Below are 55,892 nucleotides of genomic sequence, written 5' to 3' on the forward strand. Positions count from 1 at the left end.
CAACCGCCAGAACGAATGCGAATCAGTTTGTTCTTGTCTTGTTCTCAATCCTCGATTAGGTCTTATCCCCAAGAGAACGAATCGAGAATGCTGGGGGAAGACCCATGCAGGACGCCTTTGCCGCCGATCGCGCGGCCTTCGCCAGGGGACGCAAGGTCGGGATTCCGGAGGGCATCCCGGCCGGGACGCGCATCGCGCCGGAGCGCCGGCGCGGACGCGGCGCCGGGATCAATCCGACCGGCCGCTTCGAACCCTTCGCCCGCTCGCTGGAGGATGACGGCTGGGACGTCCTGGACGAGCTGCCGGCCTTCCGCACCGAAGTGCAGGTGGAGGCGCCGAAGACCATCATCACCCGCAATACGTCGCCCGACATCTCCTTCGACCGCTCGGTCAATCCCTATCGCGGCTGCGAGCATGGCTGCGTCTACTGCTTCGCGCGGCCGACCCATGCCTATATGGGCCTATCGGCCGGCCTCGATTTCGAGACCAAGCTCTTCGCCAAGCCCAATGCGGCGCAGTTGCTCGAGCGCGAGCTTTCCAAGTCCGGCTACGAGCCGCGCACCATCGCGATCGGCACCAATACCGATCCCTATCAGCCGATCGAGAAGGAGCGCGGCATCATGCGCCAGCTTCTCGAAGTGCTGGAAGCCGCGCAGCATCCGGTCGGCATCGTCACCAAGTCGGCGCTGGTGACGCGCGACATCGACATCCTGTCGCGCATGGCGGCCAAGGGCCTCGTCAAGGTCGCGATCTCGGTGACGACGCTCGACCGGCGCCTCGCCCGGGCGATGGAGCCGCGCGCCGCGACGCCGACGAAGCGCCTCGACGCGGTGAAGGCGCTGAACGCCGCCGGCATCCCGACCATGGTCATGACCGCGCCGATCATTCCGGGCCTGACCGACCACGAGATCGAGCGGCTGCTGGAAGCCGCCGCCGCCGCCGGGGCGCGCGAGGCCGGCTATGTGCTGCTCCGCCTGCCGCTGGAGGTCAGCCAGATCTTCAAGGACTGGCTGCTGCGCCACTATCCCGACCGCTACCGCCATGTGCTGACGCTGCTGCGCTCCATGCGCGAGGGCCGGGATTACGACGCCGAATGGGGCAAGCGCATGCGGGGCACCGGCCCCTATGCCTTCCAGATCAAGCGCCGCTTCGAGATCGCGGCGGGGCGGCTCGGCCTCAACGAGACGCGGCTGAAGCTGCGCACCGACCTCTTCCGGGCGCCGAAGCCCGAGGGCGGCGTGCAGCTCGCGCTGCTCTGACAGGTGGGGCGGACCTTCGGTAAGGGACCGATGACAAAGTCTCCTCGCATTTGAACCGCGACGCGCGGCCGATGCCATGGCATCGGAACGGTCCGAAGCATGGGACAGACGCGGGGGTTCGCCCCGTGACGACGAAGCGGCAGAGACCGTCGCCGCACCGTTCCGATCGGGCTCTCCGACCATCTCGGGTCGCACGCCGCGCTTTGGCTCGGCGCGGCGCGGTGCGGCCAGTGCTTGAGGAAGTGGTTCGGATGCGCCTATGTCGCGCATGGCTCGCCGACGCTCCGATTCCAACCCTTCGCTCTTCGATCCCGTCGCCGGCAAGCCGCGCGTCGCGCCTGACTTCGCCTTCGAGACGGAGCTTCGGGCACGCGGTGTGACGCTCGTCGCCGGGGTCGACGAGGCTGGACGCGGGCCCCTCGCTGGCCCTGTGGTCGCGGCGGCGGTGATTCTCGATCCGGCCTCGATGCCGGCCGGCCTGAACGATTCGAAGAAGCTGACGCAGCGCGCCCGAGAGCGTCTCTTCGCGGAGATCCTGGCGACGGCGACCGTCGGCGTCGCTTCGGCCGGGCCGGCCGAAATCGACCGGCTGAACATCCGCCGCGCCTCGCTCGCCGCGATGGTGCGGGCGGTCGAGGCGCTGGCCGCAGCGCCGGGACATTGCCTGATCGACGGCATCGACGTGCCGCCCGGCCTCCGCCTCCCGGCGACGCCGCTCGTCGCGGGCGACGCGCGCTCTCAGTCCATCGCCGCCGCCTCGATCGTCGCGAAGGTCTTGCGCGACCGGATGATGGTGCGGCTCGGCGCCCGCTTCCCCGCCTATGGTTTCGAGCGCCATATGGGCTACGGCACCAAGGCGCATCTCGATGCGATCCGGGCGCATGGCCCCTGCCCGCATCACCGCCGCTCCTTCGCGCCGATCAGAAACAGCGAAGCCGCCGGCTGACGCCGACGGCTCTTCATGCGTCGCGATGGATCGTCGGCGAACCGATCAGTGCAGCCGCTGCCGGATCTCGCCGAGCGACTGATCGACGAACCGGCCCGCCTCGCCCGAGGCTGCCTTTTCCGCCACGATCTTCGACGCGGCGGCGATCGCGAGATCGACGGCCGACGCCTTCACCTCGGCGATCGCCTCGGCCTCGGCCTGAGCGATCTTCGATTCCGCCATCTGCGTGCGGCGCGTCACATAGTCCTCGTTGCGCTGGCGGGCGTCTTCGAGAAGCGCCTGGGCCTCGCGCTGCGCCGCGGCGAGGATGTCCTTCGCCTCGCGCTCGGCTTCCTGGCTGCGGCGCTGATATTCGGCGAGCTGCTGCTTGGCCTCTTCCTTCAGCGCCCGGGCCTCGTCGAGCTCGCGGCGCACCCGCACCGCATGATCGTCGAGCGACTTGCCCATCTTCGGGAACGCCTTGGCGTACCAGATGAGGATGAAGAAGAGGACGAGGGCGATAAAGGCCCAGAATGTATTGTCCATGGAAGCCCTCCCTTAGCGGCGGACGCTGGCGACGGCGCCGGCCGCCTCTTCGCGGGACACGTCGAGCTTGGCGATGTCGGCGAGGATCGACTGCGTCACGTCCTCGGCGATCTGGCCGACCTCGGCGAGGGCGCGCGACTTGATATCGCCGATCCGGCTCTGCGCCGCCGCGAGCTTGGCGTCGAGATCGCCTTCGACCCGCTTGCGCTCCGCCTCGGCGCTGGCCTTGGCGCTGTCGCGCGCTTCGGCGGCGATGGCATGCGAGCGGCTGCGGGCCTCGGCCAGATTCTGCTCATAGGCGGCATGGGCCGCGTCGGCATCCGCCTTCATCTTGGCGGCGGCGTCGAGATCGGCGGTGACGCGATGGCGGCGGTCGCTGAGCGTGCCGCCGATCTGCGGCAGGATGCTCTTCTTCAGGACGAGGAAAAAGATGCCGAAGGTGATCGCCAGCCAGAGGATCTGCGACGGATAGAATTCGGAATTGAACGGGGGAAAGGCCCCCTCGTGCGGGACTTCGGTATGCGCGGCCCCTTCGCCATGCGCGACGGGCTCCGTTCCCGGAACGGCGTGCGGATCCGCGCTTTCAGTCTGCGCGAAGGCGGTGGAGACGAACATCAAAGACTCCCGGCTTAAAAAGGACCGGCGGACGTCGAGCGCCGCCGGTCACAGCATGGCATCGATCGCGGAACGATCAGACCGCGTAAAGCAGGAGCAGCGCGATCAGCAGCGAGAAGATGCCGAGCGCTTCCGTCACCGCGAAGCCGAAGATCAGGCGGCCGAACTGGCCGTCGGCGGCCGAGGGGTTGCGCAGCGCGCCAGCGAGATACTGGGCGAACATGTTGCCGAGGCCGAGGGCCGTGCCGGCCATGCCGAAGCAGGCGAGACCAGCGCCGATGTAGCGAGCAGCTTCCGCGTCCATGTGAACTCCTTCTTGGATCTGTGCGGTTGGTTTCCGCGCGGCCCGACAGAGCCGCGGAACGGTTTAGTGGTGAACGTGAACGGCGTCGTTCAGGTACATGCAGGTCAGGACGGCGAAGACATAGGCCTGCAGGAACGCCACCAGGAATTCCAGCGCCGTCAGGGCGACGGTCATCAGGAGGGGCAGCACCGAGCCGAAGACGCCGAGCGCGCCGAGGCTGGACAGCGACACCACGAAGCCGGCGAAGACCTTCAGCGTGATGTGGCCGGCCAGCATGTTGGCGAAGAGACGGACGGAGAGCGAAACCGGCCGGGACAGGAAGGACACGATCTCGATCACGACGACGAGCGGCAGCACGGCGGCCGGTACGCCCGAGGGCACGAAGAGCTTCAGCCAGCCGCGGCCGTGCTTCATGAAGCCGTAGACCACCACGGTGCCGATCACGAGCAGCGCCAGCATGAAGGTGACGATGAGATGGCTGGTGACGGTGAAGAAATACGGCACCATGCCGAAGAGGTTCGCGACCAGCACGAAGACGAAGAGGGCGAAGACGAAGGGGAAGAACTTCATGCCGGCGGCGCCGGCCGAATCGCGCAGCATGTTCGCCACGAATTCGTAGGAGATCTCGCTGACCGACTGCACGCGGGAGGGCACCAGCTCGCGGCCGCGCGTCGAGAAATACAGGAAGCCCAGCGCCACCGCCGCGGTGATCACCATGAACAGCGCGGAATTGGTGAAGGAGAAGTCAAGCCCGCCGATCTCGATCGGCACGATCCGCGAAAGCTGGAACTGATGGATCGGGTCGGTCGGATTCGCTGCCAAGTTCGAAGGGCCCTTCCCTGCCTCGTTTCGCCATAAATTCGGCGTCTTGCCCATAGCGTCACCGGCGGCGGCGCGCAACACCCGGCGGCCACTTTCCGCAGCCGATCAGCGGCTTTGGCCGTCCGGCGGCTCGGAGGACCTAGCGGTCCCGCGCACGACGTTGAGGACGCCGGCGGCGAAACCGATCAACAGAAAGACGATGAGGCCGAAGGGGCGGGTGCCGAACAGGCTGTCGATGCCGTAGCCGATGGCGGTGCCGACCAGCACGCCGGCGACGAATTCGCTGGCGATCTTGAAGCCTTCGGCGACGCCGCGCATGCCCTGCGTGCGGTTCGCCTCCGGCTGGTTGCCCGGCAGGCGCGCCCGGCTCTCGGCGATCCGCGCCGCCAGGGCGTCGCCGCGCCGTCGCAGATCCTCGTCGCCGTCCTCGCCCGCCATCGCCGTTCTCCCGCTTCCGGCCATGGCGATGGCCCTTTCGGGGCACGAAGGCAAGACGCGCCGCGCCGCCCTCCTCAGTTCCAGCCACCGCCATAGGTGCGATAGAAGATGTGGCGGCCGATCTTGTCGACCTCCTTCATGGCGCTCGCCCAGCGCGGCCGGACATAGGTCGCGTGGTAATGTGTCGCAGAACCGACGTCCGCCAGCCAGGTCTCGCCGCGCGTCACCTCGCCGGCGATGCGCAGCGCGGTGGAAAAGGCGCGCTTGTTGGTGACGCGCTTGCGGATGCCGTCGCAGGCGAAGGAGAACTGGCAGCGATTGCGCCAGTCCTGGTTCTGATAGACGACGCCGCAGATCGTCTTCGGATAGGTCGGGTTGCGCACCCGGTTGAGGATGACCTGGCCGACGGCCGCCTGGCCGGTTTCCGATTCGCCCCGCGCCTCGAAATAGATGCCGTTGGCGAGGCAGAGCTGCTCCTTCGCCGAGAAGACTTCGGGCGGCAGCGGCGCGGCCGCCCAGGCATGGTCGTCGCGTCCGATCGGCGGCACGAAGCCGGTGCCGGCGCCGCCGCGCAGGATGCGGCCGAAGACGGCGGCGACGCCGCTGCGGCCGGCCTCCGGCGCCGCATAGCCGAGCGCCGTCGTTTCCGGCACCGCCGGCGCGAGCTTCGGGCTGCGCGTCGTGAGCGAAGCCACCATCACGGCGGGCGCCGGTTCCGGCAGCGGCACGGCGGCGCGCGTCGGGGCGAAATTCATCGCGACGGCGAGTTCTCCCGTCGCATCCTCGGCCCCCTCGCGGCGCAGGAAGGCGGTCTCGATGGGCGCATCCCCGGCGGCCGGCGGGGCGAGAAGCGACTGGCGTTCGAGGATCGAGCCGGCGGAAAAGGCCTTCGGCGGCGCGAAGGGGGTGACGGCGAGCACGCGGCCGCGCTTCTCGCGGCGATTGACCCGCATCTCGTCCGGCGTGTCGAAATCCGGCGCCGCGGCCTGCGTGCGATAGCGGCTGCCCGCGCCATCGGCGATGCCGACGCCGGCCGGCAGGCGCGCCGCGCCGCCGCCCGCGAGACCAAGGCTCGCCGCCTCGATGGCGCCGGCGGGCGACGGCACGAAGAAGGCCTGCCAGCGGGCCTTCGCCCCCTGCCCTTCGAGAAGGCTGGTCATATCGCCATGGGCGAGCGGGATGGAGAGGAACGGCAGGGCCGCCAGGGCGGCAAGCGCGAGGCCGGCCGGGCGGCGCAGTCTCGCAGGGAGATGCACCCGTCCCGCCGCCCGTCGCGCCTTCGTCCTTGTCGTCATCGGGAAACCCGTCCTGCCAGCCTCGACAAGCCGACAGGATCGCCCGACAACCTTTTTTCTTGGTTAACGGAAGGTTGAATTTGTTAGTTAATCAGGGGTTTAGGCCGATGGCGGCTCACGGCTTCGGCTTGGCCCGCCCGGCGAAGGGATTGTGCGTCTTGCGGAAATTCAGGCGGATCGGCACGCCGGCAATGCCGAAGGTCTCGCGCAGCCCGTTCACCAGATAGCGCTGATAGGAGGCGCCGAGCGCCTCGGGCCGCGAGACGGAGAGGACGAAGGTCGGCGGCCGCGTCTTCACCTGCGTCATGTATTTGATGTTGACGCGCCGCCCCGCGACCGCCGGCGGCGGATGATGCGCCGTCACGCGGTCGAGCCATTGATTGAGCTTGGAGGTCGAGACGCGGCGGTTCCAGATCTCGTGGGTCGTCGCGATCGACTGCATCAGGCGGTCGAGCCCCTCGCCGGTCTCGCCGGAAACCGGCACGGCGCGGATGCCGCGCGCCTGCGGCAGAAGACGCTCCGTCATCTCGTGGAGCGAGGCGAGCAGCGCCTGGCGATCCTCGACGAGGTCCCACTTGTTGAAGGCGATCACCGGGGCGCGGCCCTCGCGCACCACGAGATCGGCGATCGACAGGTCCTGGCGCTCGAAGGGAATCGTGGCATCAAGGACGATCACCACGACCTCGGCGAACTTCACCGCCCGGAGCGCATCGGCGACGGAAAGCTTCTCCAGCTTCTCCTGCACCTTGGCCCGGCGGCGCAGGCCCGCCGTATCGAACATCTTGATGCGCCGGCCGCGCCATTCCCATTCCACCGAGATGGAATCGCGCGTGACGCCGGCCTCCGGCCCGGTCAGCAGCCGGTCCTCACCGAGAAAGCGGTTGACGAGCGTCGACTTGCCGGCATTCGGCCGGCCGACCACGGCGATGCGCAGAGGCTTCGTCGCGTCATAGGCCTCGATGATCTCCTCGCCGTTCTCGTCGAGGGCGGGCGCCGTCGGCACGGCCACTTCGGCTTCCTCGACCTCGTCCTGATCAAGGCCGAAGGCCGCTTCGCCGAGCGCCGAGACCAGCGCATCGCGCAGGTCCCCCATGCCCTCGCCATGTTCGGCCGAGATCGCCACCGGCTCGCCGAGGCCGAGCGCGAAGGCATCGTAGAAGCCGGCATCCGAGCCGCGCGCCTCCGCCTTGTTGGCGACGAGCACGACGCGGCCGCCCTTACGGCGCAGGAGATCGCCGAAGAAATCGTCCTCCGGCGTGACGCCGGCCTTCGCGTCGATCACGAAGAGCGAGAGATCCGCCTCCTCGACCGCGCGCTCGGTCTGCTGGCGCATGCGCGCCTCGAGGCTGTCATTCGCCGCGTTTTCGAGACCCGCCGTATCGATGACGGAGAATTCGAGATCGAGCAGCCGCGCCTCGCCCTGGCGCCGGTCGCGCGTGACGCCGGGCTGGTCGTCGACGAGCGCGAGGCGCTTGCCGACGAGGCGGTTGAAGAGCGTCGACTTGCCGACATTCGGCCGGCCGATGATGGCGATGGCGACCATGGCGGCGTCAGTTCGCTGGCGCCGCCGGCGCGGAAGCGGCCGGCGGTTGATCGTTGGCGGGCGCGTCACCGGCGGGCGTGGCCGGGGATGGCGCCGCAGCCTCCGGCTGGGCGGGCGCCGCCGGCTCGGGCGTAGTAGCGGCCGGCGCTTCGGCGGGGGCTGCCGCGGCGGGGACTTCGGCGGCGGGAGCCGCAGGGGTTTCCGTGGCGGGCGCCACCGGCGCGGCGGCGGACGGCTCCGCTGCCGGCGCCTCGCTCGTCGCGCCGGCCGGCGGTTCGAGCGGCAGCGCGTCTGCGCCCATCGGCGCCTCGGTCGCGGGCGCGGCCTCGTCCGGCGCGCCGAGATCGAGCGGCAGCGGCGTCGTGGCGAGATCCGGCAGAGCGGGCGCCGGCGGCGCGGCCGCAGCGGCGGCGGCCGCCGATTCCGGCGTCGTCCCGGCATCCACCAGTTCCATCAGGATGCGGGCGCGCAGCGCGATGCCGGACGGGGCCGAAGGTTCGTCGCGATTGGGGGTGAGGAAGCGGCGGGCCTCGTCGAGCTTGCCGGCCTTCCAGGCCGCGAGCCCCAACGCCTCGCGCGCGGCGAAGCGCAGCGGCTCGCCGTCGCCGGACAGGCGCTCGACATGGGCGCGCACGTCTTCGAGGCTGCCGGTATCGACCAGCACGTAGCCGGCGCGGATGGCGGCCATGTCGCGCAGCGGCTTGGGCGCCTCGGCATCCTTGGCGACGGCGTCGAACCCGTCCAGCGCCGCCTTGGCATCGCCCTGGCGCTGGTGGATCGCGGCGAGGCGAAGATCGGCGAGACCCGGATAGGCGCCGACGCCCTCGCCCGCGATGGCCTGCAATTGCTGCACCGCCTCGTCGAACTTGTCGGCATCGGCGAGATCGACGGCCGCGATGAAACGGTCGCCGGCGGCATTGGCGCGGCTCAGGCTGTATTCGCGATAGGCGACATAGCCGCCGGTCGCCACGACGGCCACCACGGCGCCCGCCAGCAGCCAGCGGCCGAAGCGGCGCCAGAGATCGTGGACGCGCTGCTGGCGGATCTCTTCGTTGACCTCGCGAAAGAATGTCTCGTCGCTCATCCACACTCGTCCGGCGGGGGCGGGGCTCGCGCAAGTCTCGCGCGGCCGCCCGGCTTTCGGCCGGTTCTACCGATTTTCGCCCGAAACGAAAGCGCCTTCGGCCGAAAGGCTTGGCGCAGCCCCGCGCTTTCGGCCAGAACGAGGCATCTTCTCCATCGAGGACCGCGTCATGAGTCTCGAATCCGTTCGCGCCTTTCTCGCCGCCAGGGCCCCGGACATCGCCATCATCGAGCTCGACAGTTCGACCGCGACGGTGGAGCTCGCGGCCAAGGGCCATGGCGTAGCGCCCGGCCAGATCGCCAAGACGCTGTCGCTGAAGGTCGGCGAACACTGTTTCGTGCTCGTGGCGCGCGGCGATACCCGGCTCGACAACGGCAAGGCGAAGCAGGTGTTCGGCGGCAAGGTCTCGATGCTCGGCGGCGCGGAGGTGGAGGCGATCACCGGCCATCCGGTCGGCGGCGTCTGTCCCTTCGGCCTCGCGACGCCGCTGAAGGTCTATTGCGACATCCGCCTGAAGGATTTCGCCGAGGTCGTGCCGGCGGCCGGCTCGACCCATAGCGCGCTGCGCATCGCCCCCGACCGGCTCGCCGCCCTGACCGGCGGCGAATGGGTGGACGTCTGCCGCGACCCCGGCTGAACTGTCGACGCCAATCCCGGCCGCTCGCGCCCGCGTTTACGGGCCGCTCCATTCCTCGAAGCGGCAGGAGGGCAGTCGTCGACGGGCGGTTCCTGCGGCACGCGTCGGCGATGTCGCGCCCTTCTGCAAGAAGCCTATGACTCTACAGGCGCCGCGCTCATGATCCCGACCGGGGAGCCGACCGACACGATGCCGGCGCGGTGAGCCCCGCCCGGCGCCTCCGTCTTATTCCCACTCGATCGTGCCGGGCGGCTTGGAGGTGACGTCGTAGACGACGCGGTTGATGCCCTTCACCTCGTTGATGATGCGCGTCGCCGCGTTGCCGAGGAACTCCATGTCGAAGGGATAGAAATCCGCCGTCATGCCGTCGACCGAGGTCACGGCGCGCAGGGCGCAGACGAATTCGTAGGTGCGCCCGTCCCCCATCACGCCGACCGTCTGCACGGGCAGAAGCACGGCGAAGGCCTGCCAGATCGTGTCGTAGAGGCCGGCCTTGCGGATCTCGTCGAGATAGATCGCGTCGGCCTGGCGCAGGATGTCGAGCTTCTCCCGCGTGATGCCGCCGGGGCAGCGGATGGCGAGGCCCGGCCCCGGGAAGGGATGGCGGCCGACGAAGCTCTCCGGCAGGCCGAGCTCGCGGCCGAGCGCCCGCACCTCGTCCTTGAAGAGCTCGCGCAGGGGCTCCACGAGCTTCATGTTCATGCGCTCGGGCAGGCCGCCGACATTGTGATGCGACTTGATGGTGACGGAGGGGCCGCCGGTGAAGGAGACGCTCTCGATGACGTCGGGATAGAGCGTGCCCTGTGCCAGGAACTCGGCGCCGCCGAGCTTCTTGGCCTCCGCCTCGAAGGTCTCGATGAACAGCCGGCCGATCGTCTTGCGCTTCTTCTCCGGGTCGCTCTCGCCTTCCAGCGCGCCGATGAAGAGATCGGCCGCCTCCACATGGACGAGCGGGATGTTGTAATGGCCGCGGAACAGGCCGACCACCTCCTCCGCCTCGCCGAGCCGCATCAGGCCGTGATCGACGAAGATGCAGGTGAGCTGGTCGCCGATCGCCTCGTGCAGCAGCACCGCCGCGACGGCCGAATCGACACCGCCCGACAGGCCGCAGATGACGCGGTTCCTGCCGACCTTCTGCCGGATCTCGGCGACGGCCTGATCGCGGAAGGCGGCCATGGTCCAGTCGCCGGGCAGGCCCGCGATGCGATGGACGAAATTAGAGATGAGCTTGGCGCCGTCCGGCGTGTGCACGACTTCCGGGTGGAACTGCACGCCGTAGAAGCGGCGCTGCTCGTCGGCGATGGCGGCGAAGGGCGCGCCGGGCGAGACGGCGATGATCTCGAAGCCCGGCGGCAGCGCCGTGACGCGGTCGCCATGGCTCATCCAGACCTGATGGCGCGTGCCCTCCGCCCAGACGCCGTCGAAAAGCGGCGAGGAATGCTTCACCTCCACGAAGGCGCGGCCGAATTCGCGGTGCAGCCCGCCCTCGATCCGCCCGCCGAGCTGGGCGCACATCGTCTGCTGGCCGTAGCAGATGCCGAGCACCGGCACATCCGCCTCGAAGATCGCCGCCGGCGCCCGGGGCGAGGCCTCTTCCGTGGTGGAGGCGGGCGAGCCGGACAGGATCACCGCCTTCGGCTTCAGGCGTCGAAAACCCTCTTCCGCCGACTGGAAGGGAACGATCTCGGAATAGACCCCCGCCTCGCGCACGCGCCGGGCGATGAGCTGCGTAACCTGGGAGCCGAAATCGACGATGAGGACGGTGTCTGGGTGCGCGGTCATTGCGGGGCTTTAAAGAAGGGGGCGGCGCTTCGCAAGAGCCGCGACTAGGCCTCTTCTATCTTAAATCAATCCCGCTTCCATCGCGATTTCGAGCCGGTCGAGCGCTTCGGCGAGGCGCGCGTCGAGATGGCCGAGCAGCGCCGTCCAGTCGTCATAGTGGTGGAGCTCGGCGGCCCCGTCCGAAATGCCGCGCAGGCCGACGAGCGGCAGGCCGAAACGCTGGCAGGCGCGCAGCACCGCGAAGGTCTCCATGTCGACCATCTCGGCGTCGATCGCACCGTAGCGCGCGCCCGACACGACGTCGCCGCCGGTGGACAGGCGCTTGGCCGGGATGCTCGGGATCGGTGTCGGCAGGGGCGTCTCGACCGGATGGTCGAGAAAGGGCGTGACGCCCTTCGGGAAGCCGAGGACGGAGGCGTCGATATCGCGCCAGGAGACGGAGGCGACCTGATAGACCGCGCCCTGTTCGAGAACGCGCGAGCCGGCCGAGCCGAGGGAGACGACGAGATCCGGCAATTCGCTCGCGCCGGCCAGCGCCTGGAGCGCGATGCCCGTGCCGAGCGCCGCCTCCACCGGGCCGACGCCGGTGAGAAGCGGGCGGATGCGGCGGCGCAGTTCCGGCCCGTATTCCGCGTCCGCCGCCATGACGAAGAGGACGGAGCGCCCCGCCAGCCGATCGGGCGCGAGATCGCGAGGTTCGGCGGCGCTCAGCTCGACACCAGCGAGCAGCGCCAGTGATCCTCGCCGCGCGTCGCGGAGGCGGCATTGCCGACGCGCCAGACATCCTGCCCGGCATCGAGGCAAAGCCCCCGCGCGGCCAGCACCGCCGCGAAGGCGTCGCTGCGGCCGCAGGCCATCCAGGTGTCCGGGCTCTTCTCGTCGCCGTCCTGGCAGACCGAGCGCTGCGACGCCCAGAGATCGATCAGGCGCTCGTCGTCGAAGCTCTCACCTCGCGACGGCAGAGCCGAGGCGGCGATCAAGGCCGCCGCAAGTCCGAATGCAGTCCGCATCGAGCGCCATCCCCTCAAATGTCGCGCGACCAAAGGTTAAGATTGAGTTCGAGGCCTTGTCAATCGGCGCCCGCCGCCCTAGCGGCCGCTCAGTTCAGCCGCCAGAGCGCGAAATTGAGCAGCGTCGCATAGGCGACCCAGGCGGCATAGGGCAGGAAGCACCAGGCCGCGACGCGGTTGCGCCGGATCGTGGCGAAAAGGAAGGCGAGGATCGCGCCGAGGAGCAGCGCGATGATCAAGAGCCCGGCGCCGATCCGATGGGCGCCGAAGAAGGTCGGCGACCAGGCGAAGTTGAGCGCCAGCTGCACGAGCCAGAGCGCCAGGGCCACGGCCGGCCCTTTGAGGAAGACGCGCCAGCCGGCGATCCCGATCAGGACATAGAGAATCGTCCAGGCAACGGGAAACAGCCAGTTCGGCGGCGTGAAGCCGGGCTTCGCCAAGGCCTCGTACCAGGCGCCCGGCGGGTTGGCGATGCCGATCGACAAGCCGCCGCCGAGCGTGACGACGAGAAAGCAGGCCAGCCAGAGAAGATGGCGGAGAGGCATGGTCACCGGCGCACCAACCGGGCGAAGAAGAAGCCGTCGGTGCCGGAGCGGCGCGGCGTCAGCAGCAGCGCCGTGCCGCCTTCCAACGGCCGGAGATGGACGTCTTCCGGCGCCTCCGGCAGGTGCTCCCGCCAGTTCGCGCCGCCGTCCTCCAGGGCGAAATCCGGATGGCGGCGAAGAAAGGCCTCGACGCGCGCCGTATTCTCGCGGGCGAGCACGGAACAGGTGATGAAGGCGAGGCGCCCGCCACCCGGCCGCACGAAGCGGCTCGCGGTGTCGAGAACGGCGTCCTGCTCGGCGATGCGCTTCTCGACGGCCTGGGAAGAGAGGCGCCATTTCGCGTCCGGCCGCCGCCGCCAGGTGCCGGCGCCGGTGCAGGGCGCGTCGACCACGACGCGATCGGCCTTCGCTTCGAGGGGGGCGAGATCCTCCATGCGGCCATGCACCGCGACATCGCGCGCCTCCGCCCGCCGCAGCCGGTCGTAGATCGGGGCCAGCCGCCGGCGATCGGCGTCGAAGGCATGGAGATGCCCCTCCCCGCCCGTCGCGGCAGCGAGCGCCAGCGTCTTGCCGCCGGCGCCGGCGCAGAGGTCGAGCAGCGTTTCGCCCGGACGCGCTCCGACAAGCAGCGCCGCGAGCTGCGAGCCCTCGTCCTGAACCTCGACGAGGCCGGTCTGGAAGGCGGCTTCCGCCTGGATATTCGGGTGGCGGCCCGCGCCCTCGATCGGCGGCAGGCGCAGGCCGAGCGGCGACAGGCGGGTCGGGGCCGGCGCGAATTCGGCTAGCGCCGCGCTCGCCTTGGCGCGGTCGGCGAGAAGCGTGTTGACGCGCAGATCGAGCGGCGGCCGGTCGCCGAGCGCGGCGGCTTCCGCGATCCAGTCCGCCCCGAGCGAGGCTTCGAGCTCGCCGACCAGCCAGTCCGGCACGTCGGCCTGGACGGCGGGCGGCGCCTTGCCGAGATCGGCCTGCGCGAAACGGGTCCATTCCGCCTCGCCCGGCAGCTTCGGCGCGAAGCGGTCGTCTTCCAGCGCGGCGGCGATGCCGTCCGGCGCGAGGCGCCAGGATTCGACCAGCGCCGCGAAGACGAGCGCGCGGTTCGAATCATTGCCCATCCGCCAGCCGAAGGAGCGCTTGCGGCGCAGGACATCATAGACGAGATTGCCGATGGCCGAGCGGTCGCCGGACCCGGCGAAGCGATGCGACAGGCCCCAGTCCTTCAAGGCGTCGGCGACCGGCCGATGCCGCTTCGCGATATCCTCCAGAACCTCGATCGCCGCGGCGAGCCGCCCTCCTAGACGCATGGGAGACCTCCTCGGCGGGCGTTGCGGCAGGGGATAAGCGAAGGTTCGGACAAGGATTTCAGGCTTCGTGGCAAGAAAAGGCTCCGCGCCGCACCGGCGGGAGAACGAGGGGCGCGGGACAGCGTCAGGCCGAGCCCGGCGCCGGAGCGGGCGGACATCGAAACGCCGGAGCTTCCGCCAGGCGCGCGCTCAGGCCTTCGGCATCCGGCAAGGTCCGGTCATCGGTCATCGCAACGTCCCGCATCCGCCGGGAAGCTAGGCGAGGCCGGCATTCGCCGCAAGGCTCGGCCTCCCGAGCCCCGACGACAGGCGGAGTCTCAGGAAGGCGGCAGGATCGCCGGCGGCGATGCGACCGCTTTCGGTATCCCGGAGACGCGAAAGGGCCGGGATCGCTCCCGGCCCTGTCTCGTCGTCGACGGTGCGGCAGGCCTATTCGGCCGCCGCCGCGTGGCTGGTGGTCAGACTCGCCTGCGCGTCGTCGCGACCCTGCGCTTCCAGGGCCCGGCGCACGCCCGCGCCATAGGCCGGATCGACCTTGTCGAAATGCGCCAGCTGCCGGTCCACGATGAATTGCGGCACGCCCTGCATCGCGCCCGCCAGCGTCTTGAACAGGCGCTCCTTATGCGCGTCGTCGAAGAGGTTGAAGAGCGCGCGCGGCTGCGAGTAGTGGTCCGCCTCGGCCCGGAACTCGTAGCGTCCGACCTCGCCGGAATAGCGGTGCGGCGGCTCCTCGACGCTCGGGTCCTCCACCGGCCCGCCGAAGGAGTTCGGCTCGTAATAGGCGTCCGGGTTGGTGCGAAGGCCGAAGGGCATCGAGCCGTCGCGGTTGTAGTGGTTCACCGGCGAGCGCGGCTTGTTGACCGGCAGCGACTCGTAATGGACGCCGATCCGGTAGCGATGCGCGTCCGGATAGGAGAAGAGCCGGCCCTGGAGCATCTTGTCCGGCGAGAAGCCGATGCCCGGCACCACGTTGGACGGGTTGAAGGCCGACTGCTCGATCTCGGTGAAATAGTTGTCCGGGTTGCGGTTCAGCTCGAACTCGCCGACCTTGATCAGCGGATACAGGCCATGCGGCCAGACCTTGGTGAGGTCGAAGGCGCTCCAGCCGGTCTTCTTCTCGAACTCCTCGGCTTCCAGCTCCGGCATGATCTGGACGAAGAAATCCCATTTCGGGAAGTTGCCCGCCTCGATCATGCCGTAGAGCGCTTCCTGATAGCTCTCGCGCGACTTGGCGATGACCTTTTCGGCCTCCTCGTTGGTGAAGGTCTTGTGGCCCTGCTTCGTCTTGAAGTGGAACTTCACCCAGAAGCGCTCGCCCTGGTCGTTCCAGAAGGAGAAGGTGTGCGAGCCGTAGCCGTTCATGCGGCTGGGGTCGACCGGGATGCCGCGATCCGACATCAGGATCGTCACCTGATGCAGCGATTCCGGGCAGAGCGACCAGAAGTCCCACATGGCGGTCGCCGAGCGCAGGTTGGTGCGCGGATGGCGCTTCTGCGTGTGGATGAAGTCCGGGAACTTGTAGGGATCGGCGACGAAGAAGACCGGCGTGTTGTTGCCGACGACGTCCCAGTTGCCTTCCTCGGTATAGAACTTCAGCGAGAAGCCGCGCACGTCGCGCTCGGCATCCGCCGCGCCCTGCTCGCCGGCGACGGTGGAGAAGCGGGCGAGCATCTCGGTCTTCTTGCCGACCTGCGAGAACACCTTGGCGCGGGAATAGCGCGTGATGTCCTCGGTGACGGTCAGCGTGCCAAAGGCGCCCCAGCCCTTGGCATGGACGACGCGCTCGGGCACGCGCTCGCGGTTCTGGTGGGCCAGCTTCTCGATGAGCTGATAGTCCTCGAGCAGCACCGGCCCGCGCGGGCCGACGGTCTTGGCATTCTGGTTGCTGGAGAGCGGCGCGCCGGCCGTCGTCGTCAGCCTCGGTCTGTCGGTCATGGAGGTCTCTCCCTTCCTGAACTCTTGCATCCGGTTCGCCAGATTTAGAGCGTTTCCAACAGATTCGACCGATAAGCTCCAATCGTATTTTCAAACCGTCGCGATCGGATTATCCAATCGCGATGATCACTGTCCGCCAACTCCGGTATTTTCAAGCACTTGCCGAGGTCCTGCATTTCGGCAAGGCGGCGCGGCTCCTGAATGTGAGCCAGCCGGCGCTTTCGGCGCAGATCGCCGCCTTCGAGGAGGCGGTCGGCGCGAAGCTCTTCGAGCGCCGCCCGACGGGCGTGGCGCCGACGCCGGAGGCCGGCGCGATCCTGGAGAAGGTGAACGGCATCCTCGCCGAGATCCGCGACCTGGAGGCGCTCGGGGCCAAGCCGGACGAGGCGTTGGGCGGGCGGCTGCGGCTCGGGCTCATCGCCACGGTCGCGCCCTATCTCCTGCCCGCGCTTCTGTCGCGCGTCGCGCTCGATCATCCGAGGCTGGATCTCGCGCTGCGCGAAAGCCTCACGGACGCTCTTCTCGCCGATGTCGTCGCCGGCGAGCTCGACTGCGCCGTCGTCGCCCTGCCCGTCGCCGAGCCCAGCCTGGAGACGATCGGGCTTGGCGAGGATGCCTTCTGGCTGGCGGTTCCGGCGCGGGAGGCGCCGCGCTTCCGGGGTTCGGTGGAGGTCGGCGATCTCGGCGCCGAGCGGCTGATCCTTCTGGAGGAAGGCCATTGCCTGCGCGAACAGGCGTTGAAGGTCTGTCAGCTCGTGCCGACGAGCCGCTTCGCCGATCTCAGCGCCACGAGCCTCGCCACCATCCTGCGCATGGTCGCCGGCGGGCTCGGCGCGACGCTGGTGCCGGAAATCGCCGTCGAGACGGAACGCCAGGGCGGCGGCATCGAGATCCTGCCGTTCCGGGCGCCCGCGCCGAGCCGGACGCTCGCCCTCGCCTTCCGTCGCTCCACGCCCCGGCGCCGCGGCTTCGAGGCGCTGGCCGAGATCATCCTCGCCTGTCTCGGCCGGCCGCGCCCCTATTGAGGCGCGCCGCCGGCCGGCACCGGATCAGATGCCGACGCCCGGATAGTTCGGGCTTTCGCGCGTGATCGTCACGTCATGGGCATGGCTCTCGCGCAGGCCCGCATTGGAGATCCGCACGAAGGTCGCCTTGTCGCGGAAGGACTGGAGATCGGCCGCGCCGACATAGCCCATGGCCGCCCGCAAGCCGCCGGCCAGCTGGTGGAGCACGGCCGCCACCTGGCCCTTGTAGGGCACCTGGCCCTCGATGCCTTCCGGCACGAGCTTCAGCGTGTCGCGCACCTCGGCCTGGAAATAGCGGTCGGCCGAGCCGCGCGCCATCGCGCCGACCGAGCCCATGCCGCGATAGGATTTGAAGGAGCGGCCCTGGTGCAGATAGACCTCGCCCGGGCTTTCCTCCGTGCCGGCGAGCAGCGAGCCGACCATGGCGGCGGAGGCGCCGGCCGCGAGCGCCTTGGCGAGATCGCCCGAATATTTGATGCCGCCATCGGCGATGATCGGCACGTCCTGCGCCGCCGCCGCCTCGCAGGCGCCCATGATGGCGGAGAGCTGCGGCACGCCGACGCCCGCGACGATGCGCGTCGTGCAGATCGAGCCCGGCCCGATGCCGACCTTGATGCCGTCGGCGCCGGCATCGATCAGCGCCCTCGTTCCGTCCGGCGTCGCGACATTGCCGGCGATCACCTGGACATGGTTCGACAGGCGCTTGACGCGCGTCACGGCGTCGAGCACGCGCTGCGAATGGCCATGGGCGGTGTCGACGACGATGAGGTCGACGCCGGCATCGATCAGCCGCTCGGCCCGCTCGAAGCCGTCCTCGCCGACGCTGGTCGCCGCCGCCGCGAGAAGCCGGCCCTGCGCGTCCTTCGCGGCATTGGGGTTCAGCTGCGACTTCTCGATGTCCTTCACGGTGATGAGGCCGATGCAGCGGTCCTCCGCGTCGACCACCAGCAGCTTCTCGATCCGGTGCTGGTGGAGAAGGCGCTTGGCCTCGTCCTGGCCGACCGTCTCGCGCACGGTGACGAGATTGTCCCTCGTCATCAGCTCGTGGATCGGCTGGCGGTCGTCCGTCGCGAAGCGCACGTCGCGATTGGTGAGGATGCCGAGAAGACGGCCCGGCCCGGCGCCGTTCGGAGCGACGACCGGAATGCCGGAAATGCGGTGGCGGTCCATCAGGTGGCGCGCGTCGCCGAGCGTCGCGTCCGGGCCGATGGTGACGGGATTGACCACCATGCCGGATTCGAACTTCTTCACCTGCCGCACTTCCTCGGCCTGTTCGACCGGCGAGAGATTGCGGTGGATGACGCCGATGCCGCCGGCCTGGGCCATGGCGATGGCGAGGCGGGCTTCCGTCACCGTGTCCATCGCGGCGGAAAGGATCGGCAGGTTGAGATGCAGCGTGCGGCTGATGCGGGTGCGCACATCCACCTGCCCCGGCATCACTTCGGAATGGCCTGGCTGGAGCAGCACGTCGTCGAAGGTCAGCGCGGTCGCGCCGGTCGCGGTCTCGATGATGCGGGCCATTGCCATTCCCCTAAAGAGAAACCGCCGGCCTGTTGGGAGAACGGCCGGCGGCGAAGAATTGGCACCGGCAGCTAGCATGCCGGACGGGACTTGAAAAGGCGCCGCGCTCAGCCCGCGACGTCGAGCTGATAGGTCAGCGGCACGAAGCGATAGCCCTCGCCCGCCTTTTCGACGAAGCCGATGCCCGGAAAGGGCATGTGATAGCCGATGAAGGGCCGGCGCGAGGCGGCGAGCCCGTCGAAGACCCGGCGGCGCGTCGCCGTCGCCCGCTCCGGGTCCTGGTCGAAGCGCACCCGCCAGTCCGGCCGCTGCAACGAGGCGACATAGTGATTCGCCGTGTCGGCGGTGAGCCAGAGCGCGTCGTCGCCGGACCCGATCTCGAAGACGAGATGGCCGGGCGAATGGCCGAAGGCCTCGTGCGCCACGATGCCGGGCACGACCTCGGTTCCTTCCGCGAGGATCAGGGCGTCGGCGGCCAGCGGCGCGACGTTCTTCGCGACGAGCGCGGCATTGTCGCGGCGCTCGCCGTTCTTCGCCTCTTCCGAGGTCCAGAAATCGTATTCGACCCGCCCCATGGCGAGGCGCGCCTTCGAAAAGGCCGGGCCGCCTTCCTCCATCAGGCCGCCGATATGGTCGCCATGCATATGGGTCAGCACCACGAGATCGATGTCGTCCGGCCGGTGGCCGGCCTCCTCCAGGCGCTGGCGCAGGAGACCCATGCCATTCGCCCGCCCCATCGGCCCCATGCCGGTGTCGAACAGGACGCGGCGGCCGCCGGTCTCGACGAGGACGGGCAGGAAGCCGTTGGCGAAGCGCTTTTCCGGCAGGAAATTCTCGCGCAGCAAGGCGGCGACCGTCGCCTCCTCCTGGTCGGCGCCGAAGGTCGGATAGGGTCCGTCGGCGATGCGCTGGCCGTCCTCGACGACCGTGATCGTCGCGTCGCCGATCCTGTAGCGCCGCCAGCGCGGCTCCGCCCGCTCGTCCTGCATGCCCGTCTCCGTTCCATTCGTCTGGGCGCCGGCGGCAAGGGCCGGGCCGGCCAGGGGCGCAAGCGCCAGCCCTCCCGCCAGTTGCAGCGCCCGGCGGCGATCGATGCCGCCCGCCGTCTCGCCCTTGCCGTGCCGCATGGTTCCGCCCCCGTCGCCTTCGTCCGGCGCGCAACTGGGCTCGAAGCCACGACCGGCAAGGCGAACACGGCGAGTTGAGCGGGCGGCGGGCGCGGCGGCGAAAATCATCGTTGCGCCGCGATCGGGGAGGAGTAGTTACGGCCTCGTCCCGTCCCAACGCCCTGTCCGTTCCCTCCCGAGCGCTCACGACGTCGATCTTCAGCGTGAGGACCTCTTTTGAAACGCATCGTTCCGATCGTGCTCGCTGTCGCCCTGTTCATGGAGAACATGGATTCCACGGTGATCGCGACCTCGCTTGCCACCATCGCCCGCGACATCGGCACCAGCCCGATCGCGCTGAAACTGGCGCTGACGAGCTATTTCGTGGCGCTCGCCATCTTCATCCCGATCTCGGGCCGCATGGCCGACCGCTTCGGCGCCAAGGAGGTGTTCCGCCTCGCCATCGCCGTGTTCATGGTCGGCTCGCTCGCCTGCGCCTTCGCCGATTCGCTGGAAGGCTTCGTCTTCGCGCGCTTCCTGCAAGGCATGGGCGGGGCGATGATGACGCCGGTCGGGCGCCTGCTCCTGGTGCGCGCCGTGCCGAAGGGCGATCTCGTCTCGGCCATGGCCTGGTTCACCATTCCCGCGCTGATCGGGCCGCTCGTCGGGCCGCCGATCGGCGGAGCCATCGCCACCTATGCCGACTGGCGCTGGATCTTCCTAATCAACCTGCCGATCGGGGTCGCCGGCATCCTGCTCGCCACGCGCTTCCTGCCGAAGGTCGAGAAGGTGCCGGCCATCACCTTCGACTGGCCGGGCTTCGTCCTGTCGGGCCTCGCCTGCGCCGGCATGGTCTTCGGCTTCTCCGTCGTCTCGCTGCCGGCGCTGCCGCCGGTCTTCGGCCTCGCCATGGTGCTGACCGGCGCCGGCTTCGCCCTCCTCTACATCCGCCATGCTCGGCGCGCCGAGCGCCCGGTGCTGGAGCTGCGCCTGTTCGAGATCGCGACCCTGCGGGCGGCGGTGATCGGCGGCGCCATCTTCCGCATCGGCGCGGGCGCCGTGCCCTTCCTGTTTCCGCTGATGCTGCAGCTCGGCTACCATTTCTCGCCGCTGCAATCGGGCCTCGTCAGCGCCGCCTCGATCGGCGGCGCGATGATGATGAAGTTCCTGGCCCGGCCGATCCTGAAGGCCTTCGGCTTCCGCACGACGCTGCTCGGCACCGGCGTGATCGGCGGCGTCTTCGTCGCGATGATCGGCTTCTACAGCGACGCCGTGCCGCTGCCGCTCCTCGTCGCGCTGCTGCTCGTCGGCGGCTTCTTCCGCTCGCTCTTCTTCACCTCGATCAACACCCTGGCCTTCGCCGACGTGCCGAAGCGGGACGCCGGCGACGCCACCGCCATGCTCGCCGCCTTCCAGCAGGTGGCGATCGCGACGGGCGTCGCGACGGCCGGCGGCATTCTGGAAGCCGGCGTGGTGCTGCAAGGCGTGGCGCTGCCGACGATCGAGATCTTCTCCGTCGCCTTCTTCATCGTCGGGGCGATCTCCGCCCTCGCCTCGCTGCCCTTCCTCGCGCTGTCGCAGGAGGCGGGAGCCGAGGTCGCCGGCCGCCGCGTCCCGGCAGAGTGAGACCTCAGCCCTCGTCCGCCTCGCCGTCCTCCGGCGCGCCCTCCGCCGGTCCTTCGGGCCGGGCGCGCCGGCCCTTGAAGTTCTTGGCGAGGAGATAGAGCTCGACCGAATCCTCGCGGCTCGCCGGCGGCTTCACATGGTGGACGGTCGCGAAATGCCGCTTCAGATGGGCGAGAAGCTCGTTCTCCGTGCCGCCCTGGAAGGTCTTCGCCAGGAAATGGCCGCCGGGCCGGAGGACGTTCACGGCGAAATCGGCCGCGACCTCGCAGAGATGCATGGTGCGCAGGTGATCGGTGCGGCGGTGGCCGGTGGTGGGCGCGGCCATGTCCGAGAGCACGAGATCGGGATCGGCGCCCAGCGAGGCGATCAGCCGGTCCGGCGCCGATTCGTCGAGAAAGTCGAGCTGGAGGATCTCGGCACCCGGTATCGGGTCCATCTCCAGATAGTCGATGCCGACCACATGGACGCCGCCCTCCGGCAGCGCGCCGCCGCAGCGCTCCACCGCGACCTGCGTCCAGCCGCCCGGCGCCGCGCCGAGATCGACGACGCGCAGGCCGCGCTTCAGGAGCTTGTAGCGCTCGTCGATCTCCAGGAGCTTGTAGGCCGCGCGCGAACGATAGCCGTCGGCCTTCGACCGGCGCACGTAGGGATCGTTGAGCTGGCGTTCGAGCCAGGCCCGCGACGAGGCCTTGAGCTTGCCCTTCTTCTTGACGCGGACGGTGAGCCCGCGATCGTCGCCCCGGCCGCCGCTCATGCGTAGACCGCCTGGGCCGGCCGGGCGGGCCCGCGCCGCCAGACGCCGTCCGCCGCCATCATTTCCGTCAACAGTCCCTCGCGCAATCCGCGATCGGCGACGCGCAGGGCCGAGGCCGGCCAGACGCGGCGGATCGCTTCCAGAATGGCGCAGCCGGCGATCACCAGATCGGCGCGGTCGCTGCCGATGCAGGGATTGGCCACCCGCTCCTCGAAGCTCCAGCCGGCGATGCGCCCGATCAGTTGCTCCACATCCGCATCCTTCAGCCACAATCCGTCGACCTGCCGGCGGTCGTAGCGCTGCAGGTCGAGATGGACGCCGGCCAGCGTCGTCACCGTGCCGGAGGTGCCGAGGAGATGGAAGGCCGGCGTGCCGGTGAGCCGGTCCAGCCGGTCGCGCCCGCCGAAGGTGCCGATCCGGTAGAGCACGTCCTCCACCATCGCCTCGAACTGCTCCGGCGGCACGTTGCGCCCGCCATAGCGCTCCGCGAGCGACACGACGCCGACCGGCAGCGAGGTCCAGGCGACGATGGCGTTCGACAGGCGGCGCGGGTTGGTGTGCCGGAGATCGAGCAGCGCGATCTCGGTCGAGCCGCCGCCGATATCGAAGAGGACGACGCCCTTCGCGCCGCGATCGACCAGCGAGCCGCAGCCCGACACCGCGAGCCGCGCTTCCGTCTCGCGGCTGACGATCTCCAGGCGCAGGCCCGTTTCCCGCTCGACGCGCTCGATGAACTCCTCGCCATTGGCCGCCGCGCGGCAGGCCTCCGTCGCGATGAGGCGCGCCCCGACGACCTCGCGGGCGGCGAGCTTCTGGGCGCAGATGGCGAGCGCCGCGACGGCGCGGTCCATCGCGCCGGTGGCGAGCCGGCCGGTGCGGCCGAGCCCCTCGCCGAGCCGCACGATGCGCGAGAAGGCGTCGACCACCCGGAACTGGCCGGGCCGCGTCGGCGTCGCGACGAGGAGGCGGCAATTGTTGGTGCCTAGATCGAGCGCCGCATAGACGGGCGGCGCGCGCGGCCGCTCGTCCTCGCGGACGAGGCGCGCCTCGCCGGCATGGGCGGGGCGCGCCGCCGCGGCCCCGCGCGCGTTCGCCGCCGGGCCATGCGATGCCGGCCCGCCCGCGCCCTTCGACGCGGCGGCATATTTCGGCGCATGGCGCTTGCGATGCCCGTGCTTGCGCCGTCCGGCCTCGCCCGTCCGCCCGGCCGGAGCGGGCGCGGGCGCCGGCGGGATCGCGGGAGCGGAGGCGGCACCGGACGAGCGGCGACGCCGCCGCTGACGCTTCGTCATCGCCGTCCCGGCCTCGGGCGCGGGAGCGGCGGACCTGGCGTTCGGACGTGTCTCGCCGGGCGCCGGGCGCCCGGCCTCGTCCATCCGATTCTCGGCGGGGCCTTGCCTTTCGCGGGTTACGTCCGGAGCGGAGCGGCGTCTCGGATCTTCGTCATCGATGCTCAATTGACCTCTTCCGCTGCCGTTCGCGACAAGGCGACGGCGGCGCGTTCACGGATTTTGATTTGCCGCGAGCTTACCAAGACGCGAGGCGAGCACAAGGGGACGGGCGCCCCGCCCCGCGCCGCGAGGCCGGAGCGAAGCCCTGCGCGGGTGCGCCGACGCCCGTTTCACATTTCGATCATGAAGGGGGTTTTCATCCGGAAACAAGGCGGCTATATGAGCCCGCACCGGACGGCTCCAGCCGCTCCGCCCCTGCTGGGGGATAGTTTAAGGGTAGAACAGCGGACTCTGACTCCGTTAGTCTTGGTTCGAATCCAGGTCCCCCAGCCATCTGATTTCTCGAAACACCCTCCGCTGTACCTCCGCTTCGATTCGTTCGACTGGAGGCAGGGCTGCTTCTTACCGTTTCGGTTTCGGGTCTTGCGTCGGCCGCGCCGGTGTCGGTCCGCTTCGGCAGGCTTCGCAAGCCGGTGGCGGGCGCCCTCCTCTTCGATGCGGGGATGGTGGAACGGCCCGATCGGCTCGCCGCTCGATCTGCGGCGGCTTCAGATCGCCATCGGCGCTTGGCGCGAGAATCGGATCGGATCGGATCAGATCGGAATGCACGCTCGCGTCTCCTGCCGATCATGCGCCCCGGGCCCGTTCATCCATGCGAAGCCGCGAATTCTCGATCGTTTGTTCAGCGGGCGTCAAGCATGTCGAAGGGCGTCGTATGGGATTCGGGCGCGCTCTACCTTAGGATGCTTTCTGGCTAACATTTTCATGGGATCGGCACGACCCCTGAAGCGGCGGGGACGGCGCCGTGGGAGAAATGGGCTATGGGAACGAATGCCGGACGCGAAATCCTCGCCTTGAAACTTTGCCACGCGGTTCAGGCCGATGATTTCAGCCTGAGCTATCAACCGGTGATCGATGCGCGCGATCATAATCTCGTCGGTTTCGAGGCGCTGGCGCGATCAAACCGGAAGATCGGTTTCGCCGGAGATCTTCATTCCGATCGCCGAGCGGACGGGGCTCATGGCGGAACTCGGGCGCCGCATCCTGTTTCGCGCCTGTCTGGAGATGGCACGCTGGCCGGGCGATCCGATCGTCGCCGTCAATGTCTCGGCGGTCCAGCTGCGAAATGCGCGGCTCGTCGAGGAGGTGAAGGACGCCCTCCGCATCTCAGGCCTCACGGCCACGCGCCTGGAGATCGAGCTGACCGAAACTGCGGACCTCGCCAGCGAGGATCATGCGCCGGCGATCGTCGAGGCGATCCGGGCCCTCGGCGTCGGCGTCGCGCTGGACGATTTCGGCACGCGCTACTCTTCGCTGTCGCTGGTCCAGCGGCTGGCCTTGACGCGGCTCAAGATCGACAAGAGCTTCGTCCGCACCATCAACAGCACGCGGCGCTCGCTGGGAATCGCGCAGGCCGTAATGAATCTGGCTTCGACCTACGACCTCGCCGTCACCGCGGAGGGCGTCGAGACGCGGGAGCAGATGCGGGCCCTTGCCGGGATCGGCTGCCGGCACATGCAAGGCTATCTCTTCGGCCGGCCCTATCCCATCGAGGTCTGGTGGGAGAAGATGGCGCGGACGCAGCTGCCGCGAGGCCGGAATCTGGCATCGGGCGCGGTCACGCCGCTCATCCACGTCTCCTGACGGGGCGGCTCGAATGCGTGCCCCGACGGCCCTGCGGCGGCGCTCCGCCGGCAGCCTGCCGGGCGCCCTCAGCCGTCCCGCGATGTGACGTAGGGCAGGAAGCCGACGAAGCCGGTGATCTTCCAGCCCTCCATGCCCTTCTCGCAGAAGAAGACGGACTGCCAGTTGAGGACCTGCCGCCCGCCATCGGCAAGCGCGATCGTGTCGTCGAAGGTCTTGCGGGCGGTCGCGGCCGCGCCGGCGAGGCGGATGTCCCGCATGTTGGTCGCGCGGAAGAGCGCCTCGCGCAAGGGCTCGGCATAGCGCGTCGCGGCGGCGCGCCCGGCATCCGCCAGCCAGGCGTCGCGATAGGCCGCGACCGTCGGAAAGCGCGGCGTCCAGTCCTGCGGATCGAGCGAGCCGGCGGCGTCGAGGCCGAGAAAGCCGTCGGCGCGGAAGCAGCTGGCGAAGATCGACCAGTCGCGCGCGACGAAGCCGTCGATATCCTGGCGGACCAGCATCTCCCAGATCGCGTGCCGGTCGGCATCCTCGAGGGGAAAGGGATTGGCGTCGAAGGGCATGGCGGACATCCGGAATGGTCGGGCCGGCATCAGTCGCGGATGGCGAGGCCGCTCGCCGGATCGAACCAATGGAGCCTCGCGAGATCGATGCGCAGCGGCAGGCGTTCGTTCGCGCGCGGTGTCCGGGCCGGCGGAATGCGGGCGACGAGGCGGCTGCGCCCCTTGGCGGTGAGATTCGCCTCCTCGCCGATATCGGCGATGCCGACCGGCGGGCTGTCGATGTCGAAGAAGACGAAGGTATCGGCGCCGAGCGCCTCGGCGACCGGGATCGGCTCGTGGAACACCGCCTCTTCCGGCGCCGTCACCTCGAAGGCTTCCGGCCGGATGCCGACGACGACCGCGCGGCCGGCATAGGCGGCGAGCGCCGGTGTGGCGGGAACGCGGAAGCGCTGGCCGGTGCCGGCGACCGAGGCTTCCAGCGCCTCGCCGTCGCGCCGGAGCTCGGCGCGCAGGAAGTTCATCGCCGGCGAGCCGATGAAGCCCGCGACGAACATGGTCGCCGGCCGGTCGTAGAGCACCTGCGGCGTGTCGATCTGCTGGAGATTGCTCTCGCCGGCATGGCCGATCGGCTGGAGCACGGCGACGCGGTCGCCCATGGTCATCGCCTCCACCTGGTCATGGGTGACGTAGAGCGTCGTCACGCCGAGCCGCTGGTTGAGGAGCTTCAATTCGCTGCGCATCTGGACGCGCAGCTTGGCGTCGAGATTGGACAGGGGCTCGTCCATCAGGAAGCAGGCCGGATGGCGCACGATGGCCCGGCCCATCGCGACGCGCTGGCGCTGGCCGCCGGACAGGGCGCCGGGCTTGCGGTCGAGATAGCGGGAAAGATCCAGCATCTCGGCCGCCTCGCGCACCAGGCGGTCGATCTCGGCCTTCGGCATCTTCCGCTGGCGCAGGCCGAAGGCCATGTTCTCGTAGACGCTCATATGCGGATAGAGCGCGTAGTTCTGGAACACCATGGCGATGTCCCGGTCCTCCGGACCGCGCGCCGTGACATCCGCCTCGTCCATCAGGAGGCGGCCGCCGCTCAGTTCCTCCAGCCCCGCCGCGATGCGCAGCAGCGTGGACTTGCCGCAGCCCGACGGGCCGACGAGCACGACGAACTCGCCGTCATCGATCTTGAAGCTGACATTGGCGATGGCGACGACGTTCTCGCCAAAGGTCTTGCCGACGCCGTCGAAGGTCAGGGATGCCATGGAAGGGTCTCGATCCGAAAAAGGCGGGCCGCCGCCGGGCCGCGGCCCGCTGCGAAGGGTCAGGAAAGATCGACGGCGCGACCGGAGGCGGCCGAGGTCTCGATCGCGGCGAGGATGCGGGTGTTCGCCAGCCCGTCCTCGGCATCGGCGAGCAGCGGATCGCCGCGCACCACCGAATCGACGAAGCGCGCGATGGATTCGAAGACGAAGCCGCCGATGCGCGTCGAGCCGGTCGGCACCACGCCGATATAGTCGGCATAGCGCAGCCCCCCCTCCCCGACGCGGCGCAGGCCGCCATTGTGGGTCGGGTCGGCCTGGACCTGGCCCTTGTCGCCGACGAGCTCCAGCTTGAAGTCGACCAGCGAGGGATTGTCGCGCGAGAGGATCCAGGAATTCTCCATGGTGACGATCGTGCCCTTGGAGAATTCGAGGATCGACTGATGGACGTCGGCGGTGTCGACGCCGCCGGCGGCGAGCAGCCCCTTTCGCGTCACGGCATAGACGCGCACCACCTCGTCGGCGAGGACGAAGCGCAGGATGTCCACGAGATGGCTGCCGAGGAACCAGAGGGCGGAGGATTTCGCCGCCCAGCTCAGCATGTCGAAGGGCACGAACTGCGTGTTGGACAGGCGCGCCATGCCGTGGCGCGGCAGGCCGATCTGGCCCTCCTCGACCATGGCCTTCAGGCCGGCCATCACCGGGTTCACGCGGTTGTGGAAGTCGACCATCAGCTTGCCCTTGGAGGCGCGGGCGGCGGCGGCGATCTCCTCGGCCTCGGCCACCGTCGTGGCGAGCGGCTTCTCGCTGAGGACGTGCTTGTCCGCCTTCAGCGCCGCCAGGATGATCGGCGAATGGGTGAAGTCGGGCGTCGCGACGGAGATCGCGTCGATGTCGTCGCGAGCGATCAGCGCCCGGTAATCCGTCAGCGCCACGGCGGCGCCGGTCGCCTCGCGCATCTTCGCGGCGCGGGTCTCGTCGACGTCGCAGACGGCGACGAGCTCGGTCTCGGGCAGCGTGTTGAACGCATGGGCGTGATTGGCGCCCCACAGGCCGGCGCCGACGACGCCCATCCTCAGCTTGCTCATGTCAGGTCTCACTCCAGTCAGAAGTCTTGCGCGGGGCCGGCCGCCGGTCGAAGGGCCGCCCGCCCGCGCGGGATCAGCCCTTCACCGAGCCGAAGGTCAGGCCGCGCACCACGTAGCGGTCGAAGACGAGGAAGATGATCATCGGCGGGATCATCGCGATCACGGCGGCGGCCGCGATATAGTTCCAGGTGACGCCGCTCGTCGCGAAATAGCCGAGCGTGCCGATCGGCAGCGTCGCGGTGGAGCGCGACGAGAGCACCAGCGGAAAGGCGGCGTTGTTCCAGGCGAAGACGAAGGCGAACATCGAGGTGACGATGAGGCCGGGCCGCACGATCGGCAGGGTGATCTTCCACATCACCGTGTACCAGCGCGCCCCGTCGACGCGGGCCGCCTCCTCCAGCTCCGCCGGCACCTCGTCGATGAAGCTCTTCATCAGCCAGACCGAGAAGGGAATGGTCAGCGTCTGGAGGACGAGGATCATCGAGAGATAGGAGCCGGCGAGGCCGATCCGCGTCATCAGGATGAAATAGGGGATGAGGAAGGCGATCGGCGGCGCCATCAGGAGCCCCAGATACCAGAGCATGATGTTCTTCTTGCCGCGCAGGCGGAAGCGCGACAGCGCATAGGCGGCCGGCACCGAGAAGGGCAGGTTGAGGAGCACCGCGCCGATCGCGACGACGAGGCTGTTGACGAGCTGCGGCGCGTTGGTGCCCGGATCGACCAGGATGTGCCGGAAGGCGTCGAGCGTCGGCTGGAAGGTGAATTGCGGCGGCACCGCGAAGGCGGTCTCCGGCGGCCGGATCGCCAGCGCCACGAACCAGAGGATCGGCCCGACGAAGATCGCGAGGAAGAGAAGGCCCGCCAGATAGACGAGGAGCGTCGAAAGGGTGGACGGCCGCCGGCCCATCACCATTCCTCCTTGCGAAAGGCGAAGAAGACGTAGAGGGCGACGATCGCGTTGACGATCAGCACCACGATCCAGGTCATCGCGCTGACGAGGCCGATATTGAAGTTCACGAGGCCCTGTTCGTAGAGCGAGTAGCCGAGCGTGCGGGACGAGGTGCCCGGCCCGCCGCGCGTCAGCACCAGCACCGTGTCGAAGGTGTTGAAGAGCTGCATGAAGCGCAGCATGACGATGATGACCGCCGTGCGCCGGATCAGCGGCAGCTTGATGCGCGTGAGGATCGTCCAGGCCGAGGCGCGGTCGAGCCGGGCGGCCTCCACGATCTCGTCCGGCACGGCGAGGAGGCTCGCATAGAGGACGATGGCGAAGAAGGGCGTCCATTGCCAGACATCGGCGAAGAGCACGGCGCCGAGCGCGGTGACGGGCGAGCCGAGCAGCCCTTCCGCCGGCACCGGCAGGGCGAGCGAGCGCAGGATGTAGGTCAGAAGGCCGGCGCTCGGGTCGTAGAGATAGCGGAACAGGAAGCCCACCACGATCGGCGCGATGGTCGTCGGCAGGATCAGGAGGGCCCGCACGACATTCATGCCGGGCAGCGCCCGCAGAAGCACGAGCGCGATGCCGAGGCCCGCCGCGAATTCGATCGCCGTGCCGAGAAAGGACAGCACCAGCGTGTTGAGGAGCGCGGCGCGGAAGTCGAAGGCGGTGAGCGCCTGACGGTAATTGTCGATCCCGACGAAGGCGAGCGGCTCGGCGCCGATCTGCAGGTTCCAGAAATAGAAGCTGGAGCGCAGCGCGAAGAGCAGCGGATAGGCGATCAGCCCGAGAAGCATGATCACCGAGGGCGCGATGAGGAGATAGGGCAGGATCTGCCTGAAGCGGCTCCTGCGGCGCGCCCGCGCCGGCGCGAAGCCCGTCTCAGCGATAGTCGTGGTCATGAACGGCCTTTCGGCGGGATCGGCGGTCGGGCATCCGGCGCCGCGCGGTCGCGGCGCCGGGACGCGGCAAGGGTCAGCCGCCGAGCTTGGCGACGAGGGCCTTCGTCGCCTCCGGCGTGTCGTCGAAGCTCTCCTTCTGGTAGGGGATCATCAGATTCCCCTTCAGGATGCTGGCGAAGAGCGCGTTGGTGCGCTCCAGCGCCGGCGCCGCCGGCTCGGCGCCGGTGAGAAGCTGGTTCAGCGTCAGGCCGAGCACGCTTTCGAGCGCCGTATAGCCCGGCACCGGCGGGCGCGTGACCTTGCCGTTGCCCTGCTTCATCATGTTCAGCTGGACGTCGAGATAGGGATAGAGCTTCTTCAGGTCCGCGTCCTGATAGAGCGAGGCGCGGGCGAAGTCCGAGAACTGGTAGTTGAGGTCCGGCCATTCGGCCATCTTCTTCTGGGTCGCCTTGGAGGTGGCCCATTTGATGAAGGCGTAGCCCGCCTCCTGCTTGGACGAACTCGACGGCACGCCGAGGCTCCAGCCGCCGAGGCTGACCGTCTGCGGCACGCCTTCCGCCTTCGGGAGCGCGGCGGTGGCGTATTTCTCCATGACGTCGGACTTCTTGCCCGTCATGTAGCCGGAATTCTTCACGAGGTAGAAATAGGGCGTCCACCAGTAGAACATGCCGATATCGCCCTTGGCGAAGCGCGTGCCGGCGTCGAACCAGACATAGTTGATCGATTCGGGCGGCGAGAGCTTGTAGAGCTGGCGATAAAGCTCGATCGACTGTTCCCAGGCCGGACCGGAGAGCACCGGCTCGAAGTCCCAGGGCGATTTCGGGAAGGACTTGAACCAGGAGGCGCCGTGGCTCGACGAGAGCTGCGTGAACATGTGGACGATCGGCGAGGGCTGCGAGCCGCAGACGACGGTCGGGAAGACCGGGGCGCCGCCGAAGCTCTTGCCCTCCAGCTTCTTCAGCGTCTCGACATAGGTCTTCCAGGTCCAGGCCTCGGAGGTCTCGCTCGGCGGGGCGGCGATGCCGAACTCCTCGAACATGTCCTTGCGGTACATCACGCCCTGGGCATAGGCCGCGACGGGCAGCGTGCCGAGCTGGCCGCGCCAGATGTTGGAGGAATAGAGCACTTCCGGAATGAAGTCGGCGAGATCGATGTCCTTGTCCTTGGCGACGAAGTCGTTGAGGGGGACGATCCAGCCATTGTCGAGATATTGGCCGAGCCACATCTGGTCGACGGCGATGACGTCGGCATCGGAGGTCTTGGCGACGAAGGCGGAGACGAGACGGGCCTGAAGCGCGTCGTAGGACAGGCTTTCGAGTTCGACCTTGATGCCGGTCTCCTTCTCGAAATCGGGCAGAAGCGCCTTCATCGAGAAGAAGAACGGGTCCTCGACGGACAGGACGCGCACCGACTTGGCGTCGCTCGACTGGGCGCGGGCGGCGCCCGACAGAAGACCGAGGCTGCCCGGCAGGAGGGCGGCGGCCGAGACGCCTTTCAGAAGGGCGCGGCGTGACATCGACATCGAATGGGCGGTCATCTCGCTCTCCATGGACTGCGCTGCCGGGGCGGCAGCTCGCTCCGCGAGCCGGTCGGGCGGCGCTTGAAATCGGGTTGTTCCCACGCTGGCGCTCCCATCGCCGCCGTGGTATGTTCGAGGCTCGCACGAACATTGATCGTCGTCAACCGAGCCGTGATCGCAAAAGCCGCATTTCTTCCCGCCTGCCCTTCCGTCCGTGAAGCGTCGCAACCCGTGCCTGTGATAGGCCATCCTTCGGCGTCCAAACCGGGGACCGCGCCTTCGCGCCATCGGTCTGGCGCCCCGCTCCGCATGGCCTCGCCGGCAAAGAGAGACCCGTGATCCAGCGCCCCGCCCCGCTCGCCGAAGCCGACGACGCCGTGAACTTCCGCCTCGCCGCGCCGGAGGAGACTGGAACCGGCGGCGTCGTGCTCGTCTCGCCCTCGGTGATCGGGTCGATCAATCGCGGCCGCGTCCTCCAGGCGCTCTACGACAACGGACCGACGAGCCGCGCCGATCTCGCGCGTCTCGCCGGCGTCAACCGCACGACGGTGACGGGTATCGTGCAGCCGATGATCGAGGAAGGGCTGCTGATCGAGGGCGAGGCTCCGCGCTCGACGGGACTCGGCGGCAAGCCGGCGCGCCCGCTCGTCTTCAACCCGGACGCGCCGATGCTCGGCGCGATCCTGCTGCTGCCGGGCCGGATCCAGACCGCCCTCGTCTCACTGACCGGCGAGGTGACGGCGCAGGCGCATGGCCGCTTCGATCCGCATGGCGATCTCGACGCCTTCCGCGCCGTGCTCTTCGACACGATGGCCGAAACGCTCGGCGGCGCGGCGCGGACGCCCTTCGGCATCGGCGTCGCGGCCGGCGGCATGATCGACAGCGACAAGGGGCTGATCGTCACCGTGGCGCTGGCGCCGATCCTCGACGGCCTGCCGCTGGCCGCGATCCTGAAGGAGCGCTTCGGCCTGCCGGTGGTGATCGACCACCATCCCCGCGCGCTGCTCGTCGGCGACCGCTGGTTCGGGCCGGGCCGGGGCCAGCAGAATTTCGCCGCGATCTATACCGGCGAGGTGCTGGGCGGCGCCTTCTACATGGACGGCAAGGTCTATCGCGGCCTCGCGGGCTCCGGCGGCGAGCTCGGCCATACGATCGTCCAGTTCGGCGGCGCGGCCTGCAATTGCGGCAAGCACGGCTGCTGGGAGACGGTCGCGACCCTGTCCTGGCTGCGGCGCGAGGCGGCGGCGCGCGGCCTGTCCGATCCCGACACCGTCCACGCCGCCCGGCTCGTGGCCGAGGCCGAAGGCGGCTCGGCGACGGCGGCCGGGCTTCTCGACCTCTATGCCCGCAACATCGCGATCGGCATCGCCAATCTCCAGCAGACGCTGTCGCTGAACTACTACATCCTCCATGGCGACGCGGCGATGGGCGGGCCGCCGCTCGCCCGGCGGATCGGCGAGCATGTCGAGCGCTTCGTCCTGATGCGCCCGAACCAGGAGATCGTCATCGCCGTCAGCGGCAATGGCGAGGGCCGCACGGCGCTGCGCGGCGCCGCCGGCCTCGTCGTCTCCGACCGGCTGAAGCTGGTGATCTGATCCTTCCCGGACGACCTTCGTCATCGCCGGGCCCGCAGACGACGACAGGCGGATTGGCGCGATCCGTCATCGCCCTGGCGTCTTCGGCGAATGCCATGGCGCCCCGTGCCGTCTAGGTTCTGCCTCAACAGCCGAACGGAACGGATCACGATGACGAAGAACAAGACGAAGACGGCCCTGGTGACGGGCGCCTCCTCCGGCATGGGCAAGGCGATCGCCAAGCGGCTTCTCGACGCCGGGTTCCGCGTCTATGTCGCGGCGCGCCAGACCGAGAAGATGGCGGATCTCGCGCGGCTCGGCGCGGTGCCCCTGCGCATGGACATCTCCCGCGAGGAGGATATCGTCGCGGCCGCCGGCCAGATCCTGGCGGAGACGGGCGGCGTCGACGTCCTCGTCAACAATGCCGGCTTCGGCCTCTACGGGCCGGTCGAGGAGATCGGGATGGACGAGGCGCGCTACCAGTTCGAGGTCAATCTCTTCGGCCCGGCCCGGCTGACGCAGCTTCTTCTGCCGGCAATGCGCGAGCGGCGCGGCGGCACCATCGTCAACATCACCTCGATGGGCGGCAAGATCTACACGCTGCTCGGCGCCTGGTATCATGCGAGCAAGCACGCGCTGGAGGGCTGGTCGGACAGCCTGCGCCTCGAACTCGCCCCCTTCGGCATCCGCGTCGTGGTGGTCGAGCCGGGCCTGATCGAGACGGATTTCGGCGACGTCCTCGCCGCCAACCTCCTGAAGCGCCAGGGCGGCACCGCCTATGCGAAGATGCGCCAGGGCGTCGCGACCTCGACCCGGCAGGCCTATGGCCAGGGCCGGGGCAGCGATCCGACCTTGATCGCCGATGTCGTGGCGCGGGCCGTCGCGGCCCGGCGGCCGCGGACGCGCTACGTCGCCGGCAAATATGCCAAGCCGATGATCGCGATGCGCGCCTGGCTCGGCGACCGGATGTTCGATCGCATCATTATGAGCCAGATGCGCTAGGGACGGCTCCCGCCGATCCGCCTTCTTCCCTTCGACGGAGCGAGACGATGAGCGCCCTTCCCGCCGACCGCTGCCGGATCCCGCAGGCCTTCTGGGCGGCGGTCGCCCGGCTCGACCTGCCGCCCGCCGCCCTCCTGCGCCAGGCGCGCCTGCCGGGCACGCTGCATCTCGGCGGGCCGGCCTTCGTCACCACGGCGCAGTTCTTCGCCCTGTGGAAGGCGCTGGAGGCGCTGCGGCCCGAACCCGGCCTCGGTCTGCGCCTCGTCGTCGAGGCGGAGACGGCGGGCCACCCGCCCTCGAGCCTCGCCGCCTTCCATGCCCGCGACTATCGCGACGGCCTCGCCCGGATGGCGCGCTTCAAGCGGCTCTGCACGCCGGAAGAGCTGCATGTCGCCGAGGCGGGCGGCGAATGCGTGGTCACGTCGCAATGGCTCCATGCCGCCGAGCCGGAGCCGGACGTCGTGACCGATGTCACCTTCGCGACGCTGGTCGAACTCGGCCGCCGGGGCACCGGCCAGCCGCTCGTCCCCAAGCGGGTGGAACTCCGGCGGCCGAAGCCCGGCCATGACGGCGCCGAGGCCTATTTCGGCGGCCCGATCCGCTACAGGGCGGCGCGCAACGCCCTCGTCCTCGCCTCCGCCGATCTCGACCGCCCCTTTCCGGGCCACAATCCCGATCTCCTGGAAATGCTGACCCCGGCGCTCGCCGCCGCGCTCGGCGAACTCAAGGCGCAGAGCTCGGTGGCCGAGAAGGTGAAGATCGTGCTGAAGCGCCGGCTGGCGAGCGGCCGGCCGGATCTCACCGAGGTGGCGAGCGAGCTCGGCATGAGCGAGCGCACGCTGCAACGGCGCATCACCGAGGAAGGCGGCAGCTTCCGCGAATTGCTCGCCGCCGCGCGCCGGGAACTCGGCCGTCAGCTTCTCGCCGATCCGGCGGCCGAGATCGACGAGGTGGCCTGCCTCCTCGGCTACCAGGATACCAGTTCCTTCTATCGCGCCTTTCGCGACTGGGAGGGGCTGACCCCCAACCGCTGGCGCGAGCTTCATCTCGCCGCCCCCGCGCCGCGCGCCGGCGCGGAAGGCCTGATGCACTGAGGCCGGGCGCCCGTCAGGCCGCGTCGCCGGCCGGCGCCTCGCCGCTTCCCGCCCGCGCCGCCTGTGGACGGTGGCGCGGCAGGAGGATCGCGAAGCGCGTGCCCCGGCCGAGCGCGCTCTCGACGTCGATCGTGCCGCCGAGCGTCGCCGTCACGAGGCTGAAGACGATATGGAGGCCGAGGCCGGTCGAGCCCTGCGCCCGCCCCGTCGTGAAGAAGGGATCGAAGATCCGCGCCCGATGCTGCGGATCGATGCCGCGCCCGTCGTCCTCGAAGGTGATCGCTACGCGGTCGCCGTCGCGGCGCGCCACGTCGATGCGGATCGTGCCGCCCTCGGTCGAGGCGAAGGCATGGACATAGGCATTGGTGACGAGATTGGTGAGGACCTGCGCGAGGGCGCCGGGATAGGAATCCATCATCAGCCCCGCCTCGCACTCGACGAGGATGCGGTGGCCGTAGCGCTTGCCGAGCGGGCGCAGGCTGATGAAGAGATCGTCGAGAAAGCCCTTCAGGTCGAAGCTGCGCCGCTCGCCGCTCGCCCGGTCGGCCGCCACCTGCTTGAAGCTGACGACGAGCTGCGCCGAGCGCTCCAGATTCGAGGTCGTCAGCCGGATGCCGTCCTGAAGCCGTTCGAGAAAGCGGTCGAAGGCGGCGCGGCTGACCCGCCCGCCGCCGATATCGGCGCCGAAGCCGCGCAGCTCGTCGCGCATCACGGTGGCGGTGGTGAGCGCGATACCGAGCGGCGTGTTGATCTCGTGCGCGACGCCGGCGACGAGCTGGCCCAGCGAGGCGAGCTTCTCGCTCTGGATCAGCTCGCGCTGCGTGCGCTTCAGTTCGCGCAGCGCCTCCTCCGTCCGTTCCTTCTCGGTCCGCAGCGCGCTCTCGCGCTTGTTGAGCTCGAAGAGGAAGCGGTTCGTCGCCTCGGCCATATGGCCGATCTCGTCCGACCGGGCCGAGCCGACGACCGGCCCCGCCTCGGGATTGAAGGCGCGGTCGAGCATGTCGCGTTCGAGATGCTTCAGCGGCGTGGTGATCGAGCGGGCGACGAGAAAGGCGAAGACCGTGCCGGCGATGAGCCCGAGAAGCGCGCCGAAGCCGAGCATCCGCCGGGCCGTCGCGCCGATCTGATCGGCGTTGCGGGCGAGCTCGCCGTTGAGATAGGCGATCTCGAAGACCAGCGCATTGGCCGTGTCCGTCATGCGGGCGAGGATGTCGTTCTGCTGGCCGAGGCCCTTGCTCGTCTCGCCGAGACTGTCGCGCCAGACGTCGAGCGCGTCGAGCATGTCGGTCTGGATCAGCGGCGAGATCGGCAGGGTGGCGATCCGGTCGCTGAGGGTGCCGCTGTCGGCGGTCGCGGCGCCGATGCCGGGAATGTCGCGGGCGGCGATCGCCTCCTCCGTCCACGCCGTCAGCCGCATGGTCTCGACCGCGATGTTCTGGGTCGCCTGTTCCGTCTCATGCGCCTCGACCGTATAGGCGAGGAGTTCGGCGACCTTTTCCTGGAGCGCCCTCGCGGCGGTGCCGTCGATCTTGATCCGCTGGTCGAGCCAGGCGAGCGGCGCGCCCGCGTCGCGGCTCGCCTCGTAGGTGCTGAGGGCCGCCGCGAATTCGCCCGCCAGGGCCGGCGTCTCGCCCTTGCCGAGCGCATCGCGAAGATCAGCGACGGCATTGGCCATCCGCACGGCGGCCATCTCGTCCTGGGTTCTGTCCGGCGTCTGCAACAGGCCGAGCTGGCGGTCGGAGATCGCGGCGCGCGCCAGTTCCGCGCGCCGGACGAGGTCCTGCACGCCGCGCAGCGCATCGTCGTTGCGCCGCAGGGTCGCGACGATATTGGCATTGGACTCGTGCTGGCGCTTGCGCGCCTCGTCCGTCAGCACCAGGAGGCCGCCCAGATGCTCGCGCATCGTCGCGACCAGCTTGTCGTTGCGCTCGATGGTGATCTCCAGCTCGCCCATCGCGGCGCGGAAGCGCTGCAGGAGGGCCTCGCTCTCCAGGATGGCGTCGATATGTTCCGGCACGTCGGTGAGGTCGAGCAGCTCCCGCGAATTGGCGAGGGCGACGTCGAGCGCGGCGACGAACTGGCTGCGATGCCGGTGCCGCTCCGCCGCCGGCGCGTGGACGAAGGCGTCGCGCTCGTTGATGGCGGTGACGATCTGGCGGAACTCCGTCGCGACCGTCAGCGCGCCGCGCCGGGCGTCGTCGGCGCGATTGAGAAGGAACAGCGAGGCGAGGCCGATGAGCACGGCCGCGAGGATCGGGATCGCCCCGACGAGAAAGACGCGCTGCGTGATGGAGGGCAGGAGGCGCCGCCCGAAGAGGCCCCGCCCCCCGGCCCGTTCGCCCGCCGGCCCCGCCTTCGCGAGCGCGGGTGGCGCCACGCCGCTCATGACGCCGCCGGCCGGGCGCCGACGGGAATGGACAGGACGAAGGCCGCGCCGCCGAGGGGTCCGCGCGGCTCGACCTCGATCCGCCCGCCATGGAGATCGGCGATGCGCCGGACGATCGACAGGCCGAGCCCGGTGGAGGATTCGCCGCCGGTCGGCTGCGCCGACAGGCGTTGGAAGCGGCCGAAGAGCCGCGCCACGTCCTCCTCCGCCAGCCCCGGCCCGCTATCGGCGACGGTGATGCGCACGGCATGGCCGGCAAGGCTCGCGCCCACCGCGATGCGCCCGCCGAGCGGCGCGTATTTCACCGCGTTGGAGACGAGATTGTCGACGGCCTCGGCGATCCGCTCCGGGTCGCAATAGGCGGCGAGCGGCGCTTCGATCGCCGTCTCGATCGTCTGCGACTTGGCGCGGGCGGCGCCTGCATTCGCCGCCGCCTCCGCCGCGACGATCTCGCCGAGATCGACGCGGCGGCAATGGATGCCGATCTCCAGCGAATCGGCGAGGGCATCGGCGAGAAGGCCGTCGACGATGCCGAGCATGCGCTGGGCGGTGGCGCGCGCCTGGCCCGCCTGCCGGGCGATCTCGGGCACCGCCGCGCCGGCCGCCGCCAGTTCCTCCAGCCGCTCGGCGCGGCCGGCGATCACCGTCAGCGGGTTCTTCAGGTCGTGCGCGACCATGCCCATCATCTCGTTCTTGAAGGCATTGGCCCGCCGCAGGAGGCCGCTCTGCGCTTCCAGCCGCTCGTTCGCCTCGGCGAGCGCCGCCGTCCGCCGGCGGACACGCTCCTCCAGGAGGACATTGGCCGCCTGCAGGTCCTCGTGCAGCCGCGCATTGTCGAAGGCGATGGCGAGCTTGGCCGAGAAGACCGCGACCAGCGAGGCCTGCGCCTCGGTGAGGTCGGCGGCGGCATCGAGCACGACGAGGATCTGCGCCCCTTCCGGCGTGCGCACATAGAGATGGGTCAGGCCGCCCTCGCGCCGGATCACCGTGTCGCCTCGCGGAAAGGCGGCGAAGAGCCGCTCAAAATCGAGCTTGGCGCCGGGCGCGGCGGTGAAGCTGCCGCTGGAGGCAAGCACCGCGTGGCGGACGTCGCTCGCCCCGCGCAGCACCAGCATGCCGGCGCAGTCGATGGCGAGGAGCGCGTTCAGCTGCACCAGGACGCCCTCCGCCAGCCGCGTCAGCGAGCGCCCGTCGAAAAGGGCGGAGGAGGCCGCGACGATCAGCTCCAGCCCGCGCCGCGTGTCGTCGAGGCGCTTCAGCTGCTCGTAGCTGCGCAGCGAGGAGGTGAGCGTCGTGAAAAGCCGTTCGGCCGTCAGCTCGGTCTTCGCCTTGTAGTCGTTGATGTCGTAATCGACGACGACCTGGTGCTCCGGTGCCTGGCCGGGCTGGCCGGTGCGCAGGATGATGCGCACCAGCGCGTTGCCGAGCTCGTGGCGGATCCGGCGCGCGAGCTTCAGCCCGGCATCGTCGCTCTCCATCACGACATCGAGAAGCACGATCGCCGTGTCCGGCCGATCGCGCAACAGCGCCAGGCCCTCGGTCCCCGAGAAGGCTCCGGCGAGTTCGATGCGGCGACCGTTCAGGGCGAAGTTCTTGAGGGCGAAGGCCGTGCTCTCATGCACCGCCGCGTCGTCGTCGACCACGGCGACCTTCCAGGGCGGCAGCCCGCTCGCGGCCGAGGCCTCCGGCTCGTCGCGATCGGCAAAGACCAGAAAGTCGCTCGACATGGCGAAGCCTCTCCCTCCCCTTCGGGCTCCTTCAGCCTTGCCGCCTGCGACCCCGCCCGGTTTATGCCACGCCCCTTCCGGCCGATCCAGAATTTTGGCGGCCAACCATAGGAATTCATTCGACTTAACGTCGCACAACCTCTGTCGTGGGCGGACGATCCCGCGCCCGATGCTTGGCACGAGCCGCGAATACCCGTGCCTCGCCGCAGCGGCAGGGCGCCGAGCGCTGCGTCAGGTGCCGTTCCGGGCGAGGATGCGGCGCGATTCTCCTTCCGCTGGAGGCGAGTTGATCGAGCCGGCCGATCCGAGGCAGAATGACGTCGGGACGGAGGGGCGACAATGATCCGGCATGACGGGGCGGGACGAGCCGAAACCTGCAGAAGGGGAAGGATGGCGCGCGTCCTCCTCGCGGCCCTTCTCTGCGGCGCCCTCGCCGCCCCGGCGGCGGCGAAGACGCTCGTCTTCTGTTCCGAGGGCAATCCCGAGACGCTGAACCCGCAGCTCGCCGTGACCGGCACCGCGATGGACGCGGCCCATCCGATCTTCAACAATCTCGTGGAATACGAGATCGGCACGACGAATATCCGCCCCTCGCTCGCCGAATCCTGGACGATCTCGCCGGATGGCCGCGACTATGTCTTCAAGCTGCGCCAGGGCGTCCACTTCCATTCCAACGCCGTCTTCACGCCGTCGCGGACCTTCAACGCCGACGACGTGATCTTTTCGCTGATGCGGCAATGGAAGGCGGACCACCCCTTCCACGCGACCGCCGGCGGCGGCTTCGACTATTTCCAGGACATGGGCATGGCCGATCTCCTGGAATCGATCGAAGCCCTGGACGAGCACACCGTGCATATCCGGCTGACGCGGGCCGAGGCGCCCTTCCTCGCCGATCTCGCCATGCCCTTCAACGCGATCCTTTCGGCCGAATATGCCGACACGCTGCTGAAGGCCGGCAAGAAGGACCTTCTCGACACGCTGCCGATCGGCACCGGCCCCTTCACCCTCGCGAGCTTCCGCAAGGACGTGGCGCTGCGCTACCGCGCCTTTCCCGACTATTGGCGGGGACGCCAGTCGGTGGACACGCTGGTCTTCTCGATCACGCCGCCGCCGGCCGCCCGTCTCGCCAAGCTGAAGGCGGGCGAGTGCCATATCTCGGCCTTTCCGACGCCGGAAAATGCCGAGGAGGTGCGCGCCGATCCCGAACTGAAGCTCTATTCCGCCGAGGGGCTGAACATCGGCTATCTGGCGATGAACACCGCGCGCGCGCCCTTCGACGACGTGCGGGTGCGCCGCGCCATCAATCTGGCGATCGACAAGGCCTCGATCATCGCCGGCGTCTACGGCTCGACCGGTGTCGCGGCGACCAATCCGGTGCCGCCGACGCTCTGGGCCTACAATCCCGACGTGCCGCCCTTCCCCTATGATCCGGCCGAGGCGCGGCGCCTTCTGGAAGAGGCGGGACTGACCGGGGGCCTTGCCGTCGATCTCTGGTATCCGCCGGTCAACCGGCCCTACAATCCGAACGGCCGGCGCGTCGCCGAGATGATCCAGGCGGATCTGGCGAAGTTCGGCATCCGCCTGGAGCTGAAGACGGCCGAATGGAACGCCTATCGCGCCATCATGCAGAACGGCGAGTTCAACATGGCGCTCTATGGCTGGACGGCCGATATCGGCGATCCCGACAACTTCCTCCACACGCTGCTCGGCTGCCAGGCGGCGCGGATCGGCGGCAACAACATCGCCCGCTGGTGCGATAAGGCCTATAACGACCTCGTCACCGAGGCGAAGGTGACCTCCGACATAGCGCGCCGCAAGGAACTCTACGGCAAGGCGCAGGAGATCTTCCACGACGCGGTGCCCTGGGCGCCGATCGCCCATGCCAATTTCATGGTCGCGACCCGCGCCGAGGTGCGCGGCTTCAAGATCGACCCGCTCGGCTACCACATCGTCGAGAATGTCGACATCGCCGACCCGGCGCCGGGGCGGTAGATGCCGCCCCGGGGTCGTTTACAATGAAGCCTGAGGCACCGGCGCCCGACAATCGCTTGGCCGGTTTAGAGATCTCGGCTACGAAGCGGCGCTGCTGGCATATAACATCTCTCCCATTCACTTTGGGGCGCAGCTAGCATAACGGCCATTATGGAACGACACTATTTCAAGCCGTACTTTCCAAATTCCGAAATAAACAGGTTATAAGCTTGCGTTCCCTTGAATGAGGCAAGCTTGGTATCGAGGTCAGAATTCTCCTTATTGATGCGATCGACGGCGGCCGATTTTTCATCAATAGTGAGGTTCGTTGCTTCCTGAAAAGCTCTCAAACGCTCCTCGCCTCGCACACGCTGCATAGCAATCGGCTCAATCGTTGTTCCTGCAACCGCTCGATCGACAGCGGCGAGCACTTCGTTTGTCAGCTTTGAAAGGGTGGAGCTAACAGCAACTGCCTTGACCTGCTTCGTCGCATCGACAGGAATTCGCAAGCCCTTTTCTGGTAGAACACCAGCTATCCTTGATCGTGGGGTGAAACCCGGCGGAATTGCCGGCGTCTTTGATCCAATTCCGCCTGTTGATCCCGACATTGCCAACCTCTCACCTTTGTCCGATCATCCTCGCTCATAAAGCTTGCTTCGAGCGTTCGCCTTATAGTGGTGCATAAATCAGGAATTTTGCACAGGCTGCAAATGGCAATCCCGCCAACAGCTTATGCTGTGCGAAAATCCCGTACGGAACGATCGGCGCGCATAGGCCGCGCTGGAGCCAGCCGAAGCTGCATAGCCATTCGGAGCCGCCATGATCGGATGATCAGTTCGGCTTCGCTTACATCGAGCCTTGTCCCCTCCTCGCTGTTTCCCTCAGGCCCTCGCGGCCCGCACGCCCTCGACACGATCGTCGATCAGTCCCGCCGCCACGAGGCCGTCGACATAGCGGGCGAGGAGGGCGGGGTTCATGAAGGACATGGCGTCGCGGGCGAAATTCGCGGTCATTTCCGGGCGGCCGACGAGGAAGCGGTTCAGCGCGTCGCGCGCGGTCTCCATCTCGCCGGCGGCGGCGGCGAAGGTGGCGACGTCGCGATAGGGCCAGCTCATGCCCGGCTTCTCGGCCAGCGCCCGGCGCGTCCAGACCAGCGCCTCGCGCGGGCGGCCGGAGGCGAAATGGGCAAGGCCCATGCCGATGAAGGAGTTGAAGCTGAAGGGATCGCGCGGCGACAGCCGGTTCGCCCGCTCGAAACAGGCGAAGGCCTCTTCCGGCCGGCCGCGATAGACCCGCGAGAAGCCGCGCCGCGTCCAGGCCCAGGCGTGATTGACGTCGATGGCGACGGCGCGGTCGATCAGGGCATCGGCCCGGTCGATCTGGCCGTCGATCAGCATGATGGCGGTCGCCAGCGCCGTCAGCGCCAGGGGATCGTCGTCCACCGCGCCGCTCGCCCGCTCGATCAGGATGCGGCCGGCGGCCCGCTCGGCGGCGAGGTCCGGCGACCAGTTATAGGCGATCTGCTGGGCGCGCGCCCAGGAGCCGACCGCCGCCGCCCGGCCGTTGCTGGGCTCCAGCGCCAGCGCCTCGTCGAGGAGCGCGATCGCCTGCGGATTGTCCTCGCGCCGATGCGCCCAGAGATGCGGCAGCGCTCGCATCACCAGATCGTAGGCGGCGAGATTTTGCGGCGCCTTGCGGCGCGAGCGCTCGATCTCCGCCTGCCGGATGGTCGGGTGCAGCGCGCCGGACACCATCTCGGCGATCCGGTCCTGCGCCTCGAACATGTCGTCGGTCTGGGCGTCGAGCCGGTCGCTCCAGATCTGCGCGCCCGAGCCGCCGTCGACGAGGCGCAGCGACACGCGCATCCGCTCGCCGGAAAAGCGCAGGCTGCCTTCGAGAAGATAGCGCACGCCGAGTTCGGCGGCGATGGTGCGCACATCCACCGAACGGCCCTTGTAGGCATAGGCCGAATGGCGGGCGATCACCAGGAACTCGCGCACCTGCGACAGGCTGGCGGTGATTTCCTCCACCATGCCATCGACGAAGCCGTCGCGCCCCTCCCCGCCGCCGAGATTGTCGAAGGGCAGAACGACGATCGAGGGCTGCGTGGCGGGATCGGGCACCGCGACGCGGCGGCGCCGGCGCACGCCGACGAGCTTCGGGTCCCAGATCCAGATGCGATGGCGCTCGGTCAGCCCCTTCAGCGCCTGCTCGCCGATATCGGTGAAATAGATGTCGGTCTTGCCGGCGAGATATTCGAAGACGCCGCGCGAGATCGCCATGCCGCCGGGCGGCGCGACGGTCTGGACGCGGGCCGCCAGATTGACACCCTCGCCGAACCGGTCGTCGCCGATCACCACGACATCGCCGACCACAATGCCGATCCTGACGCGCAGGCGCACGCCCTCCTGCCCGTCCTCGCCGTTCATCGCCCGCTGGAAGGCCGAGGCCCAGGCGACGGCGTTCACCGCGCTCGTGAATTCGGCGAGGCAGCCGTCGCCGGTATTCTTGAACACATGGCCGCCGAAATCGCCGATGGTGAGAAGCACCCGGTCGCGCTGCATGCGGCCGACGGCTTCGAGCGTCCCGGCCTCGTCGGCCTCGACGAGGGTCGAGAACCCTTCCACATCCATCGACAGGATCGCGGCCAGACGGCGGCGCGATGCATCCATGTTCGAACACCCCCGCATCCGAAGCGAGTCTCGACCGGAAGCGCCAGGCCGCGCCACCGGGCGATCGCATGACTCCCCGTAGTGTCCGCATCCCTAGCATAAGAACGACGATTCGGCGCCATGCGCCCCTCCCGCAGGGCGAGCGAGATCAGGGCGTGTCTTCGTAGCCGGCGAAACAGTTGGCCCGGAAGACTGTGCTTGCCGATTGCTATCCAACCGGAGCGCGAGACTGCGGACTTTATTTGTCGAGCCGGCGGCACGGACGGAACAATTGGTCGCAATGCCGCAGCGAAGCCTTCCGTCTCCCATGCCCTGCCCTAGCTTGGAACCGGTCCAGATCTGGAGGTTCCATGACCATCACGATCAACGGCCGCGAGGTGCCCGTCCCGGCCGATCCCCGAATATCGCTGCTCGATCTCCTGCGCGATCATCTCGGCCTTTCCGGCACCAAGAAGGGCTGCAACCAGGGCGCCTGCGGCGCCTGCACCGTGCTGGTCGACGGCGAGCGCATCGTCTCCTGCCTGGGGCTCGCGATCCAATATGACGGACGGGCGGTCACGACGGTCGAAGGGCTGGCGACGGCGGGCGAACTGCATCCGCTGCAACGCGCCTTCATCGAGCATGACGGCTTCCAATGCGGCTATTGCACGCCCGGCCAGCTGATGTCCGCCATCGGCATGGCGCGCGAGGCCTCGCGCGGCCTGCCGAGCCATGTCACCGCCGATCTCGCCGCCACGAGCGTCGCGCTCGATCGCGGCGAGATCGCCGAACGGATGAGCGGCAATCTCTGCCGCTGCGGCGCCTATAACGGCATCGTCGACGCGGTCGCCGCCAGCCTCGAAGAGGCGGATGCGGTGCGGGAGGACCAGGCGGCATGACCCCCTTCAGCTTCCAGAGGGCCGGCGACGCGCCGGAGGCAATCCGGCTGGCGGCCGCGACGATCGGCGCGAAATATCTCGGCGGCGGCACCAATCTCGTCGACCTGATGCGCGAGGGCGTCGAACGCCCGCCGGCACTGGTGGACGTCACCGGCCTCGCGGCCGCGATCGAGGCGGCGCCGGATGGCGGCCTCGTGATCGGCGCGGCGGCGACCAACACCGCCCTTGCCGAGGACCGAGCGGTGCGCGAGCGCTTTCCCCTCCTCGCCCGCGCCATCCTCGCCGGCGCCAGCGGCCAGATCCGCAACATGGCGACGGTCGGCGGCAATCTCCTGCAGCGTACGCGCTGCACCTATTTCTACGACGAGGCCGCGCGCTGCAACAAGCGCGCGCCCGGCGCGGGCTGCGACGCGCGGGACGGGTTCAACCGCATCCACGCGATCCTCGGCGCGTCGGAAAGCTGCGTCGCGACGCATCCGTCGGACATGTGCGTGGCGCTGGTCGCGCTCGACGCGCTCGTCCATCTCGACGGCCCGGACGGCGCGCGGCGCCTGCCGCTCGCCGAACTCCACCGCCTGCCGGGCGAGCGGCCGGATCTCGAAACCGAACTGCGGCCGGGCGAGCTGATCACGGCGGTGGAAGTGCCGCCGCTCGCCTTCGCCGCCCGCTCGGCCTATCGCAAGGTGCGCGACCGGGCCTCCTATGCCTTCGCGCTCGTCTCCGTCGCGGCGGCGCTCGACCTCGCCGAGGACGGCACGGTGCGGGACGTCCGGCTGGCGCTCGGCGGCGTCGGGCCGAAGCCCTGGCGGGCGCATGCGGCGGAAGCGGCGCTGCGCGGGCAAGGCGCGACGGTCGAAAGTTTCAGAAGAGCCGCCGAAGCCGAGCTGCGCGACGCGCGGCCCTTGCGCGACAACGGCTTCAAGATCGAGCTCGCCGCGCGCACGATCGTCGCGGTGCTCGCCAATCTCGCGGGAGACCGGACATGAGCAATCTCATCCGCGGCGCGGCCCAGGCGGTGATGAAGAAGGCCGTGCAGCTCGCGCCGGACAGCTGGATGCCCGGCGGCGAGCCGGACCCGCTGAGCCGGCAGAAGCACGGGCTCGTCGGCGCCCCGATCTCGCGCATCGACGGCCCGCTGAAGGTTCAGGGCGCGGCACGCTTCGCCGCCGAGATGCCGATGGACGGCCTCGTCTATGCCGCGCTCGCCTATTCGACTATCGCGAAGGGCCGCATTGTCCATCTGGAAACGGGCGCGGCGGAAGCCGCGCCGGGCGTCGTCCTGGTGATGACGCATCGCAACGCACCGCGCATGAAGCCGATGCCGCTGTTCATGACCGCCGAAAAGGCGGCGGGCGGCAGCAGCCTGCCGATCATGCAGGATGCGGAGATCCACTGGAACGGCCAGCCCGTCGCGCTGGTCCTCGCCGAAAGCCAGGAGGAGGCCGATCACGCCGTCTCGCTGATCGAGGCGCGCTACGAGACAGCCCCGGCCATGACGTCCTTCGCGGCGGCGAAGGCCAAGGGCACGACGCCCGGCCTGTTCATGGGCCAGCCGCTCGGCACGAAGGTCGGCGACGCGGCGGGCGCGCTCGCCGCCGCGCCCCACAAGGTCGATGCCGTCTATACGACGCCGCGCCACAATCACAACCCGATCGAGCTCCACGCGGCGACGGTCCATTGGCAGGGCGACCGGCTGCGCATCCACGACGCGACGCAGGCGGTCGGCCATACCGCCTGGTCGGTCGCCCAGGTCTTCGGCCTCGACGAGGCGCAGGTCCATGTCACCTCGCCCTATGTCGGCGGCGGCTTCGGCTCGAAGACGCTCTGGCCGCATCAGGTCCTGGCGGCGGCGGCGGCGCGCCTCGCGGGCCGGCCGGTCCGCATCGTCCTGTCGCGCGAGGGCGTCTACCGCATCGTCGGCGGGCGCACCGTCACGGAACAGCGCGTCGCGCTCGGCGCCGATGGCGAGGGGCGACTTCAGGCCGTCATCCATACCGGCACGGTGGCGATGACGGCGCATAACGCCCTGCCCGAGCCCTTCATCCTCGCGACGCGCGGCGCCTATGCCGCCAGGACCTTCGAGCTCGATGTCGAGGTCGCGACGCTGGACATGGTCGCCAACACCTTCATGCGGGCGCCGGGCGAGGCGGTCGGCACCTTCGCGCTGGAATGCGCCATGGACGAGCTGGCCGTCGAACTGGGAATGGACCCGATCGAACTGCGCATCCGCAACGAGCCGGACAAGGACCCGCTCGAAGGCACGCCTTTCTCCTCCCGCAACATCGTCGCCGCCTATCGGGCGGGGGCGGAGCGCTTCGGCTGGAACGAGCGACACCCGAGCCCCGGCGCGCGCCGGGAGGGCGAGTGGCTGGTCGGCATGGGCTGCGCCACGGCGACCTATCCCTATTACCGCATGCCGGGCGGCGCCGCGCGGATCCGGCTGGGGCGCGACGGGCGGGCGCATGTCGCGGTCGCCGCCCACGAGATGGGCATGGGCACGGCGACGGTGCAGACGCAGATCGCCGCCGAGCGGCTCGGCCTGCCGCTCGATCACGTCTCCTTCGCCTATGGCGATTCCACGCTACCCGGCACCATCCTCGCCGGCGGCTCGCAGCAGACCGCCGCGATCGGCGCGGCGGTGATCGCGGCGCATCGCAAGCTCGTCGAGGAGCTCCTGACGCTTGCCGGCAACGACACGCCGCTCGCCGGCCTGAAGGCGGACGAGGTCGGCGGTCTCGACGGCGGCCTCGCCAAGCTGGACGAGCCGGAACGTCGCGAAAGCTATGCCTCGATCCTGATGCGCGCCGGACGCGAGGACCTAGTGGTCGAGGCCGAAGGGTCGCAGCCGCTGGAAACCCAGCACTGGTCGATGCATTCCTACGGCGCGATGTTCGCCGAGGTGAAGGTGAACGCCGTCACCGGCGAGGTGCGGGTGTCGCGCTTCCTCGGCTCCTTCGACTGCGGGCGCATCCTCAACGCCAAGACCGCCGCCAGCCAGTTCCGGGGCGGCATCATCATGGGCCTCGGCCTCGCGCTGATGGAGGAAACGCAGTTCGACGAGCGCACCGGCCGCATCATGAATCCGAGCCTTGCCGAATATCATGTGCCCGTGCATCTCGACGTGCCGGCGATCGACGTGATCTGGACCGACATTCCCGATCCGCACACGCCGATGGGCGCCCATGGCGTCGGCGAGATCGGCATCACCGGCGTCGGCGCGGCGGTCGCCAATGCCGTGTTCAACGCCACCGGCAAGCGCATCCGCGACCTGCCGATCACGCTCGACAAGCTGCTCTAGCGAGGCCTCATACCATCGCGCCTTCGAGGAGATCCGCCCACCTCACCGCATCGTCATCCCGGCCTTGAGCCGGGACCCATTCCAAGCCGGCCATGACAGGTCGAAACCGATGCGGAAGGACGCGCATCTCCACCCTTATCCATGCAGTTCCATAAAGGCATGGATCCCGGGTCAGGCCCGGGATGACGAAGCTGAGACGGAGGTAGCCAGGATCAACGCATAAGCGCGCCGATATCATTCGGCGAGTCCGGCATACCAGCCGGCATAGGGCGTGTTGCGCGCCATGTGCCGGTTGAGATCGGGAGCGCCGTCCCGCCACCAGACGGGGCCGCGCTCGCCGAGCGCGCGCTTGGCGGCGTCGACGGCGGCATGCGCCGCCGCCTCGGCCTCGCCGTCCTCGTTCCGCCGGGCGGTGGCGACGGCGCGGCGCGCCCGCATCAGCTCCTTGACGAGATCCTGCCGCCGCTCGTCCGGCAGCGTGGGATCCGCCATGCGCCAGAGCCGGCCGCGCACGACGAAATAGCGCCCGTCGGGCGTCACCGGATGGCGGGCGGGCTTGGCGCCGGCCATTCAGCCCGGCCAGGAAAAGCGGATATTGTCGTTCTCAAGACCCGCCGCGACGATGTCGATCCCGCCGGAGCGGATCATCCATTCCAGGCGATGGTCGCGATATTCGCGCCGCCGTCCGCCGGTGCGGTAATGGTCGGCGGCGGCCGCCATCCGCGCGGCGGCCGCGTCGAATTCGGCGAAGGTCTCGGCGACGGCCGGGCGCCGGCGGACACGCTCGTGCCAGCGCGCCAGCGCCGAGCCGGGCGGCGGGCCGAAGCCGTAATGGACGGAGCGGTTGAGCATCGGAGCGACGGCCGCGTCCGACCAGCCGAAGCGCTCGCCGCCGAACCAGTCCGCCGCGCCGAGCCGGGCGGCGAGCCAGTCCTGAAGCCGCGCCGTATCGCGACGAACGGCCGCCGTCAGGCGCTCGGCCAGGGCGCCCTCGGCGCGCCGGAACCAGAGAAGCTCGCCATAGCCCCAGTTCACCGCCTCGTAATGGCTGTCGCAGATCTCCTCGGTCATCCGCGCCTCGGCCCGCGCCAGCGGATCGGCCGGGCGAAGCGGCGGCTCCGGCCAGCGCTCCTCGACATATTCGAGGATGATGGTCGACTCGAAGATCGCCGCCCCCTCCTCCACGAGAAGCACGGGAACCTCCGAGCGCGGATTGGCGGCGGCGAAAGCGGTGTCGTGTCGCCCCGTGCCGAAATCCTCGGGCAGGACGCAGCCGAAATCGAGCCCCTTCTCGCGCAGAGCGATCTTCACCTTCTGCGCATAGGAGGACAGGGGATGATCGTAGAGGATCATCCTCACCGGGCCTCGCCCAGCGTATCGGCCATCTCGGCGCCGCGCTGGCCCATCGGCCGGGGCGATTTCGCCGTCGAATCCTCGGCGGTCTGGTGCTCGATCTCGGCATTCAGTTCGGCGCCGAGGAGAACGACGACGGTCGAGATCCAGATCCAGGTCATGAAGCCGATCGCCGCGCCGAGCGAGCCGTAGGTCTCGTCGTAATTGCCGAAATTCTGGACATACCAGGAGAACAGGATGGAGAAGAGGCTCCAGAGTACGGCGGCGAGCGCGCTGCCCCAGGTCAGCCAGCGCCATTTCGCCGGTCTCCGGCTCGGCCCGACGCGGTAGATGAGGCTCAGCCCCGCCGCGACGACGACGAGAAGGACGGGCCAGCGCAGAAGGAGCAGCCAGCTTTCCAGCCCGCCGAGGCCGACAAATTTAAGCGCCACCGGCAGAACGACGATGCCCGACAGCGCCAGGACGAGGAAGACCAGCGTGCCGAGCGTGAAGGCGAGCGAGACGAGGGTCAGGCGAACGAAGCCGCGCTTCTCCTCTTCCTCGTAGACAATGTTCAGCGCGTCGAAGAGCGTCTTCATGCCGGCATTGGCGCTCCACAGCGCGAGGCCGAGGCCGAAGATCATGCCGAAGCCGAGCTTGCCGTCGCTATGGGCGGTGACGCGCTGCATCTGCTCGCCGATGATCGAAACGGCGCCGCCGGGCAGGATGCCGGCAAGGCCCTGAAGCTGTTCGTTGATCGCGACCGGATCGGTGAAAAGGCCGTAGATCGAGATCAGCGCCGTGATCGCCGGAAACAGGGCGAGCAGGACGTAGAAGGTGACGCCGGCCGAGACGAGCAGCAGGCGATCGTCGGAGAACTCGCCGAAGGTCCGCCAGAGGATGTCGCGCCAACCCTTCGCCGGGATCTCGCGCGGCGTGCCGGCATGCCGGCCCCGCCCCGTCTCGGCGGCGGCGAGCGGCCCGACCGAGCGCTCGCCGGGCTCATCGAAAACGCGGTCCGCCTCGGCGCCGCCCCGGCCCGCCCAGAAGCCGGCAAAGGCCAGGAGCCCGCCGGACAGAAGCCCGAGCGCCGCGCTGGAAAGATCGATCCCCGACCGTCGTCCGAGAGCCCGCCTGTTCATTCGCATCCCCGAAATCATGATCCATGGCGAGGACATGGGCGCGGCAAGCGATCCGTCGCCCCGCCCGTCATCCGCCTTTCGAAATTTTGTGCGCGGGGATCGAAATTCCACCGGCCGGCTCCGCGAGCGAACCGGATGGGGAGATGCCGGGCGGCCTTCCTGCGGAAGCGTGCGCCCCTTCGCTCCCTCATCCGCCTGCCGGCACCTTCTCCCGGCTCGGGAAAAGGCGAGGCCGCGACACCGGCTCGGGCCTGCATCGGCCGAGCCGCCCGAAGGCAGATCCTACGGGCGCACTGATGCGTTGATCTTTGGCGACGCCGTTTCAGCCTCGTCATCCCGGCCTCGAGCCGGGATCCATGCCTCGGCAAGACCGCATGGATAAGGTTGGAGATAGTATACCGTCCGCATCGCTCCCGTCCTGCCCCGATCGGTTTGGAATGGATCCCGGCTCAAGGCCGGGATGACGAAGCGATAAGCTGAGCGGGTCTCTACGAAACCGGGATCGTATCAGAGCTGCGATTCGAGCGGCAGCCAGCCGACGGCCCTGGCGACGAGGCGTCGTCCGAGCGTCGCGCGCGGCTCGTGGCGGTGACGCGTCTCGGAACCCGCCGCATCCTCCGAGCGCCAGACGATCGCACCCTCGGCATCGAGGCCGAGGGCGTAGCTCATGCCCGGCGAGGTCTCCTCCTCGAACAGGTCGCGCATCCGCCGCACCAGTTCGGGATGGTCGAAGATGAGACCCATCTCGGTGTTGAGCGAGCGCGAGCGCGGATCGAAGTTCAGGGAGCCGATGAAGCCGCGCCGGTCATCGACGGTGAAGGCCTTGGTGTGGAGGCTCGCCCGGCTGGAACCGCGCAGGCTGAGGCGCGGCGAGCGGCCGTCCTGCTTCAGCTCGAACAGGCGGATGCCGGCGCCGAGCAGCGGCAGTCGATAGGGCGCGTAGCCGCCATGCACTGCCGCGACATCGGTGGCGGCGAGCGAATTGGTCAGGACCGACACCGCGACGCCGCGACGCGCGAGGGCGGAGAGCGTCTCGACGCCCTCCTCGCCCGGAATGAAATAGGGCGAGGTGATCTCGACGCGGGATGTCGCGCCGGCGATCACCGGCAGGAGGCGCCGCATCGGCCCGTTGTCGCCCGTCCGCCCCTCGGCCTTGGCCGGCGCGTCGGCGACGAGTTCCACCCGGTCGCACCAGTGGATGTGGCGCTGGTCGAGGAGGTTCTCCATCGACATGTGCTCGTGCAGGCGCTCGATATAGGGCCGCGCCTCGTCCGAGCCGGCGAGACGCTTGAGGGCGCTGCGCAGGTGCCGCAGGCGCGGCCGGATGCCCTTGGCCAGCTTGCCGATCGGCAGGGCGAGACCGCTGTTCCAATAGGTGTCGAAGACGCGCTCGCTGTCGCGCAGCACCGGCCCCATGGCGAGAAGATCGAGGTCGCGGAAGTTCGAATCCTCCGAGGCGTCGTAATATTCGTCGCCGACATTGCGGCCGCCGACGATGGCGATCCGCCCGTCCGCGATCCAAGCCTTGTTGTGCATGCGCCGGTTGATGCTCCAGGCCCGGAGGATCATCTCGCCCCAGCGGCGCAGGGGATTGGATCGCGCGCGCGTCGGATTGAACAGCCGGAGCTGGATGTTCGGATGGCTGTCGAGCGCCAGCATGGCCTTGTCATCGCCGGCGACGCCGAGATCGTCGAGAAGAAGTCGCACGCGCACGCCGCGATCGGCGGCTTCCAGCACCTCCCCGGCGAGAAGCCGCCCGGTGAGATCGCCGTGCCAGATATAGTACATGAGGTCGAGGCTGCGCCCGGCGGCCCGCGCCGAAAGGGCGCGCGCGGCGAAGGCGTCGAGATTGGACGAGAGGAGGACGAGGCCGCTCCGCCCCGGCTCGGCCGAGGTCAGCGCCTCGATCCGGCGGTCGAGCTTCGTCGGGCTCCAGGCCCTCGCCAGGTCGAAGGCATGGGAGGGCGAACGCTCGGCCTTGCGGGCAAGAAGGCCGATCGCGCGGACGCGGCGCGGCGCGGCTTCCTGCGTCCCTTCTCCTCCCGCGATCAGATGATTCGACATTCCGACTGAACCCGACGCCACGCCCTGCGCCCGCGCCTTCCCGGCGGGCCTCCAACGGATATAGGGAGGGGGCGGAGGCCGCGCAGCCGGCGGACGCGCGAAAAATCCGTCAGCCGCCGCCGATCAGGATGCCGGCGACGAGGACGAGGGCGCCGCCGAGCACGACCTGCACCGTCGCCCGGAGCACCGGCGTTTCCATGAAGCGGTTCTGGATCCAGACGATCGCCCAGAGTTCGAGGAAGACGACGACGAAGGCGACGGCCGTCGCCGTCCAGAAATCCCGGATGAGATAGGGCAGCGCATGGCCGAGCCCGCCGATCGTGGTCATCAGGCCGGTGGCGAGGCCGCGCTTCAACGGCGAGCCGCGACCCGACAGCTTGCCGTCGTCATGCGCCGCCTCGGTGAAGCCCATGGAAATGCCGGCGCCGATCGCGGCGGCGAGGCCGACGGTCAGGGTCGTGCCGGGATCGCGCGTCGCGAAGGCCGTGGCGAAGATCGGCGCCAGCGTCGAGACCGAGCCGTCCATCAGCCCGGCAAGGCCCGGCTGCACCAGGGTGAGGATGAGCTGGCGCCGCGCCGCCTTTGCCTCCTCCGCCCGCGCTTCCGGCGGCAGATGCTCCTGTTCCAGCGCCTCGGCCCGATCGCGATGGGTGCGTTCGGCCCGCGCCAGATCGCCGAGCAGCCGGCGCGTGCCGGCATCGCCCGTGCGCTGCGCCGCCGCCTCGTAGAAGCGCGCCGCGTCCTCCTCCATCCGCTCGGCCTCGGCGCGGATGCGCTCGATGCCGAGATTGTCGACCAGCCAGACCGGCCGCCGGCCGACATAGTCGGCGACATGCTCGCGCCGGATCAGGGGAATGGTCGGACCGAAGCGGCGCTCGTGCTCGGCGATGAGGGCGCGGCGGTGGCCGTCCTCCTCCCGCTCCATCGCGCGGAACACCGCCGCCGAGGCGGGATAGTCCGCCTCCAGCCGCCCGGCATAGGTCGCGTAGATGCGGCCGTCGTCCTCCTCGGCGGAAATGGCGAGGGCGAGGATCTCGCGTTCGGAAAGATCGGCGAAGCGGCGGCGGCCGAAGGAGAACAGGCGCATGGAGCGATCCTTTGCAGAATCCCTTATTTAGAATGATTCCAAACTGAGGAAAAGGGGCGGGCTCAGCGCGGGCCGGCGTCGAGGGCGGGACGCCCCCGCCCGCTCGCCGACCATTGCAGGATGGCGGCGATCAGCGCCTCCGCCACCGGCTGGCGGCCGCCCGGCCCGAGAACGACGAAGTCGAGATCGGCGAGCTTCGGCAGGCCGCCCTTGTCGGGCAGGATGCCGAGCCCCGGCGGAATGAGCCGGGCCGAATGGGGCATCACGCCGATCCCGGCGCGGGCGGCGGCGCTGAGCGCGCTGAGGCTGCCGCTGGTGAAGGCGACGCGCCAGGACCGGCCGGCGCGGTCGAGCGCGTCGAGCGCCATCGCCCGCGTGATGCTCGGCGGCGGGTAGAGGAGAAGCGGTAGCGGCTCGCCGGGATCGGGATCGAGATCCGGCCTGCCGACCCAGGCGGCGGGCTCCTGCCAGGCGAGCCGCCCGCCCCGGTCGCGCGCGCCGCGCTTGACGAGGATCACGTCGAGCGCGCCGGCATCGAAGCTCTGGCGCAACGTCTCGCTGAGCCCGGCGGTCAGTTCCAGATCGACCTCGGGATGGCGCCGGATGAAGGCGGCGAGGACGTCCGGCAGGGCGGACAGGACGAAATCCTCCGAGGCGCCGAAGCGCAGCCGGCCGCGCAGCGACACGCCGGCGAGATGCAGTTGCAGCCGCTCGTTCAGCGCCAGGATGCGCCGGGCATGGTCGAGCACCGCCTCGCCGGCCGGCGTCAGGGCGACGCGATGCGTGTCGCGATCGAAGAGCCGGCGGCCGGTTTCGGCCTCCAGCCGCCGCACCCGCTGGCTGACCGTCGATTGCCGTAGGCCGAGCCGGCGGGCCGCCGCCGTGAAGCTGCCGGTTTCGGCGACGGCGACGAGCGCCTGCAGAAGGTCGGGGGCCAGGAAGTCCATCGCTCATCACGCTCCATGATGACCGAAATCATCACCATGCGGATTGTCGATAGCCAATCCTTCGCGCATGTCTCACGCCATCGCCCGCGCCTTTTCCGGGAACGCCCCATGCCCAAGCTCCGCCGCTTCGTCGATCCCTATCTCCTGCTGCTCACCGGCACCGTCGTCCTCGCCGCGCTCTTTCCGGCGCGCGGGGTCGGGGCGTCGGTGGCGGATATCGCGGTGACGGTGGCGGTCGCGCTGCTCTTCTTCCTCTACGGCGCGCGGCTCGCGCCCTCCGCGATCTGGGCGGGCCTCGCCCATTGGCGCCTGCAATCGCTGGTCTTCGCCTCGACCTTCCTGCTCTTTCCGCTGATCGGTCTCGCCGTCAGCGCCGGGGCCGGCGCGCTTCTGCCGGACGACATGGTGACGGGCCTCCTCTTCCTCAGCCTCCTGCCCTCCACGGTGCAGTCCTCGATCGCCTTCACCTCGATCGCCGGCGGCAACGTGCCGGCGGCGCTGTGCAGTGCCTCGGTCTCCAATCTCGTGGGTGTGGTGCTGACGCCGCTCCTCGTGGCGCTTCTCATCCCGACGGCGGGCTCGGGCTTCGCCCTTTCCTCCATCGAGGATATCGGCTTGCAGATCCTCCTGCCCTTCGTCGTCGGCCAAGCGATGCGGCCGCTGATCGGCGCCTGGCTCCTCCGCCACAAGACGCTGACCTCCTATGTCGATCGCGGCTCGATCCTCTTCGTCGTCTATGCCGCCTTCAGCGCCGGCATGGTGGCCGGCGTCTGGACGGAGGTCTCGCTCGGCGACCTCACCGCGATCATCCTCCTCGACACGCTGATGCTCGCCGTCGTCATCGCCGCGACGACGCTGCTCAGCCGCAGGCTCGGCTTCTCGACGCCGGACGAGATCGCCATCGTCTTCTGCGGCTCGAAGAAGAGCATGGCGAGCGGCATCCCGATGGCGACGATCCTGTTTCCGGCCTCGGCCGTCAGCCTCACCGTGCTGCCGCTGATGATCTTCCACCAGATCCAGCTCTTCGTCTGCGCGACGCTGGCGCGGCGCTATGCCGAGCGCGCCGCCGCCAGGACGCGCGCGGTCGAGGGCGCCGGCGAGGCCGCCGAGGTCGCGGCGGCCCGCGCGCCGAACTGAGACAGCCGGACGACTTCTCTTAAGTCGGCGTTCAGCCCGATTCCAAAGTCATTCTTGGTTAACTTGCTTTGTGGCCGCCTACGGACTGAAATGCGGGCATGAGCGATGCGAGGCAGACGAGCGGAACGGAGGAGCGGCGGGCGAGCCTCGCGGTGGAGCGAGGCCTCCACACGCTCACCTATCGCTTCGATCCGGCCTTCGCCCTTTCCCTCGA

At 69.2% G+C, this 55,892-nt stretch carries 49 protein-coding genes and 1 tRNA gene (1 of these 50 cut by a window edge); 16 read left to right on the forward strand and 34 right to left on the reverse strand.

Translation table 11 applies throughout. The features are described from left to right. The first annotated feature begins 104 nt into the window (after nt 1-104). A complete protein-coding gene (locus tag IEY14_RS18640; protein WP_188911187.1) occupies nt 105-1,259 on the forward strand; it encodes a PA0069 family radical SAM protein in 1,155 nt (384 codons plus the stop codon). A gap of 268 nt (nt 1,260-1,527) precedes the next feature. Then, nucleotides 1,528-2,205 (forward strand): ribonuclease HII, encoded by a 678-nt coding sequence (gene rnhB / locus IEY14_RS18645; protein ID WP_188911442.1) that lies wholly within the window; start codon nt 1,528-1,530, stop codon nt 2,203-2,205. 45 nt (nt 2,206-2,250) lie between these two features. Here rnhB and IEY14_RS18650 read toward each other — a convergent pair whose 3' ends face one another. The 8 genes from IEY14_RS18650 to IEY14_RS18685 all read right to left on the reverse strand — a co-directional run bounded on the left by IEY14_RS18650 (nt 2,251) and on the right by IEY14_RS18685 (nt 8,831). Further along, nucleotides 2,251-2,730: a F0F1 ATP synthase subunit B family protein gene (locus tag IEY14_RS18650; RefSeq protein ID WP_188911189.1), complete on the reverse strand. Its 480-nt coding sequence runs from the start codon at nt 2,728-2,730 to the stop codon at nt 2,251-2,253. 12 nt (nt 2,731-2,742) lie between these two features. Continuing rightward, entirely contained in the window at nt 2,743-3,345 is a 603-nt protein-coding gene (locus tag IEY14_RS18655) for a F0F1 ATP synthase subunit B (protein ID WP_188911191.1), read from the reverse strand. 76 nt (nt 3,346-3,421) lie between these two features. Further along, nucleotides 3,422-3,649 carry a F0F1 ATP synthase subunit C gene (locus IEY14_RS18660; RefSeq protein ID WP_188911193.1) on the reverse strand — a complete coding sequence of 76 codons (228 nt, stop codon included), beginning with the start codon at nt 3,647-3,649 and terminating at the stop codon, nt 3,422-3,424. A gap of 63 nt (nt 3,650-3,712) precedes the next feature. Next, nucleotides 3,713-4,471 (reverse strand): F0F1 ATP synthase subunit A, encoded by a 759-nt coding sequence (locus IEY14_RS18665; protein ID WP_244639573.1) that lies wholly within the window; start codon nt 4,469-4,471, stop codon nt 3,713-3,715. A 105-nt stretch (nt 4,472-4,576) separates the two neighbouring features. Then, nucleotides 4,577-4,909: an AtpZ/AtpI family protein gene (locus IEY14_RS18670; RefSeq protein ID WP_244639574.1), complete on the reverse strand. Its 333-nt coding sequence runs from the start codon at nt 4,907-4,909 to the stop codon at nt 4,577-4,579. Nucleotides 4,910-4,983: 74 nt separating this feature from the next. Next, nucleotides 4,984-6,204, reverse strand: coding sequence for a cell wall hydrolase (locus IEY14_RS18675; RefSeq protein WP_188911199.1), 1,221 nt, complete (start codon nt 6,202-6,204; stop codon nt 4,984-4,986). A gap of 115 nt (nt 6,205-6,319) precedes the next feature. Continuing rightward, nucleotides 6,320-7,747, reverse strand: coding sequence for a ribosome biogenesis GTPase Der (der, locus tag IEY14_RS18680; RefSeq protein ID WP_188911201.1), 1,428 nt, complete (start codon nt 7,745-7,747; stop codon nt 6,320-6,322). 7 nt (nt 7,748-7,754) lie between these two features. Then, nucleotides 7,755-8,831 carry a tetratricopeptide repeat protein gene (locus IEY14_RS18685; RefSeq protein ID WP_188911221.1) on the reverse strand — a complete coding sequence of 359 codons (1,077 nt, stop codon included), beginning with the start codon at nt 8,829-8,831 and terminating at the stop codon, nt 7,755-7,757. Nucleotides 8,832-9,000: 169 nt separating this feature from the next. Here IEY14_RS18685 and IEY14_RS18690 point away from each other — a divergent pair, with 169 nt between their 5' ends. After that, complete coding sequence (locus IEY14_RS18690; protein WP_188911223.1) at nt 9,001-9,468, forward strand: YbaK/EbsC family protein; 468 nt, start codon at nt 9,001-9,003, stop codon at nt 9,466-9,468. 225 nt (nt 9,469-9,693) lie between these two features. Here IEY14_RS18690 and guaA read toward each other — a convergent pair whose 3' ends face one another. The 6 genes from guaA to IEY14_RS18720 form a co-directional block, all read right to left on the reverse strand. After that, nucleotides 9,694-11,250, reverse strand: a complete 1,557-nt coding sequence (gene guaA / locus IEY14_RS18695; protein ID WP_188911225.1) for a glutamine-hydrolyzing GMP synthase — start codon at nt 11,248-11,250, stop codon at nt 9,694-9,696. Between the two features lie 60 nt (nt 11,251-11,310). Then, the gene (locus tag IEY14_RS18700; RefSeq protein WP_280515058.1) at nt 11,311-11,922 is read right to left on the reverse strand and encodes a 5'-methylthioadenosine/S-adenosylhomocysteine nucleosidase; all 612 of its coding nucleotides are present in this window, start codon (nt 11,920-11,922) and stop codon (nt 11,311-11,313) included. Nucleotides 11,923-11,957: 35 nt separating this feature from the next. Continuing rightward, nucleotides 11,958-12,260 (reverse strand): hypothetical protein, encoded by a 303-nt coding sequence (locus IEY14_RS18705; RefSeq protein ID WP_188911229.1) that lies wholly within the window; start codon nt 12,258-12,260, stop codon nt 11,958-11,960. Nucleotides 12,261-12,349: 89 nt separating this feature from the next. Next, the gene (locus tag IEY14_RS18710) at nt 12,350-12,805 is read right to left on the reverse strand and encodes a TspO/MBR family protein (RefSeq protein ID WP_188911444.1); all 456 of its coding nucleotides are present in this window, start codon (nt 12,803-12,805) and stop codon (nt 12,350-12,352) included. Nucleotides 12,806-12,807: 2 nt separating this feature from the next. Further along, nucleotides 12,808-14,106 (reverse strand): RsmB/NOP family class I SAM-dependent RNA methyltransferase, encoded by a 1,299-nt coding sequence (locus IEY14_RS18715; protein ID WP_188911230.1) that lies wholly within the window; start codon nt 14,104-14,106, stop codon nt 12,808-12,810. Between the two features lie 429 nt (nt 14,107-14,535). After that, the gene (locus tag IEY14_RS18720; protein ID WP_188911232.1) at nt 14,536-16,041 is read right to left on the reverse strand and encodes a catalase; all 1,506 of its coding nucleotides are present in this window, start codon (nt 16,039-16,041) and stop codon (nt 14,536-14,538) included. Nucleotides 16,042-16,163: 122 nt separating this feature from the next. Between IEY14_RS18720 and IEY14_RS18725 the strand changes: the two genes are divergently transcribed. Further along, the gene (locus tag IEY14_RS18725) at nt 16,164-17,066 is read left to right on the forward strand and encodes a hydrogen peroxide-inducible genes activator (protein ID WP_188911234.1); all 903 of its coding nucleotides are present in this window, start codon (nt 16,164-16,166) and stop codon (nt 17,064-17,066) included. Nucleotides 17,067-17,090: 24 nt separating this feature from the next. Here the strand turns inward: IEY14_RS18725 and guaB are convergent, their stop codons facing one another. Next, nucleotides 17,091-18,587, reverse strand: a complete 1,497-nt coding sequence (gene guaB / locus IEY14_RS18730) for an IMP dehydrogenase (protein ID WP_188911236.1) — start codon at nt 18,585-18,587, stop codon at nt 17,091-17,093. 107 nt (nt 18,588-18,694) lie between these two features. Continuing rightward, complete coding sequence (locus IEY14_RS18735; RefSeq protein WP_188911238.1) at nt 18,695-19,714, reverse strand: MBL fold metallo-hydrolase; 1,020 nt, start codon at nt 19,712-19,714, stop codon at nt 18,695-18,697. Between the two features lie 216 nt (nt 19,715-19,930). On the opposite strand from IEY14_RS18735, the gene IEY14_RS18740 reads away from it, so the two are divergent. Beyond that, nucleotides 19,931-21,319: an MFS transporter gene (locus IEY14_RS18740; protein WP_188911240.1), complete on the forward strand. Its 1,389-nt coding sequence runs from the start codon at nt 19,931-19,933 to the stop codon at nt 21,317-21,319. 4 nt (nt 21,320-21,323) lie between these two features. On the opposite strand, the gene IEY14_RS18745 is transcribed toward IEY14_RS18740, so the two are convergent. Both IEY14_RS18745 and IEY14_RS18750 read right to left on the reverse strand, forming a co-directional pair. Next, the gene (locus tag IEY14_RS18745; RefSeq protein ID WP_188911242.1) at nt 21,324-22,073 is read right to left on the reverse strand and encodes an RlmE family RNA methyltransferase; all 750 of its coding nucleotides are present in this window, start codon (nt 22,071-22,073) and stop codon (nt 21,324-21,326) included. Next, the gene (locus IEY14_RS18750) at nt 22,070-23,365 is read right to left on the reverse strand and encodes a Ppx/GppA phosphatase family protein (RefSeq protein ID WP_244639575.1); all 1,296 of its coding nucleotides are present in this window, start codon (nt 23,363-23,365) and stop codon (nt 22,070-22,072) included. Before IEY14_RS18750 ends, IEY14_RS18745 begins: the two co-directional genes overlap by 4 nt. A 418-nt stretch (nt 23,366-23,783) precedes the next feature. Here IEY14_RS18750 and IEY14_RS18755 point away from each other — a divergent pair. Both IEY14_RS18755 and IEY14_RS18760 read left to right on the forward strand, forming a co-directional pair. Continuing rightward, a tRNA-Gln gene (locus tag IEY14_RS18755) sits at nt 23,784-23,857 on the forward strand. A gap of 582 nt (nt 23,858-24,439) precedes the next feature. Continuing rightward, complete coding sequence (locus IEY14_RS18760) at nt 24,440-25,168, forward strand: EAL domain-containing protein (RefSeq protein WP_188911246.1); 729 nt, start codon at nt 24,440-24,442, stop codon at nt 25,166-25,168. A 68-nt stretch (nt 25,169-25,236) separates the two neighbouring features. On the opposite strand, the gene IEY14_RS18765 is transcribed toward IEY14_RS18760, so the two are convergent. From IEY14_RS18765 to IEY14_RS18790, 6 genes are all read right to left on the reverse strand, one after another. After that, nucleotides 25,237-25,728 carry a hypothetical protein gene (locus IEY14_RS18765; RefSeq protein ID WP_188911247.1) on the reverse strand — a complete coding sequence of 164 codons (492 nt, stop codon included), beginning with the start codon at nt 25,726-25,728 and terminating at the stop codon, nt 25,237-25,239. 29 nt (nt 25,729-25,757) lie between these two features. Then, nucleotides 25,758-26,924 carry an ABC transporter ATP-binding protein gene (locus IEY14_RS18770; protein WP_188911249.1) on the reverse strand — a complete coding sequence of 389 codons (1,167 nt, stop codon included), beginning with the start codon at nt 26,922-26,924 and terminating at the stop codon, nt 25,758-25,760. Nucleotides 26,925-26,983: 59 nt separating this feature from the next. Further along, nucleotides 26,984-28,009 carry a Gfo/Idh/MocA family protein gene (locus IEY14_RS18775; RefSeq protein ID WP_188911250.1) on the reverse strand — a complete coding sequence of 342 codons (1,026 nt, stop codon included), beginning with the start codon at nt 28,007-28,009 and terminating at the stop codon, nt 26,984-26,986. Nucleotides 28,010-28,082: 73 nt separating this feature from the next. After that, nucleotides 28,083-28,916: a carbohydrate ABC transporter permease gene (locus IEY14_RS18780; RefSeq protein WP_188911252.1), complete on the reverse strand. Its 834-nt coding sequence runs from the start codon at nt 28,914-28,916 to the stop codon at nt 28,083-28,085. Beyond that, complete coding sequence (locus IEY14_RS18785; protein WP_188911254.1) at nt 28,916-29,848, reverse strand: carbohydrate ABC transporter permease; 933 nt, start codon at nt 29,846-29,848, stop codon at nt 28,916-28,918. Before IEY14_RS18785 ends, IEY14_RS18780 begins: the two co-directional genes overlap by 1 nt. A gap of 73 nt (nt 29,849-29,921) precedes the next feature. Continuing rightward, a complete protein-coding gene (locus IEY14_RS18790) occupies nt 29,922-31,385 on the reverse strand; it encodes an ABC transporter substrate-binding protein (protein ID WP_188911256.1) in 1,464 nt (487 codons plus the stop codon). Nucleotides 31,386-31,702: 317 nt separating this feature from the next. Here IEY14_RS18790 and IEY14_RS18795 point away from each other — a divergent pair, with 317 nt between their 5' ends. The 3 genes from IEY14_RS18795 to IEY14_RS18805 all read left to right on the forward strand — a co-directional run bounded on the left by IEY14_RS18795 (nt 31,703) and on the right by IEY14_RS18805 (nt 35,037). After that, nucleotides 31,703-32,962, forward strand: a complete 1,260-nt coding sequence (locus IEY14_RS18795) for an ROK family transcriptional regulator (protein ID WP_188911258.1) — start codon at nt 31,703-31,705, stop codon at nt 32,960-32,962. A 150-nt stretch (nt 32,963-33,112) separates the two neighbouring features. After that, nucleotides 33,113-33,943: an oxidoreductase gene (locus IEY14_RS18800; protein ID WP_188911260.1), complete on the forward strand. Its 831-nt coding sequence runs from the start codon at nt 33,113-33,115 to the stop codon at nt 33,941-33,943. 47 nt (nt 33,944-33,990) lie between these two features. Further along, nucleotides 33,991-35,037: an AraC family transcriptional regulator gene (locus IEY14_RS18805; RefSeq protein ID WP_188911261.1), complete on the forward strand. Its 1,047-nt coding sequence runs from the start codon at nt 33,991-33,993 to the stop codon at nt 35,035-35,037. Between the two features lie 13 nt (nt 35,038-35,050). On the opposite strand, the gene IEY14_RS18810 is transcribed toward IEY14_RS18805, so the two are convergent. Beyond that, nucleotides 35,051-37,423, reverse strand: a complete 2,373-nt coding sequence (locus IEY14_RS18810; RefSeq protein ID WP_188911263.1) for a sensor histidine kinase — start codon at nt 37,421-37,423, stop codon at nt 35,051-35,053. Next, the gene (locus tag IEY14_RS18815; protein ID WP_188911265.1) at nt 37,420-39,150 is read right to left on the reverse strand and encodes a sensor histidine kinase; all 1,731 of its coding nucleotides are present in this window, start codon (nt 39,148-39,150) and stop codon (nt 37,420-37,422) included. The genes IEY14_RS18810 and IEY14_RS18815 overlap by 4 nt, the downstream gene beginning before the upstream one ends. Before the next feature lie 390 nt (nt 39,151-39,540). On the opposite strand from IEY14_RS18815, the gene IEY14_RS18820 reads away from it, so the two are divergent. Then, a complete protein-coding gene (locus tag IEY14_RS18820) occupies nt 39,541-41,142 on the forward strand; it encodes an ABC transporter substrate-binding protein (protein WP_188911267.1) in 1,602 nt (533 codons plus the stop codon). A gap of 161 nt (nt 41,143-41,303) precedes the next feature. On the opposite strand, the gene IEY14_RS18825 is transcribed toward IEY14_RS18820, so the two are convergent. Next, entirely contained in the window at nt 41,304-41,729 is a 426-nt protein-coding gene (locus IEY14_RS18825; RefSeq protein ID WP_188911269.1) for a hypothetical protein, read from the reverse strand. A 273-nt stretch (nt 41,730-42,002) separates the two neighbouring features. Continuing rightward, a complete protein-coding gene (locus IEY14_RS18830) occupies nt 42,003-43,793 on the reverse strand; it encodes an adenylate/guanylate cyclase domain-containing protein (RefSeq protein ID WP_188911271.1) in 1,791 nt (596 codons plus the stop codon). A 350-nt stretch (nt 43,794-44,143) separates the two neighbouring features. On the opposite strand from IEY14_RS18830, the gene IEY14_RS18835 reads away from it, so the two are divergent. The 3 genes from IEY14_RS18835 to IEY14_RS18845 are packed head-to-tail and all read left to right on the forward strand — an operon-like array spanning nt 44,144 to nt 47,969. Next, nucleotides 44,144-44,671, forward strand: a complete 528-nt coding sequence (locus tag IEY14_RS18835) for a (2Fe-2S)-binding protein (protein WP_188911273.1) — start codon at nt 44,144-44,146, stop codon at nt 44,669-44,671. Further along, nucleotides 44,668-45,657, forward strand: a complete 990-nt coding sequence (locus IEY14_RS18840; RefSeq protein ID WP_188911275.1) for an FAD binding domain-containing protein — start codon at nt 44,668-44,670, stop codon at nt 45,655-45,657. The genes IEY14_RS18835 and IEY14_RS18840 overlap by 4 nt, the downstream gene beginning before the upstream one ends. A 32-nt stretch (nt 45,658-45,689) precedes the next feature. Continuing rightward, a complete protein-coding gene (locus tag IEY14_RS18845) occupies nt 45,690-47,969 on the forward strand; it encodes a xanthine dehydrogenase family protein molybdopterin-binding subunit (RefSeq protein ID WP_244639593.1) in 2,280 nt (759 codons plus the stop codon). A gap of 234 nt (nt 47,970-48,203) precedes the next feature. Here the strand turns inward: IEY14_RS18845 and IEY14_RS18850 are convergent, their stop codons facing one another. The 6 genes from IEY14_RS18850 to IEY14_RS18875 all read right to left on the reverse strand — a co-directional run bounded on the left by IEY14_RS18850 (nt 48,204) and on the right by IEY14_RS18875 (nt 54,541). After that, the gene (locus IEY14_RS18850; protein ID WP_188911277.1) at nt 48,204-48,539 is read right to left on the reverse strand and encodes a hypothetical protein; all 336 of its coding nucleotides are present in this window, start codon (nt 48,537-48,539) and stop codon (nt 48,204-48,206) included. After that, nucleotides 48,540-49,322 (reverse strand): glutathione S-transferase family protein, encoded by a 783-nt coding sequence (locus tag IEY14_RS18855; protein WP_188911279.1) that lies wholly within the window; start codon nt 49,320-49,322, stop codon nt 48,540-48,542. It lies immediately after the preceding gene. A 2-nt stretch (nt 49,323-49,324) separates the two neighbouring features. Next, nucleotides 49,325-50,443 carry a YihY/virulence factor BrkB family protein gene (locus IEY14_RS18860; protein WP_244639576.1) on the reverse strand — a complete coding sequence of 373 codons (1,119 nt, stop codon included), beginning with the start codon at nt 50,441-50,443 and terminating at the stop codon, nt 49,325-49,327. Nucleotides 50,444-50,950: 507 nt separating this feature from the next. After that, complete coding sequence (locus IEY14_RS18865; RefSeq protein ID WP_188911282.1) at nt 50,951-52,507, reverse strand: phospholipase D family protein; 1,557 nt, start codon at nt 52,505-52,507, stop codon at nt 50,951-50,953. Between the two features lie 109 nt (nt 52,508-52,616). After that, nucleotides 52,617-53,594 carry an iron exporter MbfA gene (gene mbfA, locus IEY14_RS18870; protein ID WP_188911284.1) on the reverse strand — a complete coding sequence of 326 codons (978 nt, stop codon included), beginning with the start codon at nt 53,592-53,594 and terminating at the stop codon, nt 52,617-52,619. A 62-nt stretch (nt 53,595-53,656) separates the two neighbouring features. Further along, a complete protein-coding gene (locus tag IEY14_RS18875) occupies nt 53,657-54,541 on the reverse strand; it encodes a LysR family transcriptional regulator (protein ID WP_188911286.1) in 885 nt (294 codons plus the stop codon). Nucleotides 54,542-54,649: 108 nt separating this feature from the next. On the opposite strand from IEY14_RS18875, the gene IEY14_RS18880 reads away from it, so the two are divergent. Together IEY14_RS18880 and IEY14_RS18885 are read left to right on the forward strand one after the other, a co-directional pair. Further along, on the forward strand, nt 54,650-55,678 hold the full coding sequence (locus tag IEY14_RS18880) for a bile acid:sodium symporter family protein (RefSeq protein WP_188911287.1): 1,029 nt from the start codon (nt 54,650-54,652) through the stop codon (nt 55,676-55,678). A 98-nt stretch (nt 55,679-55,776) separates the two neighbouring features. After that, nucleotides 55,777-55,892, forward strand: the 5' end (the start) of a protein-coding gene (locus IEY14_RS18885) for a hypothetical protein (RefSeq protein WP_188911289.1). The gene runs 769 nt beyond the window's last position; the window shows 116 of its 885 coding nt (coding positions 1-116); the start codon lies at nt 55,777-55,779; its stop codon lies beyond the right edge, outside the window.

Origin of the sequence: Aureimonas endophytica (genome assembly GCF_014642635.1) — a bacterium.
Classification (GTDB): domain Bacteria; phylum Pseudomonadota; class Alphaproteobacteria; order Rhizobiales; family Rhizobiaceae; genus Plantimonas; species Plantimonas endophytica.

What these genes read in the sequence shown, in the direction of transcription:
- IEY14_RS18865 (WP_188911282.1), bottom strand. Translation starts at nt 52,507, where the DNA reads ATGTCGAATCATCTGATCGCGGGAGGAGAAGGGACGCAGGAAGCCGCG.
- IEY14_RS18775 (WP_188911250.1), bottom strand. Translation starts at nt 28,009, where the DNA reads ATGAGCAAGCTGAGGATGGGCGTCGTCGGCGCCGGCCTGTGGGGCGCC.
- IEY14_RS18830 (WP_188911271.1), bottom strand. Translation starts at nt 43,793, where the DNA reads ATGGATGCATCGCGCCGCCGTCTGGCCGCGATCCTGTCGATGGATGTG.
- IEY14_RS18815 (WP_188911265.1), bottom strand. Translation starts at nt 39,150, where the DNA reads ATGTCGAGCGACTTTCTGGTCTTTGCCGATCGCGACGAGCCGGAGGCC.
- IEY14_RS18720 (WP_188911232.1), bottom strand. Translation starts at nt 16,041, where the DNA reads ATGACCGACAGACCGAGGCTGACGACGACGGCCGGCGCGCCGCTCTCC.
- IEY14_RS18785 (WP_188911254.1), bottom strand. Translation starts at nt 29,848, where the DNA reads ATGACCACGACTATCGCTGAGACGGGCTTCGCGCCGGCGCGGGCGCGC.
- IEY14_RS18790 (WP_188911256.1), bottom strand. Translation starts at nt 31,385, where the DNA reads ATGACCGCCCATTCGATGTCGATGTCACGCCGCGCCCTTCTGAAAGGC.
- IEY14_RS18835 (WP_188911273.1), top strand. Translation starts at nt 44,144, where the DNA reads ATGACCATCACGATCAACGGCCGCGAGGTGCCCGTCCCGGCCGATCCC.
- IEY14_RS18660 (WP_188911193.1), bottom strand. Translation starts at nt 3,649, where the DNA reads ATGGACGCGGAAGCTGCTCGCTACATCGGCGCTGGTCTCGCCTGCTTC.
- mbfA (WP_188911284.1), bottom strand. Translation starts at nt 53,594, where the DNA reads ATGCGCCTGTTCTCCTTCGGCCGCCGCCGCTTCGCCGATCTTTCCGAA.
- IEY14_RS18650 (WP_188911189.1), bottom strand. Translation starts at nt 2,730, where the DNA reads ATGGACAATACATTCTGGGCCTTTATCGCCCTCGTCCTCTTCTTCATC.
- IEY14_RS18705 (WP_188911229.1), bottom strand. Translation starts at nt 12,260, where the DNA reads ATGCGGACTGCATTCGGACTTGCGGCGGCCTTGATCGCCGCCTCGGCT.
- IEY14_RS18690 (WP_188911223.1), top strand. Translation starts at nt 9,001, where the DNA reads ATGAGTCTCGAATCCGTTCGCGCCTTTCTCGCCGCCAGGGCCCCGGAC.
- guaB (WP_188911236.1), bottom strand. Translation starts at nt 18,587, where the DNA reads ATGGCCCGCATCATCGAGACCGCGACCGGCGCGACCGCGCTGACCTTC.
- IEY14_RS18710 (WP_188911444.1), bottom strand. Translation starts at nt 12,805, where the DNA reads ATGCCTCTCCGCCATCTTCTCTGGCTGGCCTGCTTTCTCGTCGTCACG.
- IEY14_RS18805 (WP_188911261.1), top strand. Translation starts at nt 33,991, where the DNA reads ATGAGCGCCCTTCCCGCCGACCGCTGCCGGATCCCGCAGGCCTTCTGG.
- IEY14_RS18820 (WP_188911267.1), top strand. Translation starts at nt 39,541, where the DNA reads ATGGCGCGCGTCCTCCTCGCGGCCCTTCTCTGCGGCGCCCTCGCCGCC.
- IEY14_RS18655 (WP_188911191.1), bottom strand. Translation starts at nt 3,345, where the DNA reads ATGTTCGTCTCCACCGCCTTCGCGCAGACTGAAAGCGCGGATCCGCAC.
- IEY14_RS18750 (WP_244639575.1), bottom strand. Translation starts at nt 23,365, where the DNA reads ATGACGAAGCGTCAGCGGCGGCGTCGCCGCTCGTCCGGTGCCGCCTCC.
- IEY14_RS18715 (WP_188911230.1), bottom strand. Translation starts at nt 14,106, where the DNA reads ATGCGTCTAGGAGGGCGGCTCGCCGCGGCGATCGAGGTTCTGGAGGAT.
- IEY14_RS18840 (WP_188911275.1), top strand. Translation starts at nt 44,668, where the DNA reads ATGACCCCCTTCAGCTTCCAGAGGGCCGGCGACGCGCCGGAGGCAATC.
- der (WP_188911201.1), bottom strand. Translation starts at nt 7,747, where the DNA reads ATGGTCGCCATCGCCATCATCGGCCGGCCGAATGTCGGCAAGTCGACG.
- IEY14_RS18725 (WP_188911234.1), top strand. Translation starts at nt 16,164, where the DNA reads ATGATCACTGTCCGCCAACTCCGGTATTTTCAAGCACTTGCCGAGGTC.
- IEY14_RS18810 (WP_188911263.1), bottom strand. Translation starts at nt 37,423, where the DNA reads ATGAGCGGCGTGGCGCCACCCGCGCTCGCGAAGGCGGGGCCGGCGGGC.
- IEY14_RS18880 (WP_188911287.1), top strand. Translation starts at nt 54,650, where the DNA reads ATGCCCAAGCTCCGCCGCTTCGTCGATCCCTATCTCCTGCTGCTCACC.
- IEY14_RS18850 (WP_188911277.1), bottom strand. Translation starts at nt 48,539, where the DNA reads ATGGCCGGCGCCAAGCCCGCCCGCCATCCGGTGACGCCCGACGGGCGC.
- IEY14_RS18875 (WP_188911286.1), bottom strand. Translation starts at nt 54,541, where the DNA reads ATGGACTTCCTGGCCCCCGACCTTCTGCAGGCGCTCGTCGCCGTCGCC.
- IEY14_RS18685 (WP_188911221.1), bottom strand. Translation starts at nt 8,831, where the DNA reads ATGAGCGACGAGACATTCTTTCGCGAGGTCAACGAAGAGATCCGCCAG.
- IEY14_RS18860 (WP_244639576.1), bottom strand. Translation starts at nt 50,443, where the DNA reads ATGAACAGGCGGGCTCTCGGACGACGGTCGGGGATCGATCTTTCCAGC.
- IEY14_RS18800 (WP_188911260.1), top strand. Translation starts at nt 33,113, where the DNA reads ATGACGAAGAACAAGACGAAGACGGCCCTGGTGACGGGCGCCTCCTCC.
- IEY14_RS18640 (WP_188911187.1), top strand. Translation starts at nt 105, where the DNA reads ATGCAGGACGCCTTTGCCGCCGATCGCGCGGCCTTCGCCAGGGGACGC.
- IEY14_RS18765 (WP_188911247.1), bottom strand. Translation starts at nt 25,728, where the DNA reads ATGCCCTTCGACGCCAATCCCTTTCCCCTCGAGGATGCCGACCGGCAC.
- IEY14_RS18745 (WP_188911242.1), bottom strand. Translation starts at nt 22,073, where the DNA reads ATGAGCGGCGGCCGGGGCGACGATCGCGGGCTCACCGTCCGCGTCAAG.
- guaA (WP_188911225.1), bottom strand. Translation starts at nt 11,250, where the DNA reads ATGACCGCGCACCCAGACACCGTCCTCATCGTCGATTTCGGCTCCCAG.
- IEY14_RS18675 (WP_188911199.1), bottom strand. Translation starts at nt 6,204, where the DNA reads ATGACGACAAGGACGAAGGCGCGACGGGCGGCGGGACGGGTGCATCTC.
- IEY14_RS18855 (WP_188911279.1), bottom strand. Translation starts at nt 49,322, where the DNA reads ATGATCCTCTACGATCATCCCCTGTCCTCCTATGCGCAGAAGGTGAAG.
- IEY14_RS18760 (WP_188911246.1), top strand. Translation starts at nt 24,440, where the DNA reads ATGCGCGCGATCATAATCTCGTCGGTTTCGAGGCGCTGGCGCGATCAA.
- IEY14_RS18670 (WP_244639574.1), bottom strand. Translation starts at nt 4,909, where the DNA reads ATGGCGGGCGAGGACGGCGACGAGGATCTGCGACGGCGCGGCGACGCC.
- IEY14_RS18825 (WP_188911269.1), bottom strand. Translation starts at nt 41,729, where the DNA reads ATGTCGGGATCAACAGGCGGAATTGGATCAAAGACGCCGGCAATTCCG.
- IEY14_RS18770 (WP_188911249.1), bottom strand. Translation starts at nt 26,924, where the DNA reads ATGGCATCCCTGACCTTCGACGGCGTCGGCAAGACCTTTGGCGAGAAC.
- IEY14_RS18845 (WP_244639593.1), top strand. Translation starts at nt 45,690, where the DNA reads ATGAAGAAGGCCGTGCAGCTCGCGCCGGACAGCTGGATGCCCGGCGGC.
- IEY14_RS18735 (WP_188911238.1), bottom strand. Translation starts at nt 19,714, where the DNA reads ATGCGGCACGGCAAGGGCGAGACGGCGGGCGGCATCGATCGCCGCCGG.
- IEY14_RS18780 (WP_188911252.1), bottom strand. Translation starts at nt 28,916, where the DNA reads ATGGGCCGGCGGCCGTCCACCCTTTCGACGCTCCTCGTCTATCTGGCG.
- rnhB (WP_188911442.1), top strand. Translation starts at nt 1,528, where the DNA reads ATGGCTCGCCGACGCTCCGATTCCAACCCTTCGCTCTTCGATCCCGTC.